Raw genomic sequence first — 55427 nt, 5'->3', positions numbered from 1 at the left:
GCAGCGGATCGACCGTACGTTCACGGAACTGCCGCCACATGGCACGCACGAAAAGCAGCGCGATCATCAAGAAGATGAAAAAGAAGATGTTGAACCACGGAATGATGGTCACATCCGGCCCCGATACGGTGCGCAAGGCCACGGCATTTGGGTAAACGCTGGCCCATGATATGCGCCAACCGTAATGTGTGATGACCGCCCACGCGTCACCGCGCGCGAGACTTGCCGCCTCGGCCTGCAGGTCTGAACTGTCGAACTTGAAATAGGGAGGCCAGATCCAGCCGGTGTCTTCGTTGCGATAAACCATCACTTCGGTGCTATCGCGCGGGACAAACCCAAGCATGAATGTCTTTTTCTTTTCGGTGTTGATCAACCGCAGATCACGGGTTGGCTGTTCCGCGGCACCGCTGTCGGGCTGGGCGTAGAATATACGATTAAGAGAACTGAAATCAGTGCGGATGATCTCGGTCGAAGTTACCTGCACCACGTCGTGCTGTGGCAGGACATAATGGAAGAAGGCGCCAAAAATAAGCAAGGCCAGGACGCGGACAGTGATCTTGAAACGACGCATATAAAATTCCTCAGTTCGTGTTGATCACATAGATAATGATCGAAACGGCAATAATCGGAACGACATAGACCAGACCGATCAGTTTCGGCCGGACAGAGTTATTATACTCTGCAATACCTGCCTGCACATAGGCATCCCGCGCGCCGGGTGCACCCCCATCAGGGTGGTCTGCATCAAATTCATCTTCCAGCCGTTCCCGGCGAACAGACCGTGAATAAATCGCAATCGACAGATAGATCACCGTCAAAGCGATGAAACCAAACACGACCAAACGAATAAACCCCAATTGCCTGTCTCCTTCGCTGACCGCTTTTTGATCCGGCAGTGGCGGCCCGGTCATGGGCCGTGACTTTAAGTAACATGTATGCGTGGATCTACCATGTTTCGCTCACCCATTTGCGGGGTAATCCCGCAACCGACAGCAGCATGATCGGTGCCCAGATGATTGCGGCACTCAGTCCCAGACGGCCAAAGAACAGCAATGTCGCGGCCAGTCCCGGCTCAAATATCTGCGTCGGGCTAAGCCCCTGCAACAGATAAAGACAGAAAAAGAAAACCGCAGAAATGAAAAACAGCACGATCGTAGACATGAATGCATTCAAAAGAAGCGGTCGCACGCCCTCTGGCAGAAACCGCGCCAACATACGCGGCACGACAAAACCAAGGGCTGCCAGCATAAGGGCAGGCAAGAACAACCCGTCATTGATCACAGACACGCGCCTTTTCGCAAATTTGCTTTTCATCTCTTTCGGCCAACGACCCGCGCGATCCACTTTGGCAATCACCACTGCACCGCAGGTTTCGGCCTCGCCACGCAAAGTCTGGCTCAGGCATCGTCAAACCGGGGCGGTCGATCTGCTGCTAGGGCATCCCCGCCCAGCAATTCCTCTGGGGGGATAATCTTGGGCGGTAATTCGACCCCGCGCTCGTAGTTTTCGGGATCAACACGCAAAGATTCCTCGGGCGAACGGATCAGTACCTGCATCGGCACTTCGATTTGGTCATAAAGGTGGATAACGTCTTGATTGAACATGCGAATGCAGCCCGCCGATCCCGAATTACCGATAGATCCCAAGTCGTTGGTTCCATGGATACGATAATAGGTATCCCGGCTGCCGCGATACAGATACAGTGCGCGCGCACCCAACGGGCTGCGCAAACCGCCGGGGATCCCCGCGCGATATGGCCCATATACCTCGGGCTCGGTGCGCAGCATGTTCTGGGTGGGGGTCCAGCCGGGCCATTCGCGTTTGAGCTTGATCGTGGCCCCCCCGCGCAGCGACTTGCCCGCACGCCCGACGCCGACGGGATAGCGTGTCGTCGTGCCATCCGCACGCACGTGATACAGAAACTTGGCATATGGATCGACGTCGATCGTGTTTGGCGGGGCCTCGCCATTATAAATCCCCGACATGCGGCGGTTGACGCCTTGCAGGTATTTTGACGGGATGCCGGGCAAATTATACCCCGCGTCCGCGATCGGACCATAACCTTCCATAAAGACCTCAGGCGCGGGCGCGGCAGGTTCGGTGACAGGCACTGGCCGGGCACAGGCTGCCGCCGTGCCCAGCATCATCGCGCCAAAGCCGCGCCGTGTCAGTCGTGTCCCGTTGTGCATTTCAACCCTCGGTCAATTTCAACCCCTGTCTTAACACTTTGACAGGCAAGAGCAAAACCCACACCGGCGATTTTCTGCACTAGCATTACAAAACGTGACCGACACAAACGGGCGATCAGATCACGCGACCACGTTGAAGTCCGGGCCATAGGGATAGCCTGTGATATCTTCATTTCCAGTTTCAGTGATGAACAGGATGTCGTGTTCGCGGTATCCGCCTGCGCCCGGCTGGCCTTCGGGGATGGTCAGCATCGGCTCCATGCTGATGACCATTCCGGGTTCCAACACCGTGTCGATATCCTCGCGCAGTTCCAAACCGGCCTCACGGCCATAATAGTGCGACAGCACGCCGAACGAATGACCATAGCCAAATGTGCGATATTGCAGCAGATTACGATCTTCAAGAAACGCGTTGATTTTTGCGGTCACTTCGGAACATTTCGCCCCCGGCACCAATAGGGACATGCCGTATTCATGGGCCGCTACGTTCGCCTCCCAGATCGCGCGTGACGCGTCATCGACTGTGCCCACAAACAGCGTGCGTTCCAGCGCGGTATAATACCCGCTGATCATCGGGAATGTGTTCAGCGACAGGATATCGCCGCGTTCCAACACCCGCGATGTGACAGGGTTATGCGCCCCATCTGTGTTGATGCCTGACTGGAACCAAACCCACGTGTCGCGATATTCTGCGTCGGGAAAGCGTTTCGCGATCTCCAGTTCCATTGCGTCGCGGCCTGCCATAGCCACATCGATTTCACGCACACCGGGCTTGATCGCATCACGAATGGCATAACCGCCGACATCGGCCACCGCCGCACCTGCGCGAATCAAGTCCAGTTCAGCAGAGGATTTATGCATCCGCTGCGCCATGGTCTGTGCCGCGACATCCACCAACCGTGCCGGTTGCAGATCATCACGCAGGGCCATGCGGGTGGCAACGGTCATATGATCGGATTCGTAGCCGATCACCTTGCCCAGCCCGGTCACGGACCGGATCGCCCGCCAGTAGTTGCCGCGCTGCCAGTCAGTATATGTGATGTTGTCGCCATGCGACCGGCGCCAAGGCTGGGCCGCGTCGATGCCCGCGGAAATCGTGACACTTTCGGTGGGTGTCACGACAAGCCCGTAAGGGCGGCCAAAGCTGCAATACAGGAAACCCGAATAATAGGCGATATTGTGCATCGAGGTGAAAACCACAGCCTCGATCCCCTTGTCGGCCATGAGGGCGCGCAGGCCAGTCAACCGGGCGTCGTATTCCGACGCGGCAAAGGGCAGCACCTTGTCACCCTGATGAAAACGATAAAATTGCGGACGTGCAGTCATGTCAGACCCTTTTGAAAAGGTCCCGGCGTTCAGGACATGGAAAACAGGGAAATGTGCAACGACGCCATCGTCACAGCGGGACCCTAGCGGCGTCCGTGCGCCAGTTCAATCGGCATCCAGCACCGGCGGCAAGGTCAGGCCGCGCAATGCCTCGGTCGTATCCATCGGCCGTTTACCGGCGCGTTGGACCTGCGTAATGGCGACCGCGCCATCACCACAGGCCACTGTGAACCCACCCAGCACCTGCCCCGGCGCACCTGCGCCGACCACCACACGCGACCGTAGCAGTTTTAGCCGTTCACCTGCCACAGCACACCACGCACCGGGAAAGGGCGACAACCCCCGGATCAGCCGGTCCACCTGCACTGCCGGCTGTGTCCAATCCACCCGCGCCTCGGCCTTGTCGATCTTTGCGGCATAAGTCACGCCGTCATCGGGCTGTGGGTGTGGTGTCAATGTGGGCAACTGCGCCAGCGCCTGCACCACAAGCCGTGCGCCCATGGTGGACAAACGGTCATGCAGATCGCCGGTGGTGTCTTCGGGGCCGATCTGTGTCGCTTCACGCAGCAGAACCGGGCCACTATCCAGACCGGCCGCCATCTGCATGATGCACACACCTGTTTGCGCATCACCCGCCATCACCGCACGATGGATGGGCGCCGCCCCCCGCCAACGCGGCAGCAGTGACGCGTGAATATTCAGGCAACCATGTTTTGGCGCATCCAGCACCGCCTGCGGCAAAATAAGCCCATAAGCCACAACCACCGCTACATCAGCGTTCAGCCCTGAAAAATCCGCCTGCGCCTCGGCACCTTTCAGCGATGCCGGACATCGCACTGACAACCCCAACGCTTCGGCGCGCAACTGCACAGGGCTCGGGCGGTCCTTCTTGCCGCGCCCTGCGGGGCGGGGCGGCTGGCAATAGACCGCGACAACATCGTGCCCCGCTCCTACCAACGCATCCAGCACCGGCACTGAAAAATCAGGCGTTCCCATGAAGATCAGACGCATCGCCAAAGCTCCCCTGCATCATCTTGCCAAAAATACTCCCCCCGGAGGGGCCGACACATCCACACAAGCCGACCCTACAGCTTGCGTGCCTTCCTCAAAAGAATATCGCGTTTCATGCGCCCAAGTCTGTCAAAGAACATCTTGCCCGCCAAATGGTCGATCTGGTGCTGCACCGACGTTGCCCAAAGGCCCACGAAATCACGTTCCTCTGTCACTCCCTCGGCATTCAGGAAACGCACCGTCACCGCACGCGGGCGGCTGATTCTGGCCCAGACGCCCGGCAGATTGGGCGATCCTTCCTCATGGTCGCGCAACGTCGCACTGGCATGAAGCACCTGCGGATTGGCCATGCGGACCGCTTGCCCCCGCGCCTCGGAGGCATCAACAACGGCCAATGCCAGCCCAATCCCCAGTTGCGGCGCGGCCAGACCGACACCGGGCATGTTTTCCATCGCAAGCACCATCTCGTCCCAGATCGCGCGAACCTCATCGGTCACGGCATCGATTTGCGCTGCGGGCGTGCGCAGCACAGGGTGGGGCCACGGAACATACGGACGATGGGTGGTCATATTTCAGTCCCGCTCTCTGTGATCAGAATACCGTTCAGGTGATCCAGTTCGTGACAAACGCAGACCGCGCCAACCCCGTGAAAACGGGCGGTCTGACGAACGCCCGGCGGGCTGGTCCAGCCCAGATCGACCCAAACCGGGCGCATGACATTGAATGTGCGACCCGGGATCGACAGGCAGGCCTCTGGTCCCAATTGCCGGAATTGCGCGGCCGCAACGATTTCGGGGTTCACAAAAGCGCAAGGCTGCGGATCGGCCTCTTTCCAGTCGGTATCAATGACAAAAACCCGACTAGAAACACCCAACTGCGGCGCAGCAAGGCCCCGGCCCTTGCTGTCATACATCGTTTCGAACAAATCAGCGACCAGCGCATCCAGTTCTGCGCCAAACTGCGTGACTGGAACGGCCACATCACGCAGCACCACATCCCCGTCAAAACGTAATGGCCGCACCGGCACGGGATCAGGCCCGCGCCATTTCGCGTTTCAGTTTCTGCATCTTGCGGGTGATCATCTGGCGCCGCAGCGGTTTCAGATAATCAATGAACAGCCTGCCATCCAGATGGTCAATCTCGTGTTGCACGCAGGTCGCCCACAACCCGTCAAAACGTTCGCGGCGGGTCTTGCCGGTCAAGTCCATCCATTCCACCTCCACCTCGGCAGGGCGTTCGACCTCGGCGTATTGTTCGGGGATCGACAGGCAGCCTTCGTCATAAACGTTACGATCCTCTGATGTCCACAGAACCCGGGGATTGATCAGAACCATGGGATCGGGGGTCGCATCCTCGTCTTTTTCGCAATCCATAACGATCATGCGGTTCATCACGGCCACCTGCGGCGCAGCCAGCCCGATACCGGGCGCATCATACATGGTTTCCAGCATATCATCGGCCAGGCGGCGCAAATCATCCGTGACGGACGCCACGGGATCGGCCACCTTTTTCAAGCGTGGATCGGGATGAATAAGGATGTTCTTCAGTGCCATGGTGGTTCATTTAGTCGGTCGCCGCGCGCATCGCAAGATAGCGGAGAAAATCGCCTTGCACACGCCCGCGCATCGCCCCAACTTACCGGCGAACTCAAACGGAGAATTGCATGACATTCGACGCCCCCATCGACCGCCGTGGCAAGTTGCAGTCAAAATGGGACAAGATGGAAAAACTCTTTGGCGTTTCACCCAAGGACGGGCTGGCCATGTGGACAGCGGATTCCGATTATCCCACCGCCGATTGTGTGCGTCAGGTTGTGCGTGATGCCGCCGAACACGGCGTATTTGGCTATAGCTGGGAACACGAACCCTATCTGAAAGCGGTGCAATGGTGGATGCGCACCCGGCATGGCTGGGACGTGGACACCGACATGATTCTGACGGCGCAAGGATTGGGTAACGCGATTGCATTATGCATTGACCTCTGGTCAGAGCCTGACGATGCAGTCGCGATCTTTACGCCCGTTTATCATGAGTTTGCGCGCAAGGTGAATGCAGCAGGCCGTGTTGTTACCGAATGCCCGCTGAAACGGCAGGGCGACACCTATGCGGTTAACCTTGAAGACGCGCAATCACGGCTGACGGGACGCGAAAAACTGTTGATCTGGTGTTCGCCGCAAAATCCGTCAGGGCGGATCTGGACGCCCGAAGAGCTGCGCAGCGTGTCGGAATTTGCACGCAGGAACGGGATGCTGCTGATCAGTGACGAGGTGCATCACGACCTGATCATGCCCGGCAACACTTTCACCCCGCTTGCCTTGGCCGCCCCCGAAGGTCACGATAACGCCGTCTACCTGACCGCTGCATCAAAGACTTTCAACATCGCGGGCCAGCGCACAGGCAACATGATCATCCCCGACCCCGCGCTCCGGGCCATGATGAAAAATCGGCTGCACACACTTGATTACAGCCCTTCGGCGCTGGGTATCAGCATGGTCACGGCTGCCTATTCGCCTGAGGGTGCCAAATGGGTCGATGACCAGATGGCGCATCTTGACCGGAACCGGACCATTTTTGATGCTGGCATCAACGCGATCCCCGGCGTCCGGTCGATACCGCTACAGGCCACCTATCTGGCATGGGTCGATTTTTCGGGCACAGGCATGTCCCACGACGAGGTGCGTGACCGGATCCGGGATATCGCGAAAATCGCAGTCTCGCCCGGCCCATCCTTTGGAACAGGTGGTGAAACCTTCATGCGGTTCAACCTTGCCACACAGTCACACGTAATCAAGGACGCCGTAGAACGGCTGCAAAAGGCGTTCGGAGATTTGCAGTGACGTCACACGAACGCCCAAGACCCGCAGTCAGCAACAGACCATCTGCACACGGGCACCCCCGGTCAAACCGCCGGTTCCCAAATCTCAGCTTTCGATCAGGCCGGCCGGCGTAAAATCCGGCCGGACAAAGTCTGCCGCTGGCCGGTCGGCAACGGGCGTCAACCATTTGAATTCGAAAACCCGTTCATCTCCGTCATCGACCGAAGACACGACCAGACATTGATAGAGATGCTTTGGACCATCATAAATATCGACATGTCCGCGCAACCGTTCCGACGCTGCCAGATCAAGGGCAAATCCCCCGTCCCAGAATCTCCGGATACGATGGACATGATCGCCATCATGCACCGATAGACGTCCCTTGCGTTTCAGCGCTGCCTTGCGCGCCTCTTCCAGACCTTGCCGCACTGCGACTGGCAAAAACTCATACATCACAACCCCTCCAGTTCCCTGCAAGGATGAACCCATTTATGTAAATTTCAAGTAACCAAACCTGCCGCAGTGCGGCAACGCCTTATAATACTGGCTTTACGTGTGGCCGCAGCACATGAGGTTTTGCGGCATCATAGAGCGCGGAATCAGGAAACCCGTGCGAATCAGCCAGTGCCGGCCCCACCATGATCAACGCGGTCCGCGTGATCTTGGCCGCGCGCACCTTTTCACGCACATCGCTCAAAGTGCCGCGAATGATCAACTGGTCAGGCCAGCCAACTCGATAAACGACGGCCACCGGGCAGTCGGCGCCATAATAGGGCACCAGTTGACGTTCAATTTCGCGTAGCGCACGGATACCCAGATGGATGGCCAGTGTGGCACCGCTGCGGGCAAAATTTTCCAGCGTCTCGCCCGCGGGCATTCCCGTCGATTTCATCGACATCCGCGTTAAGATGATCGATTGTGCCACCTCAGGCACTGTCAGCTCCGTGCCCAGCGCCGCAGCTGCTGCTGCATAGGCAGGCACTCCGGGAATGATCTGGTAATCTATGCCATCCGCCTTCAACCTGCGTATCTGTTCCGCAATCGCCCCGTAAAGCGATGGATCACCCGAATGCACCCGCGCGACATCCTGCCCTTTGGCATGGGCCGCGAGGATGACACCGTGTGTCTCGTCCAGCGTCATCGGGGCTGTATCCATGACCAACGCCTTTTCAGGGGCCGTTGCCACCACCGCCTCGGGCACCAGCGAACCTGCGTAGAGGCATATCGGACAGGCCCCGATCAACCGCGCCGCCTTGAGCGTCAGCAACTCTGGATCACCCGGACCCGCCCCAATGAAATAAACAGTCACATGACCCTCGCTTTGTTCCAAATAATCCCGCCAGAGGTTCCGACATCAACCAACAGCCAGATCCCCGTCGATCTTGCGGGCATAGCCCCGCGGCGTATACATCCGCGGCCCCGTGCCCATCTGCGCCAGTCGCGAATGCGACGATCCGACCAGCACCACGGTAAGCATATCCACCTCGTCCACCTGCAAATCCGCCAAACGGCGATAGCGGATATGCTCCTCTGGCCGTCCCAGCGATGACGCCAGCATCACCGGCGTATCCGCCGGGCGGTGCTGCAACAGAATGTCACGCGCCTCGGACAACAGCGTCCGCCGCCGCATCGACACGGGATTATAGAACGCGATGACAAAATCCCCTACCGCCGCAGCCTGCAACCGTCTGATGATATCTTCGCGCGGGGTCAGCAGGTCCGACAGCGAGATCGCGCAAAAATCATGGCCCAGGGGCGCACCCGCCCTTGCGGCGGCCCCCTGCAACGCGCTCACCCCCGGCGAACAGACAACCTCGACCCGGCGCGCCGCATCAGATACGCCCATCTGGTCGGGGCCACGATCCAGCAGTTCAAACACCAACGCCCCCATCGCATAGATTCCTGCATCGCCAGAACACACCAGCGCGACATTGCGCCCCTTGCCCGCCTGTTCCAGCGCATAGCGGCAGCGGTCTTCCTCACCGCCCAAGGGGAAATCCGACCGGTCCTTGCCCACCGCCAGCGGACCAAGCAGGTCAATATACAGCCCGTATCCCACCAGTTCATCCGCCTCGGCCACCAGCCGCGACACCTCTGGCGTGCGCCAGGCGGCCTGACCGGGGCCGATACCAACGACAGACAAACGCCCGCGCGCCCGTCCGCGCAGGTCGACCAGAGGTTCAGGTGTCACCACCAGCGCACAAGTCGCATTTGCCGTTTTCCGCTTCGTCAGCAGAAATTCACCCGCTGCTCCAGCCTGCGCCAGCGCCGCCGCCTCGGATACGCCGTGCGCACCAACTTCGGCAAATACCACATCAGACGGGTTGGCCAACCGGGATGTCTCGGCTTCCAGTTCATCTGCATCAAACAGACGCAGCGGCACATCCATAGCCGTCGCAAGATCAATGATCGCAGCCTCGTCAGCCTTAAGCGCAATCGTATTGACCGAATGCACGGACTCTGGTGCGATCCCTGCAGCGGCCAGCGCATCATGCACCAGTTCTGCCAGTTCAGCGGGCGCACAGTCGCGGGCACATCCCACACCCAGCGTCACACGCTGCGGGGTAAATTGCAGGTGTGTTGGCCCCAGATCATCAAGCCGGTCCATCGTCGCCGACAGCCGCACGGCATCTCCCTTGGGCAGGCCTTGCAACCATGCTGCATCCCCGCACATATGCGCACCACCGCCCCCCAATAGCGCCGCCATCGCGCCCTTGGCATCGGCGCGATTGACCAAACGCCAACCTTTCGGAGGCTCATCCAAGGCCACGCCAAGCGCCACATCGCCCGCCGTTGTCACCGCAGCCACAGCGTCTAACCCCTGCGATATTCTGGCGGCCAGCCGGTTCGCTCCACGATGGCCGCCCAACAAGGGCACAACCACCGCACCATCGTCAGATACGGCAATGACGGGCGGCTCGACCGTCTTGTCAACCAGCAAAGGCGCGACGGCCCTGATCAGGATACCGGCCGCACAAACGCCCACGACCGGCACTCCGGCGGCGAAAAGGTCGCGCGCATGATCCAGCGCATTGGGGAAAAAAGCATCTGCCCGATCGACGCGCCCTTCACGCCCATGGACCTGCGCGCCCAACAAGGCTGCCACGCGATGCGCCACAGCTTCGCCTGAACGGGACAAGGCCAATACAACAGGTTTCATAGCCATGGATCGGCCCCTTTCGTTAATAGGATCATCGAAAAATACGGGGCCTTTTCGGGCGCCTCTGCCAGCGGCAGAACAATCTCATCAGCCAGCGTGGCACGTTCAACATAGACAGCCTGCGCGGTCAGGCCCAATGCATCTATCACCGCGCGTATCTTGGGCATATGCCGCCCGACCTTCATGATCACGACACTTTCAGCGTCATCAATACGCGTGCGCAATTCGTCCTCGGGCAAGGGACCGGGCAACACTGTAAGGCGTTCATTACGCGCAGCCAGCGGCATACCAGCGCGCGCCGCACAGGCCGTGACGGATGTTACGCCCGGCACCACCTCGACCCGGTAACGGCCGGACAGGCGCGCAAACAGATACATGAAAGAGCCGTAGAAGAACGGATCCCCCTCGCACAGGCAAACGACATTCTGCCCCGTATCAAGGGCCGCCGCAATCGCGGCGGCGCCGGTATCATAGGCGGCCTGCGCCGGGGCGCGATCCACGGACATGGGGACATCCATCACGATCTCTTGCACCCCCGGCACGATCAGGTCAGCGGCAATCGCGCGGGCAAAGCTCTTCGCCCCCGCCAATGTCGGATAGGCAATCACCGCAGCCCCATCAATCAGACGGGCCGCACGCAACGTGATCAGATCCGGTGCTCCCGGGCCAAGCCCGACACCGTAGAGCACGCCCGTCACAACCGTCCCTCGTTTTGGCAAAAATACTCTGGCCGGAGGCATAAGATCATCTTTTCACAAGGCTCCATTGGGTGACCGGCATCATCGGCCGCCACCCGGTCAGCCGCCCGACGGGTTCCGCACGATGCACCGACAGCTTCACCAGATCACCGCCATAGGCCTTGTGCAGCGCGATCAGTTCCGCCTCGCTTTCCAATGTCACGGCATTGGCAACCAGACGACCCAAGGGGCGCAACGCATCCCACGCCGCATCAAATGTCGCACGGCTCAGCCCGCCGCCAATGAAAATCGCATCCGGCGCGTCCAGCCCGGCCAGCGCATCAGGCACCATCCCGTCGATCAACGCCAGCTTTGGCACCCCCAGCGCCAGCGCATTGGCCGCCGCCATCGCACGGCGATCGGCGCGCGGCTCGACCCCCACCGCCCGGGCATAGCGGGCGGCGCGCATCCATTCGATAGCAACCGACCCACAACCACAGCCGATGTCCCACAAGAGCGCACCGCGCATCGGCATCAGCTTGGCCACAGTCACGGCGCGGATCTCTTGCTTGGTCATCGTGCCGTCTGACTGGAACAGACTGTCTGCCAGCCCCGGCACACGCGGCACCAGTGCTGCATCGGGGGCGGCGATACATTCCACTGCCAGCGTGTTGAACGCAGGAACAACGTGATCCCAGAGTTCGGCCAGGCCGTCAAAGCGCGCCTCGTCCTTGCCGCCCATGGCGGCCAGCACGGTCATGCGCGATTGCCCGAAACCGCGTTCCGTCAGAAACCGTGCAATCTGGCCGGGTGTTTCCGCCCCGGTGGTCAGGATCAACAGCCGCACATCAGGCTGGATAAAGGCGATCATCTGCGCGACCGGACGACCATGCACCGTGAGCGTTTCCACATCGGGCAGCGACCAGCCCATCCGGGCGGCGGCCAGCTGAAAGGCCGACAGTTGCGGGTGATAGACGATTTGTGCCGGGTCAATCGCCCGACCGATCCGCGCACCCACAGAATACCAAAGCGGATCACCGGTTGCCAGCACAACGACCCGCCGCCCACGCAATGCCTTGATGGTGTCGGTCAGCGCGTCGAAAGGGTGCGGCCAGGCCAGCCGTTCGGCTGTCAGGTTTTCAGCCAGCGTTTGATGCCGCTCACCGCCGATGATAACCTCTGCCGCGGCGACAACGGCACGGGTTGCGGGCAGCAGCCCATCCATTCCATCCTCGCCGATGCCGACGATATGCAGCCAGGGGTCAGACATCTTCGGGCAACCCTGCGGCCAGAGCATTCACCGCAGCCGACGCCATGGCCGAGCCGCCACGCCGCCCGCGCAAGGCGACGAAATCACAGCCACGTGGATCGCGGGACAATTCAGCCTTGCTTTCGGCGGCACCAACGAAACCGACAGGAAAACCCAGAATGACCGCAGGCTTTGGCCAGCCCGCATCGAGCAATTCCAACAGATGAAACAGGGCAGTCGGTGCATTGCCTATGGCAACGACAGCGCCTGCAATCCGGTCGCGCCACAACTCTACCGCCGCAGCTGATCGCGTGTTCCCGATCCGCTGCGCAATCTCGGGCACGGCCGGGTCGTTCAGCGTCACCACGACATCATTTTCGCAGGGCAAATAGCGCCGAATGATCCCTGCACCGACCATTTCACAATCACACAGAATCGGTGCCCCCGATTGCAGCGCAGCATGGCCCGCCGTCACGACATCTGGCGAAAACGCAAGCCGGTCTGCGATTTCGACCATTCCGCAGGCGTGGATCAGCCGCGTCATCAGCGGGTGCAGATCAGGCGCAAAGCGGTCCAGCCGCGCCTCTGCCCGGACGGTGGCAAAACTTTGGGCATAGATTTTGCCCGGGTCTTTTTCGTAGGGACGCAAATGTGGGCCTTTCAACGGATGGCCAGCGGCGAAGCCTCCGGCGGGAGTAACTTGACCGACGCGAGAATCAGGTCTTGGGGGACTTGCGTGCACTTTCGGGGCCATGTGGGTGTTTTGCATGCGGGTAGGGCGCGTGATGATGGTGGTCATGATCATGGTCGTGATGATGGTGGTGGTGATCATGATGATCCTGCGCAACCAAACGGCACATGCCGGTGCAGAATGTATCACACAGCGCGCAGTCAGCCACATTCGACCCCGGTGCATTGGCACCTTGCCCTTCGACGTGGTGATGGTGGCTTTCCTGCACGGCACCGACCTCACCTTCGAATCCCAGAACCTGCACGCGGTATTTGCACAGCACGCAGGTTGGCGGCGGAACGGCACCAAAGGCGGGATGCGCACGATCCTCGGCGCTGATCTTGCGGTTTTCGCCAGCATCCAGCGCCAGCACCTGTGCGCGATAACCGCATATCCCGCAGTTGGGTGGCGGCGTGTCGCTGTCTTGTTCCATGATCCGTTCAGCGAATGTTTCCAGCACCTTGGGATGGTCGCCCAGATAGCCGGCCTTGATGAAATCAACATCCAGATATTGGGCGGCCACCTGATCCGTGAACCCGTAGATCCGATCGATCAGGATGCCCGAAAACAGGAAATACGGGAATACAATGACCCGTTTATAAGGCAGGCGCGCCACATGTTGCAGGCAGGGCTCAACCAGTGGGAAGGTCACGCCGGAAAAACCAACCTCGCACCAGCCAAAGCCCATGCCTTCCTGGATCATGCGGGCCACTTTGGCGACGTTGCCGTTGGCGTCGGGGTCTGACGCCCCGCGCCCGATGACGACAAGGCATGTTTCCGCCAGCGGCAGCTTGCCCAGCTTCGTATTCGCACGATCTACGGCCTCTTGGACACGACCGGCGGCGGCGGCGATCATCTTGGGGTCCACACCCAGTTCGCGGCCATAACTGACGCTCAGCCCGTGTTTTGCGGCGTAGGTATTCAGCACGGTTGGAATATCGTTTTTCGCGTGCATCGCGGCAAACAGCATTCCGGGCACCGCCAGCACCCTCTCACAGCCCGCTGTGCGCAGTTTGTCCAGACCGTCGCGGATCACCGGGTTGGCGAATTCCAGATAGCCGTATTCAGTCAGCCAGTCGTCTGGCAAATAGGCAGGCAGCTTGTCGGCAAGCGTCGCGAATTCGTCCACTGCTGACTGGCTGCGCGACCCGTGGCCGCAGATCATGACACCGGTTTTCATGCCGCTTGCTCTTCTGCGTCTTCCTCGGGGGTTTCTTCTTTCTGGGCTTTTTTGCCCTTCAGCGCGCCCCAGATCGCCGCCAGCCCGGCAAGGCCGATGGCCGCACCGGCCACCCAATGATCATGGCCGGCGACATCGGCCCAATGGCCCGTGTGGGCCGCAGCAGCAGAACCTGCAAGGATCAAGGTCAGGGAAAGAAATACGCGCATCGGGTCCTCCGTTTCAAATCACGACCAGAGGCCCGGAAATCCGCGGCATTCGACGATGTAGTGCCTTGGTTCCCGTTTTGGGTCAACCGCCGCACCGCCAACCGATCTGGCCCTGAGTGGGCTTCGTCGCGGTTCGGTATAAGGGCCCGCGCGCCGCAGGGCAAACGCATAAGCGACATATCCCGGCAAAACACGAAGCAGGCCGCCTATGTCGGGACTGACCGCAGGTTCAGATTGCCCATGAGGGCCGGTTCATGGCACACCCGACCCCGTGCGTCATGAAAGGTTTGCGGCATTTGACTGACTGGTATCTGATTCTGATGGTGTGGGGCGACAAGTATGGCGCAGCCGATTGTAATCGCCTGATCCGCGATGCCTACGCCCACTCGAACAGCATCAACGGCGTCATCGTGCTGACGGACCGGATGGACCGCACCCTTGATCCCCGCGCGACGCTGTGTCCAATCGCGCCCGATTTTGACAGGGAGGATTACAAATCCGGTGGCTTGCCAGTCAAGATTTCGATGTTTGAAATTGATGCGCTGCCTACGGGTGCGGCTTGTGTCTATGTTGATCTTGATAGTGCGATCATCGGTGATCTGGGCGCATTGGCGGCGCTGACACAGACCGCCCCGATCTGGACGCTGGGCACCTTTCGGGCAAGGTTCAACCTTTGGGCGCGCCTGAAATGGCGGCTGAGCAAGGGGAATATCTTTGGGGCCGGGAATTCGTCGGCCTTTGCCTTTTGCAATAAATTTGCCGGCAACCCGACAGCAAAGTTCCGTGAAAACGCGCCCATCCATGGACGCCATAATCCCCATGCCCGCCTGAATGACGACCGCTTTATCGGCTGGTCCTGTCAAGACATCATCCGCCCCATCCCGACCAACCTGGCCGTCCGGTTTCGTATGGAGTTTCTGTCGCCAACCGTTTTACTGAACCGGATCAAGGCATGGGCCAGACGCAACCACCGCCAAGATCTGGCGTTGGTGACATTTGATGGCGACAAAACCAAGCCGGAGATTGTGCGCGCCCTGCGCGAGGGGGATCTGATCGTCGATCATCATGGGCGACAGGGCCGCTGGTGCGATGCAGAAATGAGCGGCCTGCGCGCGCGCCTGAAAGCAGGCTTGCAAGACTAGGGCGTTCGTCCCTGCTGCACAATTGGCAGAAATTGTTGTGCACGTCCGCACCGACGCTGCGCTGATGTGCCTGTTTTGCTCTTTCATGCAAATCTATACCTACGGCTTTGAACAGAATGGAGATATCCAATGGGCCAACTTGTTGACGGCGTCTGGCATGACGTTTGGTATGACACCGCCAAATCGGGGGGCAAATTTGTCCGCTCGAACGCAAATTTCCGCAACTGGGTCACGGCGGATGGCGCGGCTGGGCCGTCCGGCGAAGGCGGGTTCAAGGCTGAATCGGGCCGCTATCACCTGTATGTATCCTATGCCTGCCCTTGGGCGCACCGGACACTGGTGTTCCGCGCGATCAAGGGACTGACGGAGCATATCAGCATGTCGGCCGTGCACCCCGATATGTTGTCTGACGGCTGGACCTTTCAAACGGATGACAAGGGGGCAACCGGTGACACCTTGTTCGGGCTGCCTTTTGCACGCGACATTTATCTGCGCGCCGACCCCATGATGTCAGGAAGGGTGACTGTGCCGATCCTGTGGGACAAGCAAAGGGATACCATCGTATCCAACGAATCCTCGGAAATCATCCGCATGTTCAATTCCGCCTTCGACGGCATCACCGGCAATACCGATGATTACTGGCCGCAGAACTTGCGCGACGCCATCGCACCGGTGAACGACCGGGTATATGACACCGTAAATAATGGTGTTTACAAATCCGGCTTTGCGACCACGCAAGCGGCATATGATGATGCCGTCTATCCGTTGTTCGACAGTCTCGACTGGCTGGAAGAGCGACTGGGCGAAAACCGCTATCTGATGGGCGACAAGATCACCGAGGCCGACTGGCGTCTTTGGACCACGCTGTTGCGCTTTGATCCGGTCTATCACCTGCACTTCAAGTGCAATCGCAAGCGGATCGCCGATTATCCGAACCTGATGGGTTTCACCCGGGAACTATATCAATGGCGCGGGGTCGCAGAGACCGTAAACATGGATCATATCGTGCGACACTATCATTATAGCCATGAAACGATCAATCCGAACCGGATCATCCCGATCAATCCGCAGATAGACCTGACTGCACCCCACCATCGGGCTTAGGGGTGCCGTAATGGTGCACGATGGCAGCCAGATCGCGCGGCGGTGTCGCGCTTTCGATAAAGGCGCGGGCATTTGCGCTGTGGTTAAAGATGGAACCATCTGAAAAGAACGTGGTGTCCGTCACGAACACGACGTTTGCATGGGGCTGGCGGAACTGGGCAATATCCGCCACCGCCATCGCGCTGCCTTCGCTAAGCACAAGGTCAAGAACAATGACATCAAAGGTCTGGGTTCCAAGCACACCAAGTGCCTGATCGCCGGTTTGCACGTGGGTCACGGTTGCGTCCAGCCGCTCTAGATGCCGTTTCCACACCGCCCCGAGGTGTACATTGCTCTGGACGATCAGAACATGCATTTTATGTCCTCTCTCAGTTGAAACAAATAAATAGCGATTAACGACAGATAAAACTTTCGCGATCTTACACAAATCTGCCCGAATCCTTAATGAATAGTTAACAAACCAACGCAACTGCCCAAAAGAAAGCAGACTGTCGTTGCCCTTGTGAATCTGGCAGGAATCCGCTTGATAGGGCGCGGCAATACAAGAGCAAACACATGACCACCTGGATCACGATCTGCGACACCTGCAAGCGCGATGGCTGGAATGACGGTGACATGGCCATCACCGACGGAGAGGCGCTGGCCGCATTGGTCGAGACCGCCGCAGCCGGTCTGACGTCCGTCAGGACGCGCCGCGTCTCTTGCCTGATGGGCTGCACCCGCGCGTGCAATGTGGCCATTCAGGGGCCTGGAAAACTGAATTACACGCTCGGTGCGTTCGAGCCTTCGCAAGATGCGGCATCAGGCATCATTACCTACGCCAAAGCCCACGCCGAAAGTGACACCGGCCGCGTGCCCTATCGGGACTGGCCCGAAGCGATCAAAGGCCATTTCGTTACCCGCCACCCGCCACTACCCGAGGGCGAATGACAGAGCAGCGGGACCACGGCGGCGGGATTGATGGCGCCATCGCATGCTATGGCGGCCAAAGGGCAGACTGGCTGGACCTGTCCACCGGCATCAACCCTGTCCCCTATCCGCTGCCTGCGCTGCCGGCTGACGCGTGGACGGCCCTGCCCGACAACGCAGCATTCGGCAAGCTGTACGACTTGGCGCGCCATTTCTGGAAGGTGCCACAAGGGGCCAGCATTATCGGCGCGACAGGCGCATCCGCAATCATAGCGGCCCTGCCACGCGTCATCGGACAAGGGCAGGTTTTCATCCCCGGCCCGACTTATAATGAACATGGCGCTGCGTTCCGCGCGGCAGGCTGGTCGCTGAGCGACACAGCGCCCGACGCCATGGTCGCGGTGCATCCCAACAATCCGGACGGGCGGATCTGGCAGGCGGACGATATGACCGCCCCGATCACCATCATCGACGAAAGTTTTTGCGACGTGACACCCGACGCATCGCTGATCCACCTGGCCACCCGCCCCGGCACCATCGTGCTGAAAAGTTTTGGCAAATTCTGGGGGTTGGCCGGGCTGCGGCTGGGGTTTGCCATTGGCGATCCTGCCATCGTCAGACAGCTATCCGATCTTTTGGGGCCGTGGCAGGTTTCCGGCCCCGCGCTGTCCATCGGCGCCGAGGCGCTGGCCGACCCGCAATGGGCCAACGACACACGGGCAAGGCTGATCCGCGATGCCGACCGGCTGGATATCCTGCTGGCCGCAACCGGGGCTGAACCTCTGGGCGGCACGACACTCTTTCGACTTTATCGGGTAAAGGACGCAAAGGCAGCCCAGCACCAGTTGGCGCAAAACCATATCTGGTCGCGCGTCTTTCCCTATGCCCCCGACTGGTTGCGACTGGGGCTGCCCGCACCTGATCGCTGGCCCCAGCTAGAGGCCGCCTTGTGACACTGATCCTTGGCATGATACTGGATGCGCTGTTGGGCGAACCCCGCTGGCTTTGGTCACGAATACCACACCCGGCAGTGCTGATGGGGCGGCTGATCGGCTGGTGCGATGCGCGTTTCAATGCAGGCAACCAGCGGCGAAACGGTGTGCTGACCATGGCAGCTCTGGTCATCGGCGCAGGCGCGCTGGGATTGATCCTGCAAGCCCTTCCAACGTATCTGATCGACATCGCCATCCTTGCCGTTCTGCTGGCCCAGAAATCTTTGGTGCAGCACGTGCAGGCCGTAGGCGATGCACTGCGGCTATCGCTGGGCGACGGGCGCAGGGCGGTGGCGATGATCGTCGGGCGTGATACGAAAACGATGGACCGCCCCGCCGTTGCGCGTTCCGCCATAGAAAGTGCGGCAGAAAACCTGTCGGACGGGGTGATTGCGCCGGCTTTCTGGTTTGCTGTCGCGGGTCTGCCGGGGCTGCTGATCTACAAGATCACCAACACCGCCGACAGCATGATCGGATACCGCACCCCAAGGCACGAAAATTTCGGCTGGGCCGCCGCCAGGTTTGACGACTTTCTAAACCTGATACCCGCAAGGCTGACCGCCCTGCTGATCTGGGCTGTGACCACCCGCCCCGATCCACGCAAGATCACCCGCGAGGCACCCCTTCACCGATCCCCCAACGCAGGCTGGCCCGAGGCGGCGATGGCCCACGGCCTGAACATCGCACTCAGCGGGCCACGCAGCTATGACGGGGCATTGCGCGATTATCCTTTCGTGAACGATGACGGAAACCATGATTTGACTCCCGACGATGTTAACCGGGCCGTCGACACCTTATGGAAAACATGGGGGGCGGCCCTGCTGCTGGCCGTCGTGCTGGTCATCGGCGCAGAGGTCTGATTTGATCCCTCACAGCATCAACGGCAGGACCGGCCCATGAAACCCCGAAACCCGGCACGTATGGCGCACTACAGGGAAATCATCCGCAAAGCGCTCAAGGCGCTGCTGGTACTGGCCGTCATCGGGATGGTTTTCTTTGCACTGCGGCTGACCATGGCGACCAGCGTATGGCACACACCATCTGGCCCCCAAGACCCCATCGCAGGTTGGATGACCCCCCGCTACGTCGCAAAATCGTGGGATGTTCCACCCGAAATCGTGTCTCAAGCCCTGGCGCTTGAAATGGACGGAAGCGGCCGCAAGGTGACCCTGTCCGAACTGGCCACAGAGCAGGACACAGACGTTGCCACCTTGATTGCGGACCTTGGCGCCGCCATCGCGGCCTATCGGGCAACAGCAGAATGACCGATTTGTTCTTTGGACTGGTTGCAACCTGGGGCCTGATCATCATCGGACTGTCGGCCTATTTTTCCTGCCTTGCGGTGCCGGTGCCAACGTTCGCGGTGATGTTGGCGGGCGGGGCCTTTGCTGCAGCGGGGGATCTGATTCTGTGGCAGGTGGTCTGCGTCGCCTATCTGGCTGCGGTGGCAGGCGACCAGACAGGATTTCAACTTGGGCGCATGGGGGGGCGCTGGCTTGATGCGCAACTGGCAACCCGGCCCAGCCGCGCAGCCCTTTTCGCGCGGGCGGCCGATGTGGTTGACCGCTGGGGCGGGATCGGCGTTTTCTTCAGCACATGGGCCGCAGCACCGCTTGGGCCCTGGGTAAATTTCGCAGCCGGTGCGGCCCGGCTGAACCGCTGGCGCTTCACCCTCTGGGATGCCGCCGGCGAGGCGATCTGGGTCAGCGGATATGTCAGCCTGGGGTTTCTTTTTGGCACACGGCTGGATGCGCTGACCGATCTCGTCGCAAGCTGGGGCGGGTTTGCCACAGCAGCTTGTGTCGCGCTGGCTGCCGGCATTGGCCTTTTGCGCCACGGACGGCACCGCAAGGAACATTAACCCCCCCTTGCACGACCTTGGCACCCTGATACCCTCACGCTACCCCAAAAGGAGATCGCCATGCGCCTTGCCATTGTTCTCAGCCTGCTTGCCAGTGCCGCCAGCGCCCAGACCTGTGGCGGCCCTGTCGACAGTTTCATCAACGGGATCAAAGCCGAGGCGCAGGCAACAGGAATACCGGCCGCAACAACGGACCGTTTCTTTCAGGGTGCCCGCATCGACGACGCCGTTTTGCGCGCCGACCGGTCACAAGGAGTCTTCCAGAAGGATTTCATCAGCTTTTCACGGGCATTGATCAGCCAGAACCGGATCGACAACGGCGCAATCTACGGGGCACGCCAGGACCGGACATTTGATGCCATCAAGGCCCGTTTTGGAATCCCCCGCGGCGTCCTGCTGGCGTTCTGGGCGTTTGAGACGGACTATGGCCAGGTGCAGGGCAGCTTCAATACCCGCGACGCATTGCTGACGCTGGCGCATGACTGCCGCAGGCCCGATCTGTTTCGCCCGCAACTCATTGCTGCGATCGAATTGTTCCGGCGCGGCGGCATGGACCCGGCCACGACAACAGGCGCTTGGGCCGGCGAAATCGGACAGTTGCAAAAACTGCCCCGCGAAATCATCACCCAGGGTCTGGATGGCGATGGCGATGGGGTGGTTGATCTGAAAAATTCCGCTGCCGATGCATTGATGACCGGTGCAAATGTGCTGGCGTCATTGGGCTGGCGACCGAATGAACCGTGGTTGCAGGAAATCATCCTGCCCGCCAATCTTGACTGGTCCAAAACGGGCCTGAACCACAAGGCATCCGTGCGCGACTGGGCGAATGCCGGCATCAGGGCACGTCACGGCTCGCTTGGTCCGGCCAATCTGCCAGCATCGGTGTTGCTGCCCATGGGCCGGAATGGTCCGGCCTTTCTGACCTATCCCAACTTTGACGTCTATTTCGACTGGAACAAAAGCTTCGTCTACGTCACCACCGCCGCATATTTCGCCACCCGGCTGGAAGGCGCGCCAGTCTACAATCCAGGCAACCCCAGCCCGGCGCTCACCGAACGACAAATGCAGCAACTGCAACAAAAACTGACGACACGCGGCCATGATGTGGGCGGCATTGACGGCATCTTGGGCGCCATGACCCGTGCTGCCGTGCAAGCAGAACAAACCCGACTGGGTCTGCCTGCGGATGCATGGCCGACAGTTGATCTCCTGAACAGGCTCTGACAGGAACAGCCCCGCTTCTTTGTCGTTCAAATATCCCCGCCGGAGGCATCGGGATGGCGGGCGGGGCGCGTTGCGCCAGCAACAGCGGCGCGCGCCATCAGGCCACCATCGCCGCCGCCTTCTTCAAATCCACCGACACCAGTTGTGACACACCTTGTTCACCCATCGTCACACCAAACAGCCGGTCCATCCGGCTCATAGTGACAGCATGGTGGGTAATGATCAAAAACCGGGTATCGGTGCGGCGCGTCATTTCATCCAGCAGATCACAGAATCGCGTGACATTGGCATCGTCCAGCGGCGCGTCCACCTCGTCCAGCACGCAGATCGGGGCGGGGTTGGCCAAGAATACCGCAAAGATAAGCGCCAGTGCAGTCAGAGTCTGTTCACCCCCAGACAACAGCGACAACACGCTCAGCTTCTTGCCCGGCGGCTGGCACATGATCTCCAGTCCGGCCTCCAGCGGGTCATCGGATTCAACCAGCACAAGCTTGGCCTCGCCCCCGCCGAACAAATGGGTAAACAACAGACCAAAGTTATCGTTCACCTGCTCGAACGCCGTCAATAGCCGCTCGCGGCCTTCCTTGTTCAGGCTGGCGATGCCCGAACGAAGTGCGGCAATCGCCGCCTCAAGATCATTCTTTTCAGACACCAGATTGTCATGTTCCACCTGCACCTCGCGGGCGTCTTCCTCGGCGCGCAGGTTTACCGCCCCCAATGCGTCGCGCTGGCGTTTCAGCGCATTGACCTGCCCTTCGACCGCATCAGATGCGGGCATCTGATCCACCACCACATCAAGGCTTTCCAGCAATTTCTCAGGTGTGACTTCCTGCGCTTCCATGATCCGCTCGGCGGCGTAGGCAACCGTTTCGCGCGCAGCGTCAGCACGCGCTTCGGACCTTGCCCGGGCCTCGCGCGCCTCCGATGCCAGACGCTCTGCGTCACGCTCTGCATGGCCCGCATCGCGCAAAGCGGTTTCCGCATCCGCAAGTTTGTCTGCAGCAGCTTTTCGGCGGACCTCTGCATCGTCGATGGCATCGGCCAACTCGGAACGTTTGGCGGCGATCTCTTCTGGTGCCGCCGTCGCTTCGGCCAGTTCCGCCTCGGACGCGGCCTTGCGCTCCGCCAGTTCGGCGGTGCGCTTGTTGGCAGTCTCCAGCCGGTGCTTCCAGCCGCTAATTTCCTTGGTGATTTCCTGACTGCGTTTCAGGCGTGCCTCGCCTTCGCGGCGTACCTCATCATGGGCGGTGCGGCGGGCCATCATGGTCATGCGTGCAGCTTCGACAGTCATCTTCACATCCTCGACCGACGCGCGCGCGGTGCCCAGGTCGCCAAGTTCATCTGCGGCTTTTTCCGCCTCTGCCAATGCTTTGCGGGCGGCCATCGCCTCTTCCTCGTGGCGGACCAGGGCAAGCGCCAGACTTTCGCGTTTGCCTTCACTCAGGTTCCTGTCAGCCTCGGCGCGGCTGGCGGCGCGGTTGGCCTCTGCGACCATGCGGTCAGCATCACGGCGCGCGGCGCGGGCGGCCTGATCAGCTTCGGCCTGTTCCTTTAACAATGCCGTCAGTGTGTCGTGGGCCTGCGCCGCGCCCTGTGCCGTGGCCGATGCTTGCTCCAGATCGCGTTTCAACTCGGTCAACCGGTTTAACTGCTGCAACCGCAAAGCCGCTGCCGATGGCGCATCCTCTGCTCCTGCGCGAAAACCGTCCCAGCGCCACAGATCACCCGCGACCGACACCAAACGCTGACCCGGTTTCAGATCGGCTTGCAAGCGCGGACCGTCCACAGCATCCACCAGCCCGACTTGGCTCATCCGGCGGATCAGCACATCCGGCACCGTGACGTAATGTGTCAACGCCTTCACACCGTCGGGCAGGGCCTGCGGCGCGGCATACCCCGGCAGCAACGCCCAGCCCGATTTCGCCTCGGACCCCACGGCGGGCGCACGCAGATCGTCAGCAAGCGCCGCACCCAGCGCCTTTTCATAACCGGTCTGCACCCGCAGCAGATCAAGCACCTGCCCACCCTCCGACGTGTCACGCGCAACCAGTTTGGCAAGGGCGGCAACCTCGGCGCGCAGGGCATTTGCCTCGCCCTCCGCCTCGGACCGCAGGGCGCGGGCATTGCTTTCGCGGGTCTGCGTCTCGGCCCGGGCGACCTCTGCAGCGCTCAAGGCTTCATCCGCAGCAGCGGCAGCGGCGATGGCCGCTTTTTCCGATTGACCGGCCGCTTCGAAATCAGCCTCGGCCCTGGCCAGTGCCGCGGCAGCCTCGGCCATGGCGGCTTTGGCGCGGGCAGCCTCGCGTTCGCCTTTCTCCAGCGTTTTGCGGTTGTCGTCCAGCAACCGCTGGGCCGATTGGTGGCGCGCGGCCAAACGGGCCGCATCCTCTGTCCGTTGCGACAAATCCGCCTCGCGGTCCTGCAACACAAGCGCTGCTTCGCGGGCCGCGCCCTGGGCGGCCTCCAACCTTGCATCATGCCCTTCGCCAGCCTTGGCAATCTCGCGGGCTTCCCAGTCAAGCCGGTCGATCGTTTCACCAGCATCCTTGTTCAAGCCGCTTTCACGATCGATATCGCGGGTCATCTGGTCAATACGGGCGCGCAGGGTGGCAATCGTCTCAATCGCCCGGGCCTCCTGATCCCTGAGCGTATCGCGCTGCACCTGCAACCGCTGCACAACGGCGGCCGCAATCGCTTCTTCTTCGCGCAACGGCGGGAGAGCCTCTTCTGCGCCCAATCGCGCCTTGGCTGCGGCACGGGCAGCAGTTTCGGCTTGTGACGCCGCCGTCGTGCGCTCACGCAACTGCGCCGCCGCCGCCAAAAGGGCCTCATCCGCCTCTTTCCACCGCCGATACAGCAACATGCCCTCTGCTCTGCGCAGTTTTTCACCGATCTCGCGGTAACGGGCCGCCTGTTTGGCCTGCCGTGCCAGTTGGGCCAGTTGCGCCGCCAACTGCTCGATCACATCATCGACCCGCGTCAGGTTCTGTTCCGCACCCTTTAGCTTCAACTCTGCCTCATGGCGACGCTGATACAGGCCGGAAATCCCTGCCGCCTCCTCCAAAATCCGGCGGCGCGATTTGGGCTTGGCATTGATGAGTTCCGAAATCTGCCCTTGCCGGACCAGTGCCGGCGAATGCGCCCCGGTCGAGGCATCGGCAAACAGCATCTGCACGTCGCGCGCCCGCACATCCTTGACACCCACCTTGTAGGCCGATCCCGCGTCACGTGTGATCCGCCGGACGATTTCCAACTGGTCATTATCGTTGAACGCCGCTGGGGCCAGCCGTTCCCCGTTGTCGATCACCAGTGACACTTCTGCAAAATTGCGCGCCGGGCGGGTCGATGCCCCGGCAAAGATCACATCCTCCATCCCGCCGCCGCGCATCGCCGTGGGGCGGTTTTCGCCCATGACCCAGCGCAGTGCTTCCAGCAGGTTCGACTTGCCACAGCCGTTCGGCCCCACAACACCCGTCAGACCATCGGCAATGATCAGATCGGTGGGGTCGACAAAGCTTTTAAAGCCGTTCAGTCGGAGTTTGCTAAAGCGCAAGGTCTGTTGCCCTGATGATTCCAAGATCTGTAAAAGCATCGCGCTTGCCAGACCCACCTGTCAACGCCATCAACCCCGCATATGCCGGTTTCCGCCCGCTTATCCACAAGATATTGGGTCAACTTGCTTCTTCCGAGCTTAAATATCCCCGCCGGAGGCATCAAATTTCGCGAAATTTGATCCGCCCCATGCCGCCGATGGCGCAAACAGGTCGCATTCCACCTTGACTGGGCCACGCCCAAAGGCGCACTAAGGTCGGGCATGGTTCCCCAACGATGCCCAGCATCAGGGGATCAAATGGGAATGTGGAAAGGCCGATCCGAACCGGAGGCCCAAAACCACAGCCGCCCCCGCGACTGTATGCGGAGAGTGCCTTGTTCAAGACGCCACTGGGAAACCGGGAAGGCGGGCAAGGTGCACCGACCCGCAAGCCAGGCGACCAGCCATGCACCGCACCCGATCGGGTGCGGACCACAACAACGGACGGGGTGTTCCGTGGGGGTCAGCCAAGGCAAAATGCTGCGGTCACTCCATGCGATTCCCCCTTTTACTGCGATCCTAAAGGGGACAGACATGAAAAAAATTCTTACTGCCGCGGGCCTCGGCCTTGCCGCCTCTCCAGCCTTTGCGCACCACCCACTGGGCGGTTTGCCGATGGAAACCTTCACCCACGGGCTTGCCTCGGGCGTCGGCCATCCGGTGCTGGGCTTTGACCATCTGTTCTTTGTCGTGGCCATGGGCATCGCCGCGCTGTTCACCGGGCGCAAACTGCTGACCCCCGCCGCCTATGTCGGTGCGATGCTGGTTGGCACCGCGCTGATGTATGCTGGCATCGCCATGCCGATCGCGGAAACCGTGATCGTGCTGTCACTGATCGTGCTGGGTGGTATCATCCTTTCGGGCAAGGCACTGAACACCACTGCTGCGGTGCTGCTGTTCGCCACCTTCGGCCTGTTCCACGGCTCTGCCTTTGGCGGCACCATCGCCGGACAAGAGGGCGGCATCGGCGGGGCTGTTCTGCTGGGCTATCTGATCGGTCTGGGCGTTACGCAATATATCATCGCGGTTGGCGCTGGCTGGCTGGTCGGCAAGCTGGGCGCAAGCGATGCAACCGCCATCCATGCCCGCCTTGGCGGCGCGATGGTTGCCGGTGTCGGCATTTTCCTTGCGCTTGAAACGCTCGAAGGACCGCTGGTCGCACTTCTGGCCGCATAAGGCCGCCCACCAGCAAAAGACGAATGACGGTCCCGCCTGGGGGCCGTCATTCCGTTTGGAAAAACCATACCAAAGGTCACATCATGCCCGCCAAAATCCCCGCCACCGTTGTCACCGGCTTTCTCGGGTCCGGCAAAACCACCCTTATCCGGCACATGTTGCAGAATGCCGGCGGCAAACGGATCGCCCTGATCATAAATGAATTCGGCGACCTCGGCGTCGATGGCGACATCCTGAAAGGCTGCGGCGATGACGTATGCGCAGAAGACGATATCGTCGAACTTTCCAACGGCTGTATCTGCTGCACCGTCGCCGATGACTTCATCCCGACCATGGAATCGCTTCTGGCCCGCGACAACAAGCCTGACCACATCGTCATCGAAACCAGCGGCCTTGCCCTGCCGCAACCACTTGTGCGGGCCTTCAACTGGCCCGGGATTTCCACAAAGGTCACCGTCGATGGCGTTGTGACTGTCGTCGATGGCCGCGCCGTCACCGACGGGCAGTTCGCCCATAACATCGCCGCCATCGACGCCCAGCGCGCGCAGGATGACAACCTTGACCACGAAACCCCGTTGTCGGAACTTTTTGAAGACCAGATCGCCTGCGCTGACATGATCGTGGTGAACAAGACTGACCTGCTCAGCGCCGCCGAATCTGACGCGCTGACCGCGCGGCTGAAATCCGAAAGCCGCGACGGCGTGCAAGTGGTGCGTGCCACCATGGGTGCGCTGCCGGTTGATGTGCTGCTGGGACAGGGCATCGGCGCGGAAAGCGACCTTGCCGCACGCCACGAGGTGCATCACCATCATCACCACGATGAAGACGAAGACGGCGACCATCACAACCACGAACACGAACACGGCCACGACGAATTCGAAAGTTTCATTGTGATCCGTGGCGAAGTCAACGATGCCACAGCCTTTGCCAGTCAGGTCGCCGACACGATCCGCGCAAACAACATACTGCGACTCAAGGGCTTTGTGGCCGTCGCGGGCAAACCCATGCGCCTGACATTGCAGGCCGTCGGCCCCCGCGTGGACAGTTATTTCGACCAACCCTTTGGCACAGCGCCGCGCGAAACCCGGCTTGTCGTGATTGGCGAAGCGGGTCTGGATCAGGCCACGATCACAGCCGCCCTGCAAGCATGATCGTCGTTGAAAAGACTGACCCCCATCACCCAGGTGCCGTGGCTTTGCTCAAGCAAAGTCACGCACTGATGGAATCGCTATTTCCGCCCGAAGACAACTTCTATCTTGATATCGACGACCTGGTCGCACCCCAGATCCGTTTTTTCACAGCCCGCGAAGGCGACACGATTCTGGGCACAGGCGCGTTGGCCATCAAAGACGGCTACGGTGAAATCAAATCCATGTTCGTGGTCGAAACCGCGCGCGGCAAAGGCGTGGCCGACGCGCTGATGCGCCAGCTTGAGGATCAGGCACGGATCGATGCCCTGTCGTTGCTGAAACTGGAAACCGGCAACGTGTTGCACGCCGCCCACAGGCTTTATGCGCGGCACGGGTTCACCGCATGCGGCCCCTTTGGCGACTATGCGGCCGCCAAAAGCTCGATTTTCATGGAAAAGCGATTGTGATGCTACTCAGCTTTCTTCGCCTCTGCCGCCTTTTTCATGCGGGCCAGCAGATCTTCCTTGCTCGCGCGTTGGCCGAACGGCTTTTTGTTGGACCCGTGGGCGTTATGTTCTTGGTGTTTCGGTGCCTTCTTGCCCAATTTCGGCGCTCCTGCAGCTTTGTAATCCATGGCTTTGACCTTTTGTTCGCGCAGGCTTTAGCACGGGGCAAAACGTAATGCACCTGCTCGCAGCGACACCCGGCGCAATATCTGACGGAACGGAACCGGTCGATCTGGGGCAGACGCCCGCCGATGTGGTCATCATTTCCGCCGCCGATACCGAACTGGCCGCACTGGCCGAAGCGCGCGCGGAAATGACCGATCCACCCGGGCTGCGGCTGGCCAACATGATGCACCTGCAACACCCGATGTCGGTCGATCTGCACCTTGACGATTGCGCCACCAAATCCCGGCTGGTAATCGCGCGCATCCTTGGCGGCGCGGGCTACTGGAAATACGGTCTGACGCAATATGCCGCCCGGCTGTACGCCGCGGGCATTCCCTTTGCGGCCCTGCCCGGCGACGACAAACCCGACCCCGAGCTGCGCGCCCTGTCGACGGTCGCGCCAAATGATTACGACACGCTCTGGTCCTATTGTGTCGAAGGCGGGCCACAAAACAGCACGAACCTGCTGGCCTACGCCAAGGCTATGCTGGACGGCGGCGATCCACCGCAAGCCCCCGCACCGCTGTTGCGGGCCGGTGTCTATTGGCCCGGCGCAGGCATCGCCGATCTTTCCAGGGCACAGACCGCATGGACGCCCAGCGCCCCCATCGTGCCGATCATCTTTTACCGCGCACTTGTTCAGGGCGGCGGGCTGAACCCGATCAATCGCCTGACCCGCAGCCTGTCGCGCGCCGGTCTGAACCCGCTGCCTATCTTCGTGGCGTCGCTCAAGGATCCGGTCAGCAAATCCACCCTCGACGGGCTATTTACGCAGGCCCCGCCCGATGTGATCCTCAACTGCACCGCCTTCGCCGTCGGTTCCCCCCATGACGGCGACGACAGCCCGCAAAACCCGCTTCTGGCAAATGCAGCCCCCATCTTTCAGGTCATCCTGTCCGGCGCGTCAGAAACGTCGTGGTCCGAAGGGTTGCAAGGCCTGACTGCCCGCGACATCGCCATGAACGTGGCCCTTCCCGAAGTGGACGGCCGCATCCTGTCGCGCGCCGTCAGCTTCAAGGGCGAGGCGTTTTTTGATGACGCCACCCAATGCCCCATCGCCACCTATCAGGCCATCGGCGACCGGATCGACTTTGTTACGCAACTGACGGCTAAATGGGCGCGCTTGCGGCGGACGGATCCGCAGGACAAGAAAGTCGCCCTGATCCTCGCAAACTACCCCAACAAGGACGGACGCCTTGCCAACGGCGTCGGGCTGGATACCCCAGCCGCCACTGTCCACGCCCTCAACTTGCTCAAGTCACAAGGCTACACCGTCACACCGCCCGATGGCAGCGCCACCCTGATGCAGCAGATCATGGACGGCCCCACCAACTGGCTGACCGACAGGGCCGACAGGGACGGCGGCGAATTTCTGCCCTTTGAAAACTACACACAGCACTTTGACGCCCTGCCTTGGGACATCAAGGAACAGATCACGACCCGCTGGGGCCAGCCCGAAGATGATCCCTTCTTCTGTTCAAAAATACCTCCGCCGGAGGCTGCGACAAAGGCCACAAACACAGGTTTCGCCTTGTCGATCCACCGTTTCGGCAATGCCGTGGTGGGCTTGCAACCCAGCAGAGGCTACAACATCGACCCGACTGATACCTACCATTCACCTGACCTTGTCCCGCCGCACAACTACCTCGCATTCTATTTCTGGCTACGGCACCACTGGGGTGCGGACGCGATCATCCACATGGGCAAACACGGCAATCTGGAATGGCTTCCGGGCAAGGCTGTCGCCCTGTCCCAAACCTGCTGGCCCGAAGCGATCCTTGGCCCGACACCACATATCTACCCCTTTATCGTCAATGATCCCGGCGAAGGGACACAAGCCAAGCGGCGCACAAGTGCGGTCATCATCGACCACCTGACCCCGCCGCTGACCCGCGCCGAAAGCTACGGCCCCCTGCGCGATCTCGAGGCGCTGGTTGATGAGTATTACGAAGCCGCAGGCGTGGACCCCCGCCGGATCACCCACCTGCGGCGGGAAATCCTGTCGCTGTCCGATGTCACGGGCCTGTCCACGGACGCAGGCTTTACGGGCGACAACGACACCGACCTTGGCAAACTCGACGCATACCTGTGCGAATTGAAAGAGGCGCAGATCCGCGACGGGCTGCATATCTTCGGTCAATCCCCTATAGGCCAGCAGGAACGCGATCTTGCCATTGCACTGGCCCGCGTGCCGCGTAGCGATGGCAAAGGACACAATGCATCACTGTTGCGTGCCGTTGCAAAGGACCTGGGCCTCACCATCGACCCGCTGGACTGCGATATGGGCGCGGTGGCTCCGGAAAAGCCCGCAGCACTTGCCGATGGCACCATCTGGCGCACGAATGGTGACACAGTCGAACGGCTCGAAGATCTTTGCCAGACCATTTTGCGGGACGGGGGGTGGGGCGTCGTGGGGGTGACCCCACGCGCGTCACAGCCCGTTCTGGATGAAATCCAGCAGACAATCCTGCCCGCGATCCGCGCTTGCGGCGGGGCCGAAGGGGCGGGCATTCTCTCCGCCCTTGCCGGGCAGTTCGTCAACCCTGGCCCGTCCGGCGCACCGACACGCGGGCGGCTTGATGTGCTACCGACAGGGCGCAATTTCTACAGCGTTGACAGCAGGGCCGTCCCGACCCCGACTGCATGGGCACTGGGATGGAAATCTGCCAATCTGCTGATTGAAAAACACCTGCAGGACCATGGCGACTGGCCCCGCACCATGCTTATCACAGCATGGGGCACCGCCAACATGCGCACGGGCGGCGACGATATCGCACAGGCGCTGGCGCTGATGGGCGTCAAACCCACATGGGACAGCGCCAACCGCCGTGTGACCGGGTTCGAGGTGCTGCCGCAATCCATCCTCGCCCGGCCCCGCGTCGACGTGACGCTGCGTATCTCCGGCTTTTTCCGCGACGCATTCCCGCAACTCATCGCGCTGGTCGACAGCGCCGCCCGCGCGGTGCAGGCGCTTGATGAACCTGCCGACCTGAACCCCGCCGCAGCACGCGCCAAAGCCGGCGAAGATACCGCACGCGTTTTCGGCTCCAAACCCGGTGCTTACGGCGCAGGCCTGCAAGCGCTGATCGACGAACGGATCTGGTCGGACAAATCCGACTTCGCCGAAGCCTATCTGGAATGGGGCAGCTACGCCTATGGCGCGGGGGCCGCAGGCAAGAAGGCGCGGGCAGCAATGGAACAACGCCTGTCCCAGACCGAGGCGATCGTGCAAAATCAGGACAACCGCGAGCATGACGTCCTGGACAGCGATGACTACTATCAGTTCGAAGGCGGGGCAGCGGCGGCCATCAGCACCTTACAGGGCCGCGACCGCCCGATCTATCACAACGACCATTCACGGCCCGAACGCCCGGTGATCCGCACGCTGGACGATGAAATCGGGCGCGTGGTGCGCAGCCGCGTCGTCAATCCCAAGTGGATCGACGGGGTCAAGCGCCACGGCTACAAGGGTGCGTTCGAAATAGCGGCCACGGTCGATTACCTGTTCGCCTTTGCCGCCACGACTGGTGCGGTCCGCAACCACCATTTTGATCTTGTCGAAGAGGCATTCATCAAGGACGACGCGACCCGCGATTTCATCGCTGACGCCAATGCACCCGCGCTGCGCGAGATCGCCGCGCGCCTGCAAGAGGCCATCGATCGCAACCTCTGGCAGCCCAGATCGAACTCTGCCCGCGCACGTATCGCGGCATTGGTGGCTGCCCCCCCAACGGCGCGCATTTGACCTAGGTCAAAGCGAATCACGGCGTCCTTACATATTCAAAAGCATGAATATATAAGGAGGCTCAGATGGCCCAACTCATAACGCGCCCTGCGGACGCCTATTCACCGCTGTATTTTCTTGCCTCGCTTGGGGCAGGTGGCCTTGCGGTCACGTTTTTCATGTATCTGATGTTCTGGGTGCCGCACCCCGACGCGCCCGTGCCTGTGTTCGAGGATATCCTGCGCGCATGGGGCAACGGTGGCATTGCGACCAAGACAGGTATTGCCGCTGCCATCGCGGGAATTGCTGGCTTTGCGTTCCTCAACATCAAGTCATTGATCTGGAATCTTGGCAGACTGGCAGAATTCAGGGAAACCGAACAATACAGCAAGCTGCGCCAAACCAATGCTGAAACCCAACTGTTGGCCATGCCTCTGGCGCTGGCCATGACGGTGAACGTGGGCTTTATCTTGGGGCTCGTCTTTGTGCCAAATCTTTGGGCGGCGATCGAATACCTTTTCCCGCTTGCGATGATCGCCTTTGCACTGATCGGCGCGCTTGCCCTGAAACAGATCGGGCATTTTCTGGGGCGCGTTCTGTCAACAGGAGGCGTGTTTGACGTGACCGCCAACAATTCCTTCGCACAGCTTTTGCCTGCCTTTGCCTTGGCGATGGTTGCTGTTGGTTTTTCCGCTCCCGCCGCGATGAGCCTGTCACCCGTCACCGTCGGTGCCAGCCTGATCCTGTCCACGGCACTTGGGACAATCGCAGCACTTTATGCCGCGATTGCCGCAATCACGGCATTTGGGTCGATGCTGCAACACGGCACGGCCCGGGAAAGTGGTCCGACCCTGATGGTTGTCGTGCCGATCCTGACCGTTCTGGGCATCATGCTGCTGCGCCAGAACCACGGGTTGCACACCACATTCGAGGTGCACGGCACCGATGCGGAAACGCTGATGCTGCTGACCAAGATACTGGCCGTGCAGTTCGCCTTTGCGCTTATGGGGCTCATCGTGTTGCGCCGGCAAGGCTACGCAAATGCGTTTCTGCGCGGCACCGGCAATTCGGCGGGGTCTTATGCGCTGGTCTGCCCCGGTGTGGCGCTGTCTGTGATGCTGCATTTCTGGATCAACAAGGGGCTGGTCGCAACAGGGCTAATTGTCAAATTCGGGGTCGCCTATTGGGGCTTTACCGCAGTAGCCCTTGGGTTCCAGATCGCAATGGTGATGCTGGTGCTATACCTCAACCGGCGGCATTTCGGGCGTACGACCGGTGCACAGCCAGTGCCTGCCGAATAAAGCCTGAAAAGGCGGCACGAATAGTGCCGCCTTTTTTGTCGTGCAATCTTGGGATTGCAGGTAGAGTGGATCACGATCTGCCTTCCTTTTTCCGCAACAGGCCAAATGCGATGATCCTGCATCTGACAACCCTGCTGGTCTTTCAACTGATCGGCGAAATCATTGCCCGGGTGCTGGGTTTGCCGCTGCCCGGTCCGGTGATCGGGATGGCGCTGCTGTTTGGCACACTGATGGCCGTGCCACGATTGGCGACAGCGATCACGCCGACAACGCGGGTGTTGTTGGCGCATCTGTCGCTGCTGTTCGTGCCTGCGGGTGTCGGGGTTGTCGGCCATCTGGACCGGTTCGGCACTGATGGCGCGGCCCTTGCCACGGCCATCATCGGGTCGACCGCCCTTGCCATCATCGTCGGCGCAGCCAGCTTTGTCGGCATCAAGCGTCTGGTCGGGGCATCCCATGACTGAGTTTACGGAAATCTGGACATACCTTGCCCGCGACCCCCTGCTGTGGCTGACACTGACATTGGCGGCCTATGGCATCGGTGACATGACCTTCAAGGCAAGCGGTCGCCGCCCCCTGATCAACCCGGTGCTGATCGCCGTGTCCATCCTTGCCGTGCTGCTGCGGCTGACCGGCACCAGCTATGCCACCTATTTCGAAGGCGCGCAGTTCGTCCATTTCATGCTGGGGCCCGCGACCGTGGCGCTGGCGGTGCCGCTTTATGCCAATCTGGGAAATATCCGCAGATCCGCCCTGCCCATGCTGGGCGCGCTGATCGCCGGATCGCTGACCGCGATGACCAGTGCCGTGCTGATCGCTCGCGCCTTTGGGGTCGGCGATGATGTGCTGCTGGCGCTTCTGCCCAAATCAGCGACGGCCCCCGTGGCATTGGGGGTGTCCGATGCCATCGGCGGATCACCATCGCTGACGGCGGTGCTGGTGATCACGACAGGGATCACCGGGGCGATCATTTGCACCCCTCTGCTGAACGCCATGCGCATCACAGACTGGCGCGCGCGCGGGTTCGCCGTTGGTGTCGCCAGCCACGGTATTGGCACGGCGCGGGCGTTTCAGGTCAACGAAACCGCAGGTGCGTTTGCCGGGATTGGCATGGGCCTGAATGCATTGCTGACCGCCCTGATCGCACCGATCCTCGCGCCTTGGCTTATCGGGTCATGATGCACGTCTGACGAAATAGGGGCGCATCAGTCTGGGCAATCAACGTGAACACGTGACACTGCATGATCCCCCGTCCATGTCCCCGCGCGCGGGGCACACCCCGTTGCCATGATGACCGCCTCGGTCGCGCGGGGCACGATGCCAGCAAGGGAAAAAACCTTTTCCGGGCTGGTGCGGACCAGTTCGACAGTGTCATCCTTGCGGCGCACCGCGAACGTGCTGGGTCCGACCGTAACAGTTTGCGACGCAACCCCGAAAAATCCGGGCGAGCCGGTGTTGCATGCTGCAAGCAATAGGACCAGAAATGCCAAACCGGTGCGTCGTGTTTTCATTCTTCCCACTCTCTTGTTACAAAAATCACTGTGCCGGTTTATGATTAATGAAACCTTTACGCCTGACCGGAGACTGCGATGACTGATGACCCTGACCGCCACGCGATGAAAATGGCCAAGAAAAAGGCCGCGCGCGACAAGATCATGGCGACCAAGACCGACAAGAAGGGCCTGATCATCGTTCATACCGGCAAGGGCAAAGGCAAGTCATCGGCAGCTTTCGGGATGATTTTCCGTTGCATCGCACATGACATGACATGCGCCGTCGTCCAGTTCATCAAAGGCGGGATGAGCACGGGCGAACGCGACCTGATCCTGTCAAAATTCAGCGACACCTGCGCGTTTCATACGATGGGCGAAGGGTTCACCTGGGAAACCCAGGACAAATCCCGCGACACCGAAATGGCACAGGCCGCATGGGCCAAGGCGAAAGAGCTGATCCTGGACGAGAGCAACACCATGGTGCTGCTGGATGAAATCAATATCGCGATCCGCTATGATTATGTCGATATTGCCGAAGTTGTCGAATTTCTGGCCACCCAGAAACCCGACATGACCCATGTGGTGCTGACAGGCCGCAACGCCCACGAAGACCTGATCGAAATCGCCGATCTTGTGACGGAAATGGAACTGGTCAAGCACCCGTTCCGGTCAGGCATCAAGGCGCAGGTCGGGGTGGAATACTGACATGCCCATCCACCGCGTCCTGACAGAGTTCGGCCTTGGCACCAGCCTGCGCCGACAGGATTACACCCAAGCAGCCCGCCGCGCCTTGCAAGACGCGCTTTGGCACAATTCCATCAACATGGCCGAACTCTACGGTTTCCCGAAAGAGGCGATGCTGATCGACGTCCAGATCGGCGTGCAGCAACCTCAACAGGTGGATACCAACAGCCTGCACGATATTTTCCCATATGGGCAGATTACGATCAGCGTGGTCCACGGCGGCCTTGATATTCCGCGCCCTCAGGGAAACCCGACGGTTATCGCCAATGTGGCGATCAACGTTTCATTCGACATGGAGCCCGCATGACCGACCAGCGCATCATTATCGAAATGGGCATGGGCAACGACCTGCACGGGATGGATTACCAAAAGGCCGCCGCCCGCGCGATCGAGGATGCGATCCGCCATTCTACCCTTCCGATTTTTGAAACCACCGGCCTGTCGCATGACCAGATGCGCGTGCAAGTGACCGTCGGCGTGCAGGACCCCGACAAGATCGACACAAATGCCCTGGCTGCCGGTCTGCCACGTGGGCGGGCGACGGTAACCGCCGTCAAGGGCGGGCTGAACATCCCCAACCCGGAAACCGGCGATACGGCCGTCGTGGCAACAGCGGCGGTCGAGGCGTTTCTAACGTCACAAACCGGAAAGTGGAAACGCGCCTGAATGGAATTGACGCAGGTCCATCGTGACGCGTTGCACGACGTGCTGCACTGGCGGCGGGATGTGCGGCACTTTCTGCCCGATCCCATCCCGGATGACGTGCTGGCGCGCCTGTGCGCAGCGATGGACATGGCCCCGTCTGTCGGCAATGCCCGCCCATGGCGCATCTTGCAGGTGGACAGCCCCGCCCTGCGCGCCAAGATCATCGCCAATTTCGAGGATGCGAATGCCACTGCCGGTGCGATCTATGACGCTGACAGGCGCAAAGATTACAACGCGTTAAAGCTGGCGGGCTTGCATGATGCACCCGTTCAACTGGCGGTGTTCACCGCGAGGGACCCCGCCGAAGGGCACGGGCTGGGCCGTCAGAGCATGCCGGAAATGCTGACCTATTCGACCGTTTGCGCGATCCATACGCTGTGGCTGGCCGCACGGGCCGAAAACCTTGGGCTTGGCTGGGTGTCCATCCTTGATCCTGTGGCGGCAGCACAGGCGCTGGATGCGCCTGACCACTGGCAACTGACCGGCTATCTGTGCTTGGGCCGGGCAGCCTTTGCCGATGACACGCCGTTGTTGCAACGCGCCGACTGGCAGGAAAACACGCGCACGCGGTGGGACAGGGTTTAACCCTGCGCCGCTGCCCGCACAGCACTAAGCGTGGCCCCCGTCGTCAGCGCCTCTTCATCCACCTGACATTCGATGATCGCAAGCGTGCCTGCGGCCTGCGCGCGGGCAAAGGCGGCGGGAAAATCTGCCGTTTTCGTCACCCGTTCGCCAAATCCGCCATAGGCACGCGCCAAAGCGGCAAAATCCGGATTCGCCAGTGCGGTGCCAGACACGCGCCCCGGATAGTGTTTTTCCTGATGCATCCTGATCGTGCCATAGCGGCCATTGTTCATTACCACCACGATCGGCGTGGCCCCGTGCTGGGTCGCGGTCGACAATTCATTGCACGTCATCTGGAAACACCCATCGCCTGCAAGACAGACCACCGTGCGCTCGGGATGTTCAATTGACGCGGAAACAGACGCCGGAAAACCATACCCCATCGAGCCAGACGTCGGCGCAAGCTGTGTGCCATATTGCTTGTAAACGAAATAACGATGCAGCCATGCAGCATAATTGCCCGCGCCATTTGTCACGATCGCATCATCGGGCAAGTTGTCCGACAGCCATTTGATCACCTGCTCCTGTTTCAGATCACCGGGGCTTTCTTGTGGCGTGATCCATGCCTGATAATCGGCACGGGCGGCAGCGGTCCAATCGGCCCAGTTGCCTGCCGGTTCCATCTGCGCCAACTGCCGCAGGACGGCTGGTGCGGTGGCAACCACGCCCATATCTGGGGTGTAAACGCGGCCAATCTCATCCGCGTCGGCATGGACATGCAGAATCGTCTTTTGCGGGTCGGCAGGATCGACCAGCGTATAGCCCTGAGTTTCGATATCACCAAAGCGGGTGCCCAGCAGCAACAGCAAATCAGCATCGCGCACCCGTGCGGCGAGGCGGGGGTTGATTCCCACATTCAGATCCCCCGCATAATGCGCGTGGTGATTGTCCATGTAATCCTGCCTGCGAAAGCCAAGTGCGACAGGCAGTTCCTGCCGTTCGGCAAAGGCCTGCAAATCGGCCCGTGCCTGCCGGTTCCAATGCGGGCCGCCTGCCACGACCAACGGGCGCTGCGCCTGCCCCAATGCATGCATGATCATCCGGGCCGCATCCACCGGAACCGGCTGGACGACCTGTTCCGGCACGCGCAGATCAGGCACATCTGCCTGCGCGCTCAGCATGTTTTCCGGCAGCGCCAGCACTACCGGCCCCGGCCGGCCCGACATCGCCACACGAAACGCGCGCGATATATACTCGGGCAGCCGTTCGGTGTGATCGACCTGCGCGACCCATTTCGCAAGACCTCCGAACATGGCGCGGTAATCCACCTCTTGAAAGGTTTCGCGATCCGTCTGGCGGTTGTCGATCTGGCCCACGAACAACACCATTGGCGTGCTGTCCTGCCGTGCTACATGCACGCCCGCGCTGGCATTTGTCGCACCGGGGCCACGGGTGACGAAACACACACCGGGCTGGCCGGTCATCTTGCCATAGGCCTCGGCCATCATGGAAGCGCCGCCTTCCTGACGGCAAACGACGTTCTGGATGCCGCTGTCATAAAGCCCGTCCAGCGCCGCAAGGAAACTCTCGCCCGGCACCGAAAACACGCGCCGCACCCCCAGTTTCGCCAGCTGATCGCTGAGTATTTTTCCGCCATGCCTGACCATCGTCTTCTCCCTGCGCTTATGCGGGGGATCATGTGCGAAGCCATCGGGTTGTTCAATCCGGCAATCGGGTTAGGTGCCTTATCGAACAACGAAAGGACACCGCAATGACAACACTTCTCGGGATCTCCGGTTCGCTGCGCAAGCAGTCAACCAACACCATGCTGATGCGCAATGCCGCCGACATCTTTGGCGCGGACGAATTTATCGAAGCCGATATCAATTTCCCCCTGTTCAACGAAGATTTGCAGGAAGCGGAAGGCATCCCGCCCGCTGTTCAGAAACTGTCAGATCAGATCGCCGCCGCCGATGCGGTGATCATATCGACGCCGGAATATAACAAGGCGATTTCCGGCGCGCTGAAAAACGCGCTCGATTGGGTCAGCCGCACCGAAGGCAATCCGTGGCAGCACAAACCGCTGGCGATCATGTCCGCCGCCGCCGGGCGTGCGGGCGGTGAGCGGTCGCAGTTTTCGCTGCGGCTGGCGATGATGGCGTTCCGCCCCCATATCCTTCAGGGGCCAGAGGTTCTGGTCGGCGGGGCATCAAAGGAATTTGACGAAAATGGCAAGCTGACAGGCGAAACCTATATCAAATTCGTTACCGACCTGATGAAAGAATTGCGCGCCGCGATCAGGTAAGATGGAAATCAATCCGCCTTGCGGTTTGACAGTTCCAGCAAATTTCCATCCGGGTCGCGGATATAAAGCGACATGATCGGCCCTGTTGCCCCCGTGCGGGCTACGGGGCCTTGTGTGACTGCCACACCACACGCGCCAAGATGCGCCAGCCAATCGGCCAGCGGCGTATCGGACAGAAAACACAGATCCGAAGACCCCGGCTGGGGGCATCGCGCCTTTGGGTCAAAAGGTGCACTTGCGGGATGCAGGTTGATCTTTTGTGCGCCGAACTTCAGCGCCCAGCGCACTGTGCCATCCGCAGGCTGAAACTGTTCCGGTATCATACCCAGCACATCGCGGTAGAATGTGACCGTCCGGTCGATATCGGCCACCGTCAGCACCAGATGATCCAACGCTTGCAATCGTGGCATTTGCGCCCCCTCTCATTTGGCTCTAGGCTTTGATCATGCACGATAATCACAGCATTTCCCAGACCCGCAGTGACCCGTTCGATCTGTCCCGCGCGCAGGCTCTACAGGCCGCACTTGGTCATTTGCCTGACTTGCGAACGGGCGATCCGATGCCACCGTTTTATCACCAAATCTATTTCTGGGATCCGCAACCACCCGCCAACCTGGGGCGCGACGGGCATCCGGCCACCGGCCCGTTCATCCCCGACCTCGGACTGCCCCGGCGAATGTGGGCCGCAGGTAGACTTGCTTTCCACCGCCCGCTTTTCGCTGGCGTGCGGGCAGAACGGACCGCCACGATTGAACAGGTTACCCGCAAACAGGGGCGATCCGGCCCCTTGGGTTTTGTCACGATCCGGCATGATATCAAACAACGCGGCAGGCTGGCGCTGACCGAATGGCAGGAACTGGTCTATCGGGCCGATGGCACCGCCCCCAGCACCCCGCCCGTCGCACGCACCGACGAAAGCGATGCGGAAACCGTGACGTTCGACACCACGCTGCTGTTTCGCTATTCCGCCCTGACCTTCAACGGGCACCGGATTCATTATGATGAAACCTATGCGCGCCAGGTCGAGGGCTATGACGGGTTGGTGGTGCATGGGCCACTTTTGGCACATCTGTTGATGAGGCTGGCCAAACGCAAATTGGGCACGCTGACCCGCTTCAGCTATCGCGCCACTGCGCCGCTGATGCAGCACGAAACCGCAACGCTGTGCTGGAAAGACGGGCAGGCCTGGGTGCGCGGCCCCGACGGGCGGCAATGCATGATGGCGGACGCCGGTTAAGCGATATCCGCCCAGATCGGCAAATGGTCTGACGCATGACGCGCCAACCCTTCCTGCACGACGCCTGCGTCGCGGACATCCAGCCCGCCGGATACGGCAATCCGGTCAAGCGCCGCAATCGGGCGGGCCGCATGAAAACTGTGGCCGGGCGCATGAACGGCAAATTCTGCAAGCAGTTCCATCCCCTTGTGCGGGGACCATTCGTTAAAGTCACCTGCGACCACGGCACCGGTCGTCCCTTGCAGTGCCTTGGCAATCACACGCAGTTGCCGCTCGCGATGCCTGCGCATCAACCCCAGATGGGTTGCCACAAGACTGAAGGCAGGCAAATCCACCCGCACGGCGCCACGCGGTTCAAGCCCCGGCAGATCAATATGGGTAATCGCGCCATGGGTCATGCCCTTGCGGATCAGCACCGCGTTACCGTGCCAGCCAAGACTGACATCATTGCGCGCAACAGGAACCACGGCAAAATCCGTCTCGGCCTCGATCAGGTTCCGGCACAGGGCCGAGGGCCGCGCGCCCAGCCGCAAATCCGCCTCTTGCACGGCGATCACATCGGCATCAAGCCCATTCAGCACGGTCAGAATCCGCATCGGATCGCGCCTGCGATCCAGACCTACGGCCTTTCTGATGTTGTAACTCGCGACCCGCAGGCCTTTATCTGGTATGGTCATGATACGATAAATGGGGGTTGGCGTGGCAAATAGGAAGATGACACTGCCGCAAAAGCTGTTCGGTCAAAACCCGATCATCTCCTTTTTGTGGGGGGTGTTGCTGGTCACGGCGCTGACTGCAATCATTATGGGGCGATGGGAACTGGGGTTTGTCGCGCTGGCGACTTTTGGCCTCGCGACCGCGCCGGCGATCCTTGCGTCACGGCTGGACATTGCCCTGCCCATGCCGTTTCTTGCCGCCACCACCCTGTTCATCTTTGCCTCGTTTTTCATGGGCGAAGCGTTCGATTTCTACGAAAAGGTCTGGTGGTGGGATCTGGCACTGCACGGCGCATCGGCCGTCGGTTTCGGACTGATCGGTTTTTTATTCGTCTTCATGCTGTTCGAGGGCGACCGCTATGCAGCGCCGCCCGCCGCCATGGCCTTTATCGCGTTTTGCGTGGCCATCACCATGGGCAGCCTTTGGGAGGTGTTCGAGTATCTGATGGATCTGTCCTTCGACCTTAACATGCAGAAAACCGGCCTTGACGACACGATGGAAGATATCATCGTCAACGCCCTGGGCGGGGCCATCGGGGCGTTTTCCGGGTTCATCTACCTGAAAGGCAGCCACAATGGCGTGACAACCGGGATGATCAGCCAGTTCATCGCGCTGAACCGGCGGCTTTACCGCAAATCAAAGGAACGGTTGCGCAAGGGCGGCAACGATCAGGGCTGAAAGCCCTCTGGCACGGTGTCGCGGTCGTCAAGCACCAGATCAGCCATGACCATACCGACCTTGGGCGCCATGCCGAACCCGATCTTGAAACCGCCATTGGCGATGAATTCGCCCGGCCTTTGCGGATGCAATCCCAGCACCGGTGCGCGGCTGCGGCTGCGCGGGCGTACCCCCGCCCAGCGTGCCACCACAGGCGCGTCAGCCAGCACGGGGAACGCCGCCACCGCGCGGGCCAGCACATCGTCCAATGCGGCGTCGGTGCTTACCGGATCGGTAAATTCCCGCTCTGACGTAGAGCCGACCGCGACCGTGCCATCCCCATGCGGAATGATGTGGATGGCATCGGCAAAAAGCTGCGGCTGCCCGGCGGCATCATGGCGCAACAGCGCCGCCTGTCCCTTGACGCCCGCACCGCCAATATCGGCCATTCCCTGCCAGCCGGTTGCCCAGACGACCCGGCCCTGTGCCGCACCATCTTGCGAAACCTCGCCACCCAGGGCGATCACGGCATCCGCCAGCGCCCTGGTCGCGCGGCGCGGGTGAATCAGTGCCGACAGCGTGTCGCGCACCACCAGCCCCGTGGGCGACGGCGGCATCCATGCCACGTCGCCTGCGGGCACGACCTCCCAGACCGCCTTGCCCTGCCAAAGCTCTGCCGCCGAAACGGCCCGCGCGCGCGCCAGCTCCACGGCCCGATCATCCGCGAGCGGTTGCAACCGGCCCGTTTGGGCATAGCCGACCTCAGCCCCTGCAATCTGCGACACACCGGCCCAGAAATCTGCGGCCATGATCAGGCTTGCGAACTGAAACGCCTTCTTGGGGTTCCAGTTTTCAGGCACATGCGGGGCCAGCGCGCCCACAACCCCGCCCGACGCACCCGCCCCCGCTCCGGCAGGATCGATCACGCGCACACGCGCCCCGCGCCGCGCACAGGCATAGGCCACACAAAGGCCGAACACCCCCGCTCCCATTACCGTCACATCAGCCGTTGCCATTCCGCGCCCTTCCGCCCAAAGATGACCCATTACCTAGGGCATCGGCACATGGCACACCAGACAGCAAACCTCGACTGGCGCGACGGCGTGCCGATCGCGCGGGAATTCGACGATCCCTATTATTCGCTGGACAACGGGCTGGCGGAGACACGGCATGTGTTTCTTGACGGCAATGACCTGCCCGCGCGGTTCGGCGGCGATTTCCAGATCGCCGAACTGGGCTTTGGGACCGGTCTGAACCTGCTGGTCACATGGGCAGCATGGGAAGACGCCGGTCGCCCCGGCACCCTGCGCTTCACCAGTTTCGAGGCTTTCCCGATGGCCCCCGCCGACATGGCCACCGCACTCGCACACTTCCCGGAACTGACCACATACGCGCAAACGCTGCTGTCGGAATGGGCCCCCGAAGCCGGGCAGACATCCTTGACCGGTGGCCCCGTCCTGCATGTCGTCACCGGCGATGCGCGCCAGACACTGCCTGCATGGACAGGCCGCGCCGACGCTTGGTTCCTTGACGGTTTTTCGCCTGCCAAAAACCCGCAACTGTGGGAACCGGCCTTGCTGAATGCCGTCGGCCAGCACACCGCAACGGGCGGCACCGCAGCCACGTACAGCGCGGCCGGCCAAATCCGGCGGGCGTTGGCCGACGCAGGCTTTGACGTTACCCGCGCGCCTGGATACGGCCGCAAGCGACATATGACCCGCGCAAGGATGCCCCATGCAGAATAACCCCAAGGCAGGCATCCTGTTGATGATCGCGACGACCTTTGTCTTTGCGGTCCAGGACGGGATTTCACGGCATCTGGCGGGCGAATACAACGTGCTGATGATCGTGATGATCCGCTATTGGTTCTTCGCCGCCTTCGTCATTACCATCGCCACCCGGCAATCCGGGTCCATCAGGGCTGCAGCCGCTACAAGACAGCCGTTCCTGCAAATCGCGCGCGGGGCGCTCTTGTCGCTGGAAATCTGCGTCATGGTCGCAGGCTTTGTGTTGCTTGGGCTGGTAGAAAGCCACGCAGTCTTTGCCTGCTACCCGCTGCTGATCGCCGCTCTGTCAGGTCCGGTGCTGGGGGAAAACGTGGGTTGGCGGCGTTGGGCCGCGATCGGGATCGGCTTTGTCGGCGTGCTGGTCATCCTGCAACCGGGATTTGCCGTTTTTGCGCCCGCTGCCGCGATCCCGCTGCTGGCGGCCTTCATGTTTGCGCTTTATGGGTTACTGACACGCTATGCCGCCAGGCGGGACAGTACCGCGACATCGTTTTTCTGGACGGGCACCACCGGCGCCGTCCTGATGACGGTGATCGGCGCGTTTTCATGGGAACCGATGATCTGGGCAGACTGGGCGTGGATGGCGACACTTTGTGTCACCGGTGCCGGGGGGCATTGGCTGCTGATCAAAACCTACGAGGTGGCCGAAGCCAGTGCCGTGCAGCCCTTTGCCTATCTGCAACTGGTCTTTGCCAGCGCGATCGGCATTTTCATCATGGGCGAAACCCTACGGCCCAACGTGGCGCTGGGTGCGGCGATTGTCGTGGCGGCTGGGCTGTTCACGCTGTGGCGGACGCGGCAGAAATCCACCTGATCCGCGCTTCTTCCGAGCTTAAATATCCCCGCCGGAGGCATAAAAGTTAACCGCCTTCGGGCCGTGCGATGGGCCGGACATCCGGCACGGCATCCGTTGGCAAGGGCCGCGCGCGGGGGCGCAACAGCGGCTTTTCCCCAACCAGCAGCGTGGTAAAGTCAACTGGCCCAGTCTGACCAGACAAACGGGCACGGTAAACCGGGATCGCCTCGGTCACGCGCATGACATAATTGCGGGTTTCGCGAAACGGGATGTGTTCGATCCAGTCCACCACATCCATTTCACCCAGACGCGGATCACCGCGTTCATCCATCCAGACCTGCGGGCGGCTTGGCCCCGCATTATACCCGGCCGCGATCATCGCAGGCGTATTTCCGAATTCAGTCGTCAATGCGGCCAGATACTGCGCGCCCAGGATCGCGTTATATTGCCAGTCCGATGTCAGCCGGGCGCGGCTATAAGGCAGGTCCAGCTCCAGCGCGACCTCTTCTGCCGTGCCGGGCATCAGCTGCATCAGGCCCAGCGCGCCCACGGGGCTGCCGATGCCGATATTGAATTCGCTTTCGCGGCGCGCCACCGCCAGCGCCAGCGCAGGCTCTACAGGCAAATCCATCGCTGCCAGATCATGCACCGGGAAATAAAGATCGGGGATAACGATACCACGCGTCACCGCCGTTTTCCCCAGCAGCAAGGTGTAATATTGTTCGTCCAATTCGTTAAAAAATGCCCCCAATGCGGCCAGTGCACCCGGTTCCAGCGCATCACCCAGCGCCGCGACAAAGCTGACGGCATGACCCCGTTCGCCCCCTGCCAGCAACATAAGCGCAGCCCGGGTCAGGTCATTGTCGAACACCGAAGCCCCCCGCCATGCGCCGGGTTGCACTGCCAATGCGGGATCAAGCGGCAGTCCCAGATGATCTGCCGCCAGCAACCCGTAAAACCCGGTTTGGTGTTGTGCCGCCTTGGCAAAGGCGGTAGCGGCCTGATCCGGCTGTCGCAAAACTTGGTGCGCACGCCCGATCCAGTAGTGCATCCGGCCCAGAGAGATAGGCGTACCGACCCCGATTGCCGCTTTTTCGAAATGTGCCAGCGCCGCCACAGGATCACCCAAATAGGTCAGCGCGATATAGCCCGAAAGCCATTCCAGATCAGCGAATGCTTCACCCTCGGTCAGGTAATGGCGTGATGCCAGCGCATAGGCCCGTGTCGCGCGGCCTTCGCGCATGTCCCAGCGCGCCAATGTCCGCCGCCAGCCCGACCAGCGAATGGGTTCTCCCAGAGCCGCAGGGCTGGTAGAGCGGTCGAGAACGATCCCGGTCGCCTCTTCCCAACTGCCGCGCGCGGCCATCCAGCCGAAACGGGCATAGGCAAATCCCGGGTCCAGCCGCGCCCGTTCCGGCACCGCATTATACAGCGGCATCATATTGGGCAGCCCTTGGATATAGCCAATTCGGGCAGCGGCGACGGCGCGCTGGGTGTCATCCAGCAGGGGCAGCATTCGTTCGGCATCCGACCGGCGCGACCGCCACAGCATTGCGTCGGTGCGGGCCCAATGAAACGGGGCCAGCACATCGCCGAATGCGGTAATAAGATCGTCATGTTCGGTGGCTGTAAGGCCAAGCGACAGCCATGCGTCGCGCAGAACAGCTTCTGCCTGTTTGATCTGGCCGGTGGTGGTCAGTGCTTCGGCCAGACGCAGCGCGCCTGCACCGGTCTGGGGGCGGGCGTCAGCGAACCACGTGATCAGCTGGGCGGGGTCGTGGCCTTTTTCGATCACCCGTTCACCCTCGGCCCGCAGACGGTCGATGCGCGGCCAGTCCGGCCTGTCCGTCAGAAAGGACTGATAGCGTGCGAAATCGGCGTCGCCGTCATAAAGCTGCATCCATGTCAGCACATCCACAGCCAGCGGATCAGACCTGGCAGCAAGCGCCATCGCCTGATCCCAGTCATCGCGGCCCATCTCGATCGCGGCCACAGCATCAGGGTCAGTGCCCTGGGCCGCTACGGGAAGGGCCGGCAAAAGAAAACCGGCCAGAAGGATCAATAATCGCATCAAATGCACCATATCGCACGTTTACCGGCAACCTAACGCGCGCGCTTTCAATCACAACTCACAAACTTGGCAATCGGCAAAAAGGCGTCTAGTGTCCGCCCGATTTTGCACCGGCGACTCAGATCGCCAAAAAGAAGGATGCGTGCCATGTTCAAGGGATCACTTCCCGCTCTCGTCACGCCGTTTGCGAACGGCCAAGTCGATGTGGACACGCTGAAAAAACTGGTCAACTGGCATGTGGAACAGGGCAGCCACGGCCTTGTCCCTGTCGGCACCACCGGCGAAAGCCCCACATTAAGCCATGCAGAGCATGATCAGGTCGTCGAAATCGTCGTGGCCGAGGCGGCGGGCCGTATTCCGGTGATTGCCGGGGCGGGGTCGAACAACACCGCCGAAACCGTTCGTCTGGTGCAGGCCGCCAAGTCTGCCGGCGCCGATGCCGCCCTTGTCGTGACACCTTATTACAACAAGCCCACACAGGCGGGGCTGATCGCACATTTTACTGCCGCAGCCGATTGTGGCCTGCCGATCATCATCTACAACATCCCAGGACGGTCCGTGGTCGATATGAGCCCCGCCACGATGGGCGAACTGGCAAAGCACCCGATGATCATCGGCGTCAAGGACGCCACTGGCGATCTGTCCCGCGTGCCCAAGCAGCGGATCACCTGCGGGACCGATTTCATCCAGTTGTCGGGCGAAGACGCCACAGCACTAGGCTATAATGCACATGGTGGGGTTGGATGCATTTCGGTCACCGCGAACGTGGCCCCGGCTCTCTGCGCCGCCTTTCAGGAAAGCACGCTGACAGGCGATTATGCCAAGGCATTGCAGCAGCTAGACCGGTTGATGCCCCTGCATGAGGCGATTTTTATCGAACCCGGTGTTGCGGGTGCAAAATACGGTCTCTCGCTTTTGGGGATGTGCGCAGATGATGTGCGCCTTCCGTTGATCCCGCTGACCGACGGCACCAAGGAAAAAATCCGCGCGGGGATGATCCATGCAGGGTTGCTGAACTAAAGCGTTTCAACTTTCACCCAAAAAATCACATATCGCGCTCGACGATCACGGAGATGCGGCGAATTGTGATGCGTGATACAGTCGAACCGATATCGTCAGCTTTCCTGTTTGAGACCGGCGAGTTGCTGCAACCTGATCTGGCGCAGCGCCTCGACCAACAGGGCGGTGACAAGGCCGATGTTCAACAGCCCGTTGGCTGCCGCCAGCCCGCCCAGCAGACGCCATTCAACCGGCAGCAAGACATCGCCAAATCCGAGCGTCGTAAAAGACACGAGCGAGAAATAGACCGACAGTTCCATCGTGTCGAACACACCCAGGCCATAAAGCGCAAAGGCCCACATCCAGACGCCCGCCGTCATCTGCGCCAAAATCCAGACCGCCGCGCCGCACAGCACGAAAATCAGCTTGGGGCGGTGCGGCGGGCGTGTCAGCCATGGATGGAGGCGCATCAGCCCTATTTCCATCAGCCAGTAGCTGACCCCCGCAATCAGGATCGAAAACAGCAAAAGAACGGTGCCAAAGGCAAGCTGGATGAACATCGGTGCTCCAATTTCATTCGCGCCCAGCATATCGGGCTTGCCGCAGCATCAAAGCGGCAAATGCCACACCTTGTCCCTCAGCCAGCAATCGCCTATCTCTGCCCGACCATGGCCAAGAAACCTGACAACAAGAATTACAAGGTGATCGCCGAAAACCGGCGAGCACGCTATGATTTCGCGATCGAGGACGATCTTGAGGTCGGGATCATCCTGACCGGGTCCGAGGTGAAATCGCTGCGCACCGGACAATCGAACATCGCCGACAGCTATGCATCGGTCGATGATGGCGAACTGTGGCTGACCAACGCCTATATCGCGCCCTATGACCGCGCGATGTTCGGCCACGAAGAACGGCGCAAGCGCAAGCTGCTGGTCAGCCGCAAGGAACTGGCGAAACTGTGGAACGCGACCAAGCGCGAGGGCATGACGCTGGTCCCGCTGGTGATGTATTTCAACGACCGCGGGTTGGTAAAGCTGAAGATCGCCATCGCCAAGGGCAAGAAAAAGCACGACAAGCGCGAAACCGAGGCGAAGCGCGATTGGGGCCGGCAGAAACAGCGGCTTTTGAAGCAAGGCGAATAGGCGCCGCATCTTGCCAGATACGCCTGCCCGCGATACCCATGCGCCAACCACAGTACGGAAGACAGCGTAATGACCGTTACGGCACCTGATGATCCCAAGACACTGGTCAGCACCGGCTGGTTGGCTGCACACCTCAAGGATCCGGATCTGCGCATATTCGATGCCTCGTGGTATTTGCCCGATATGGGGCGCAACGCCCTCGCCGAATATCAAAAGGCCCACATTCCCCGCTCCCGTTTCTTTGACATTGACGACATCAGCGACCACCGATCAGAATTGCCGCACATGGCCCCGCCGGTGGAAAAATTTATGTCCCGGATGCGTGCACTTGGTGTGGGCGACGGACATCAGGTTGTCGTCTATGACGGCGCGGGCATGTTTTCGGCGGCCCGTGTCTGGTGGCTGTTCCGGCTCATGGGAAAAACCGATGTCGCGGTGCTGGATGGCGGTCTACCCAAATGGCTGGCCGAAGGGCACGCAGTGACAGATACCCCGCCGATCATCCGCGACCGGCACATGACCGTGACACGCCAGAACCAGATGGTTTGCGACGTGACAGAGGTGGCCCGCGCCGCAAAGCTGGGCGATCACAGCATCATCGACGCCCGCGCGCCCGAACGATTCAAGGGTGACGCCCCCGAACCCCGCGAAGGGCTGCGCGCCGGCCATATTCCGGGATCACGCAGTGTCTATTACAAGGACTTGCTGCACGACGATGGCACCATGAAACCGCCCAGTGCCCTGCGCACGGTGTTTCACGATGCAGGCGTCGATCTGAAAAAACCCGCGATCACCACCTGTGGATCAGGCGTGACAGCCGCGATCCTGTCGCTTGCGCTTGAACGGATCGGCAAGACCGATCATGCACTTTACGATGGCTCATGGTCCGAATGGGGCATGTATGCCGACCTTCCCATCGCTACCGGAGCCGCCTGATGCTGGAACACCTCAAATCACAACCTGCCGATAAAATTCTTGCCCTGATGGCCGCCTACAAGGCCGATCCGCGCACCGACAAGATCGACCTTGGCGTCGGCGTCTACAAGGACGCATCGGGCAACACCCCCGTCATGCGCGCCGTGAAAGAGGCCGAACGCCGCATGGTGGCCGAGCAAAGCACCAAGGCCTATACCGGACTGGCCGGCGATCCGGCCTTTGGGGCCGCGATGCGCGATCTGGTGCTTGCCGACAGCGTGGCGGCTGATCGTGTTGCGGCAGTAGCGACCCCCGGCGGCACAGGCGCGATCCGACAGGCGCTGGAACTGATCCGCATGGCCGCCCCGGATGCCACCGTTTGGCTGTCCAACCCCACATGGCCCAACCATCCGTCGATCATCAAGTATCTGGGCATGAAAATGGCCGAATACACCTATTTCGACAATGCAACGCGCGGCGTGGATTTCGCAGGCATGATGGCCGATCTTGACGGGCTGGCGCCGGGCGATGTGGTGCTGCTGCACGGATGCTGCCACAACCCGACCGGCGCGAACCTGACCAGCGACCAGATGGCCGAAGTGATTGCCTTGATGCAGAAAAAAGGCGCAGTGCCACTCATCGACATCGCCTATCAGGGCTTTGGCGACGGGCTTGATGCCGATGCGCAAATCACCCGCCAGATCGTGCGCGGTTTTGACAACAGCCTGATCGCGGCCAGCTGTTCCAAGAATTTCGGCATCTACCGCGAACGCACCGGTATTCTGATGGCAGTGGCCCGCGATGCGGATGAACAGGCACTGGCGCAGCAAAACCTCGCGTTTCTGAACCGGCAGAACTATTCCTTCCCACCCGATCACGGCGCGCGCGTCGTCACCACCATCCTGACCGACCCCGCCTTGCGCGCCGACTGGGAGGCAGAGTTGGAGGACACCCGTAACGGCATGCTGGCTTTGCGCCAGCAGCTTGCGGATGAACTCAGGCGGCTGACAAATTCCGATCGGTTCGATTTTATTGCAGCGCATCGCGGCATGTTCAGCCGTCTTGGCACAACGCCGGAAATGGTGGAAAAACTGCGTGCCGATCACGGGATTTACATGGTCAGCGACAGCCGGCTGAACATCGCCGGCCTAAACGCGCAAACCGTGCCGATCCTGGCCCGTGCCATCGTGCAGGCGGGCATCTGAACACGGCCGCGTGACGCGAACAGGATAGACAGGTCGCAAATCCTCCCTCTACGCTTGATTATCAGGCATCAAGGAGCGGTGGATCATGGGCGAAGCAACCAGCACAGGGGCTGGCCCCCGCCGGTCCGGTGGCAGGGCCGCGCGTGTCGCGATGCGCGCCGCGCCTTTGGCCGACAATGTGCGCCCCGTCAGGCCCGGTATGTCAGGCGGATTGTATAACCCGCTCAGCACAGCGCAGGTCGCCCGCATCCATCAGGCGGCCCTGCAAGCATTGGAAGAAATCGGCCTTTCGCAAGCCCCGCCATCAGGGGTGGAAGTCATGACCGCCGCCGGCGCCATTCAGGGCGATGACGGGCGCCTGCGCTTTCCGCGCGCCCTGGTCGAGGATATGCTGGCGATTGCCGCGCGCGACATCACCTTGCACGCCCGCGACCCGCAGCACGATCTGAAACTATCCGGCACGCGGGTGCATTTCGGCACGGCGGGGGCCGCCGTGCATCTGGTCGATCTGGAAACAAACAGCTATCGCGACAGCACAGTGCAGGATCTTTACGATGCCGCGCGGCTGACACAGAACCTTGATAACCTGCATTTCTTTCAACGCGCGATGGTCTGCCGGGATATTCCCGACAATTACGAACTGGACCTGAACACGCTGTATGCCAGTTGTGCGGGCACGACGAAACACGTCGGCACATCGTTCACCGAGGTCGCCAACGTGCGGGGTTGTCTGCAACTGGCACATATGATCGCAGGCGGCGAAAACGCATGGCGCGCACGGCCTTTCGTGTCGAATTCCAACTGCTTTGTTGTGCCGCCGATGAAATTCGCCACCGAAAGCTGTTTGGTGATGGAGGCATGTATCCGGGGCGGCATGCCCGTTCTGCTGCTGTCCGCAGGACAGGCTGGCGCCACCGCCCCCGCCCCCATCGCCACGGCCATCGTTCAGGCGGTGGCGGAATGTCTGGCGGGCATGGTCTATGTCAACGCGATGATGCCGGGGCATCCCGCGATATTCGGCACATGGCCTTTCGTATCCGACCTGCGCACAGGTGCGATGTCTGGCGGATCCGCCGAACAGGCCCTGCTGACGGCGGGTTGCGCGCAGATGCACCGATTCTACGGCTTGCCCGGCGGGGCTGCGGCCGGGATATCCGACAGCAAGGTGCCGGACATGCAGGCGGGTTGGGAACAGGGGATCACCAATGTGATGGCGGGCCTTTCGGGCCTGAACATGGTGTATGAGGCAGCGGGGATGCACGCATCATTGCTGGGCTTCTGTTTCGAAAGCCTTGTGCTGGGCGACGATATTCTGGGGCAGGTCATGCGCTGCGTGCGCGGCATCGACGTGACCGAAGACAGCGTGTCGATCGAAGTGATGCGTGATGTCTGCCTGAACGGGCCGGGGCATTATCTGGGCAGCGACCAGACGCTGAAACTGATGCAGACCGAATATATCTACCCCACCGTCGGCAACCGGATGAGCCCCAAGGAATGGGCCGAGAACGACAAACCCGATCTGCTGGAAACAGCAATCGCGCGCAAGAATGCGATTCTGGCCAAAGCCGACCACCAGATCGACCCCCAAATCGACCGGGCGATCCGGTCCACATTCAGGATACATCTGGCATGAAATACGGGCTGATCGGCTGCGGCAATCTGGGCGGGCATCTGGTCGCCAGTCTCATAAGGGGTGGCTTTGACGTTGCGGTGTTTGACCAGAGCATCGACAACACCACCCGACTGACCGACCTTGGTGCTGTGCTGGCAACTGACCCCGCCACGTTGGCCGCCACCTGTGACGCGGTGATTACCTGCCTGCCTTCGCCCATGGTGTCCGAGGCCGTGCTGGACCAGGTCCTGACCAGTGCCAAACCCGGGCTGACATGGATTGAAATGTCCACCCTTGGCCGCGACGATATCCTGCGGCTGGCCGCCAAAGCCGCCGAACATGGTGTCAACTGCATCGAATGCCCCGTCACCGGGGGCGTGCATCTGGCGGCCAGCGGCGACATTACCGTGCTGGTGGGGGGCGATCAGGCGTTGTTCGACCTGCACCGCCCTGCATTGCAGGCCATGGGTGGCACAATCATCCACATGGGTCCGCTGGGGATGGCGTCGGTGATCAAGGTGATTACGAACATGCTGGCCTTTATCCACCTTGTCGCCGGGGGCGAGGCGATGATGCTTGCCAAACGCGCAGGGCTCGACCTGACAAAATCATGGCAGGCGATTGCTGCGTCATCGGGCAATTCATTCGTGCATGAAACCGAAGGCCAGTTGATCCTGAACGGCAGCTACGACGTGGCCTTTTCAATGGATCTCGCCCTTAAGGATCTGGGCTTTGCAAAAGCATTTTCAGATGAAACGCAAACCCCGCTCGTGCTGGCGGATCTGGTGCATGATATCTTTCATCAGGGCAAGGCCGCCTATGGGGGCGCGGCGCAGTCCACGCAGATCGTAAAGCTGCTGGAAGACGCATTAGGCACCGACCTGCGCGCGCCGGGGTTCCCCGCACGGCTGTGACTTTGCTGCATCTGCACAATGCGGGTTGCGGGCTGTCGAGTCATATAATATCCGATGGACACGCCGATGCGCAATTTTACTACCCAAAGGATCGCCCATGTCATTCCGCCTGCAACCCACGCCGCCTGCCCGCCCTAACCGTTGCCAATTGTTCGGGCCGGGGTCGAACACCAAGCTGTTCGCGAAAATGGCGGCCTCTGCGGCGGATGTGATCAACCTTGATCTGGAAGACAGCGTATCACCATCCGACAAGGATGTGGCCCGTGCCAATGTGATCGAGGCGATCAATACGGTGGACTGGAACACCAAGTATCTTTCCGTACGTATCAACAGCCTTGATACACCGTTCTGGTATCGCGATGTGGTCGATCTGCTGGAACAGGCGGGGGACCGTCTTGACCAGATCATGATCCCCAAGGTCGGCTGTGCCGCCGATATCTATGCCGTCGATGCGCTGGTCACTGCGATCGAAGCCGCCAAGGGGCGGCAGAAACGCATCAGCCTGGAGGTCATTATCGAATCCGCCGCCGGTATCGCCCATGTCGCTGAAATTGCGGCCAGTTCGCCCCGTTTGCAGGCGATGTCGCTGGGCGCGGCTGATTTCGCGGCTTCGATGGGGATGCAGACCACCGGCATCGGCGGGACGCAGGAAAACTATTACATGCAACACGACGACACCCGCCACTATTCCGACCCGTGGCACTGGGCGCAAACCGCCATCGTCGCGGCCTGCCGGACCCATGGGGTGCTGCCGGTGGACGGCCCGTTTGGCGATTTTTCCGATGACGAGGGCTTCCGCGCGCAGGCGCGCCGGTCGGCGACGCTGGGCATGGTCGGCAAATGGGCGATCCATCCCAAGCAGATCGCGCTGGCCAACGAGGTGTTCACCCCGTCAGATGAGGCCGTGGCCGAGGCGCGAGAAATCCTTGCCGCGATGGCAGACGCCAAGGCGCGCGGCGAAGGGGCGACCGTCTACAAGGGCCGCCTTGTCGATATCGCATCCATCAAACAGGCCGAGGTGATCGTGCGCCAGTCCGAAATGATCGCAGGCTAGGACACATTGCAAACCCTGCCCCGAACCCCTTATATCAGGGGCAACAACGGAGTGCGCGATGACACAATACCTTGAATTCGAAAAACCGCTGGCCGAAATCGAAGGCAAGGCCGAGGAATTGCGCGCGATGGCCCGCGACAATCCTGAAATGGATATCGAAAAAGAGGCCGCCGCCTTGGATAAAAAGGCGTCTGATCTGCTGACCTCGCTATATGCAGACCTGACACCATGGCGCAAATGTCTGGTCGCGCGCCACCCCCAGCGCCCCCATTGCAAGGACTACATCGAGGCGCTGTTCACCGAATACACGCCCTTGGCCGGTGACCGGAACTTTGCCGATGATCATGCCGTCATGGGCGGTATCGCACGGCTGAACGACACACCCGTCATGGTGATCGGTCATGAAAAGGGCAATGATACGAAATCCCGCATCGAACGGAATTTCGGCATGGCGCGGCCAGAAGGGTATCGCAAGGCGATCCGCCTTATGGACCTTGCCGATCGTTTCGGCCTGCCCGTCATCACCATCGTGGACACGCCCGGCGCATATCCCGGCAAAGGCGCCGAGGAACGCGGCCAATCCGAGGCAATTGCCCGGTCGACCGAAAAATGCCTGTCTCTGGGCGTGCCGCTGATCAGCGTCGTGATCGGCGAAGGCGGGTCCGGCGGGGCCGTCGCCTTTGCCACGGCCAACCGGCTGGCGATGCTGGAACATTCGATATACTCGGTCATCAGCCCCGAAGGCTGTGCATCGATCCTTTGGAAAGACGCCGAAAAGATGCGCGAAGCCGCCGAAGCCTTGCGCCTTACTTCCAAGGATCTGACCGAACTTGGCGTCTGCGACACCGTGATTTCCGAACCGAAAGGCGGCGCACATCGCGATATCCCTGCCGCAATAGAGGCCGTCGGCGACACGATTGCCAAATTGCTGACCGAACTGGAAGGCAAATCACCCGACGAGCTGCGCGCAGACCGGCGGCGGAAATATCTTGATCTTGGGTCAAAGGGGCTGGCAGCGTAATGCGCGCCAGCTGACGAAGGGACCAAAATCTGCCGCCCCCTCGGTCGCTCATGGGTCCGCAGGGTCTGCTATGCGGACGAAGCTGCCGCTCCATGTCCAGATTGCGCGACGCGCCCG

General features: G+C 60.9%; 60 protein-coding genes and 1 riboswitch (1 of these 61 running past the window's edge). Of the genes, 33 read left to right on the top strand and 27 right to left on the bottom strand.

Features of this window, described 5'->3' with window-relative positions; translation table 11 throughout:
* The 9 genes from ACTG4B_RS02720 to def (ACTG4B_RS02680) all read right to left on the bottom strand — a co-directional run.
* On the bottom strand, positions 1 to 571 hold the 5' portion of the coding sequence (locus ACTG4B_RS02720) for a DUF1523 family protein (protein ID WP_439154146.1). 98 nt of this gene lie to the left of the window's left edge; only the first 571 of its 669 coding nucleotides appear in the window; its start codon is at positions 569 to 571; its stop codon lies beyond the left edge, outside the window.
* A 10-nt stretch (positions 572 to 581) separates the two neighbouring features.
* Complete coding sequence (locus ACTG4B_RS02715; RefSeq protein ID WP_439154145.1) at positions 582 to 911, bottom strand: hypothetical protein; 330 nt, start codon at positions 909 to 911, stop codon at positions 582 to 584.
* A gap of 34 nt (positions 912 to 945) precedes the next feature.
* Complete coding sequence (locus tag ACTG4B_RS02710) at positions 946 to 1287, bottom strand: hypothetical protein (protein ID WP_439154144.1); 342 nt, start codon at positions 1285 to 1287, stop codon at positions 946 to 948.
* 110 nt (positions 1288 to 1397) lie between these two features.
* A complete protein-coding gene (locus ACTG4B_RS02705) occupies positions 1398 to 2189 on the bottom strand; it encodes a L,D-transpeptidase (RefSeq protein WP_439154143.1) in 792 nt (263 codons plus the stop codon).
* Between the two features lie 120 nt (positions 2190 to 2309).
* Positions 2310 to 3515 (bottom strand): aminopeptidase P family protein, encoded by a 1206-nt coding sequence (locus tag ACTG4B_RS02700; protein ID WP_439154142.1) that lies wholly within the window; start codon positions 3513 to 3515, stop codon positions 2310 to 2312.
* Positions 3516 to 3620: 105 nt separating this feature from the next.
* A complete protein-coding gene (gene fmt, locus ACTG4B_RS02695) occupies positions 3621 to 4526 on the bottom strand; it encodes a methionyl-tRNA formyltransferase (RefSeq protein ID WP_439154141.1) in 906 nt (301 codons plus the stop codon).
* Between the two features lie 74 nt (positions 4527 to 4600).
* On the bottom strand, positions 4601 to 5095 hold the full coding sequence (def, locus tag ACTG4B_RS02690; RefSeq protein WP_439154140.1) for a peptide deformylase: 495 nt from the start codon (positions 5093 to 5095) through the stop codon (positions 4601 to 4603).
* Positions 5092 to 5547, bottom strand: coding sequence for a peptide deformylase (def, locus tag ACTG4B_RS02685; RefSeq protein WP_439154139.1), 456 nt, complete (start codon positions 5545 to 5547; stop codon positions 5092 to 5094). Before def (ACTG4B_RS02685) ends, def (ACTG4B_RS02690) begins: the two co-directional genes overlap by 4 nt.
* A gap of 10 nt (positions 5548 to 5557) precedes the next feature.
* Positions 5558 to 6079, bottom strand: coding sequence for a peptide deformylase (gene def, locus ACTG4B_RS02680; RefSeq protein WP_439154138.1), 522 nt, complete (start codon positions 6077 to 6079; stop codon positions 5558 to 5560).
* Positions 6080 to 6189: 110 nt separating this feature from the next.
* Between def (ACTG4B_RS02680) and ACTG4B_RS02675 the strand changes: the two genes are divergently transcribed.
* Positions 6190 to 7362, top strand: coding sequence for a MalY/PatB family protein (locus tag ACTG4B_RS02675; RefSeq protein ID WP_439154137.1), 1173 nt, complete (start codon positions 6190 to 6192; stop codon positions 7360 to 7362).
* 84 nt (positions 7363 to 7446) lie between these two features.
* Here ACTG4B_RS02675 and ACTG4B_RS02670 read toward each other — a convergent pair whose 3' ends face one another.
* From ACTG4B_RS02670 to ACTG4B_RS02635, 8 genes are all read right to left on the bottom strand, one after another.
* Entirely contained in the window at positions 7447 to 7794 is a 348-nt protein-coding gene (locus ACTG4B_RS02670; protein ID WP_439154136.1) for a hypothetical protein, read from the bottom strand.
* An 82-nt stretch (positions 7795 to 7876) separates the two neighbouring features.
* Positions 7877 to 8650 carry a precorrin-4 C(11)-methyltransferase gene (gene cobM / locus ACTG4B_RS02665; protein ID WP_439154135.1) on the bottom strand — a complete coding sequence of 258 codons (774 nt, stop codon included), beginning with the start codon at positions 8648 to 8650 and terminating at the stop codon, positions 7877 to 7879.
* Positions 8651 to 8695: 45 nt separating this feature from the next.
* Complete coding sequence (gene cobJ, locus ACTG4B_RS02660) at positions 8696 to 10507, bottom strand: precorrin-3B C(17)-methyltransferase (protein ID WP_439154134.1); 1812 nt, start codon at positions 10505 to 10507, stop codon at positions 8696 to 8698.
* Positions 10498 to 11199, bottom strand: coding sequence for a precorrin-2 C(20)-methyltransferase (gene cobI / locus ACTG4B_RS02655; protein WP_439154133.1), 702 nt, complete (start codon positions 11197 to 11199; stop codon positions 10498 to 10500). Before cobI ends, cobJ begins: the two co-directional genes overlap by 10 nt.
* 46 nt (positions 11200 to 11245) lie before the next feature.
* Positions 11246 to 12448 carry a precorrin-6y C5,15-methyltransferase (decarboxylating) subunit CbiE gene (cbiE, locus tag ACTG4B_RS02650; RefSeq protein WP_439154132.1) on the bottom strand — a complete coding sequence of 401 codons (1203 nt, stop codon included), beginning with the start codon at positions 12446 to 12448 and terminating at the stop codon, positions 11246 to 11248.
* Positions 12441 to 13076 carry a precorrin-8X methylmutase gene (locus tag ACTG4B_RS02645; RefSeq protein ID WP_439154131.1) on the bottom strand — a complete coding sequence of 212 codons (636 nt, stop codon included), beginning with the start codon at positions 13074 to 13076 and terminating at the stop codon, positions 12441 to 12443. The genes cbiE and ACTG4B_RS02645 overlap by 8 nt, the downstream gene beginning before the upstream one ends.
* A gap of 67 nt (positions 13077 to 13143) precedes the next feature.
* On the bottom strand, positions 13144 to 14337 hold the full coding sequence (locus ACTG4B_RS02640) for a sirohydrochlorin chelatase (RefSeq protein ID WP_439154130.1): 1194 nt from the start codon (positions 14335 to 14337) through the stop codon (positions 13144 to 13146).
* On the bottom strand, positions 14334 to 14546 hold the full coding sequence (locus ACTG4B_RS02635; RefSeq protein WP_439154129.1) for a DUF6732 family protein: 213 nt from the start codon (positions 14544 to 14546) through the stop codon (positions 14334 to 14336). Before ACTG4B_RS02635 ends, ACTG4B_RS02640 begins: the two co-directional genes overlap by 4 nt.
* 296 nt (positions 14547 to 14842) lie before the next feature.
* Here ACTG4B_RS02635 and ACTG4B_RS02630 point away from each other — a divergent pair, with 296 nt between their 5' ends.
* Complete coding sequence (locus ACTG4B_RS02630) at positions 14843 to 15688, top strand: hypothetical protein (protein WP_439154128.1); 846 nt, start codon at positions 14843 to 14845, stop codon at positions 15686 to 15688.
* Positions 15689 to 15817: 129 nt separating this feature from the next.
* Positions 15818 to 16792: a glutathione S-transferase family protein gene (locus ACTG4B_RS02625; RefSeq protein ID WP_439154127.1), complete on the top strand. Its 975-nt coding sequence runs from the start codon at positions 15818 to 15820 to the stop codon at positions 16790 to 16792.
* On the opposite strand, the gene ACTG4B_RS02620 is transcribed toward ACTG4B_RS02625, so the two are convergent.
* Complete coding sequence (locus ACTG4B_RS02620; protein WP_439154126.1) at positions 16749 to 17147, bottom strand: response regulator; 399 nt, start codon at positions 17145 to 17147, stop codon at positions 16749 to 16751. The genes ACTG4B_RS02625 and ACTG4B_RS02620 overlap by 44 nt on opposite strands.
* A gap of 200 nt (positions 17148 to 17347) precedes the next feature.
* On the opposite strand from ACTG4B_RS02620, the gene ACTG4B_RS02615 reads away from it, so the two are divergent.
* From ACTG4B_RS02615 to ACTG4B_RS02590, 6 genes are read left to right on the top strand one after another with little or no spacing between them, the layout of a single operon-like run.
* On the top strand, positions 17348 to 17722 hold the full coding sequence (locus ACTG4B_RS02615; protein ID WP_439154125.1) for a DUF1636 family protein: 375 nt from the start codon (positions 17348 to 17350) through the stop codon (positions 17720 to 17722).
* Positions 17719 to 18654, top strand: a complete 936-nt coding sequence (locus ACTG4B_RS02610) for a threonine-phosphate decarboxylase (protein ID WP_439154124.1) — start codon at positions 17719 to 17721, stop codon at positions 18652 to 18654. Before ACTG4B_RS02615 ends, ACTG4B_RS02610 begins: the two co-directional genes overlap by 4 nt.
* On the top strand, positions 18651 to 19553 hold the full coding sequence (gene cbiB, locus ACTG4B_RS02605) for an adenosylcobinamide-phosphate synthase CbiB (RefSeq protein WP_439154123.1): 903 nt from the start codon (positions 18651 to 18653) through the stop codon (positions 19551 to 19553). The genes ACTG4B_RS02610 and cbiB overlap by 4 nt, the downstream gene beginning before the upstream one ends.
* 36 nt (positions 19554 to 19589) lie before the next feature.
* On the top strand, positions 19590 to 19958 hold the full coding sequence (locus ACTG4B_RS02600; RefSeq protein WP_439154122.1) for a hypothetical protein: 369 nt from the start codon (positions 19590 to 19592) through the stop codon (positions 19956 to 19958).
* Positions 19955 to 20554, top strand: coding sequence for a DedA family protein (locus tag ACTG4B_RS02595; protein WP_439154121.1), 600 nt, complete (start codon positions 19955 to 19957; stop codon positions 20552 to 20554). Before ACTG4B_RS02600 ends, ACTG4B_RS02595 begins: the two co-directional genes overlap by 4 nt.
* Positions 20555 to 20614: 60 nt before the next feature.
* Positions 20615 to 21778, top strand: coding sequence for a lytic murein transglycosylase (locus tag ACTG4B_RS02590; RefSeq protein ID WP_439154120.1), 1164 nt, complete (start codon positions 20615 to 20617; stop codon positions 21776 to 21778).
* Between the two features lie 97 nt (positions 21779 to 21875).
* Here the strand turns inward: ACTG4B_RS02590 and smc are convergent, their stop codons facing one another.
* Complete coding sequence (gene smc, locus ACTG4B_RS02585; RefSeq protein WP_439154119.1) at positions 21876 to 25331, bottom strand: chromosome segregation protein SMC; 3456 nt, start codon at positions 25329 to 25331, stop codon at positions 21876 to 21878.
* A 245-nt stretch (positions 25332 to 25576) separates the two neighbouring features.
* Positions 25577 to 25793: riboswitch (cobalamin riboswitch) on the top strand.
* Positions 25794 to 25904: 111 nt separating this feature from the next.
* Here smc and ACTG4B_RS02580 point away from each other — a divergent pair.
* The 3 genes from ACTG4B_RS02580 (at position 25905) to ACTG4B_RS02570 (ending at position 28143) form a co-directional block, all read left to right on the top strand.
* Complete coding sequence (locus ACTG4B_RS02580) at positions 25905 to 26546, top strand: HupE/UreJ family protein (protein ID WP_439154118.1); 642 nt, start codon at positions 25905 to 25907, stop codon at positions 26544 to 26546.
* A gap of 83 nt (positions 26547 to 26629) precedes the next feature.
* Complete coding sequence (gene cobW / locus ACTG4B_RS02575) at positions 26630 to 27697, top strand: cobalamin biosynthesis protein CobW (protein WP_439154117.1); 1068 nt, start codon at positions 26630 to 26632, stop codon at positions 27695 to 27697.
* On the top strand, positions 27694 to 28143 hold the full coding sequence (locus tag ACTG4B_RS02570) for a GNAT family N-acetyltransferase (protein WP_439154116.1): 450 nt from the start codon (positions 27694 to 27696) through the stop codon (positions 28141 to 28143). Before cobW ends, ACTG4B_RS02570 begins: the two co-directional genes overlap by 4 nt.
* Before the next feature lie 2 nt (positions 28144 to 28145).
* Here ACTG4B_RS02570 and ACTG4B_RS02565 read toward each other — a convergent pair whose 3' ends face one another.
* On the bottom strand, positions 28146 to 28310 hold the full coding sequence (locus tag ACTG4B_RS02565) for a hypothetical protein (RefSeq protein WP_439154115.1): 165 nt from the start codon (positions 28308 to 28310) through the stop codon (positions 28146 to 28148).
* A gap of 47 nt (positions 28311 to 28357) precedes the next feature.
* On the opposite strand from ACTG4B_RS02565, the gene cobN reads away from it, so the two are divergent.
* From cobN to ACTG4B_RS02545, 4 genes are all read left to right on the top strand, one after another.
* The gene (cobN, locus tag ACTG4B_RS02560) at positions 28358 to 32092 is read left to right on the top strand and encodes a cobaltochelatase subunit CobN (RefSeq protein ID WP_439154114.1); all 3735 of its coding nucleotides are present in this window, start codon (positions 28358 to 28360) and stop codon (positions 32090 to 32092) included.
* Positions 32093 to 32157: 65 nt separating this feature from the next.
* Positions 32158 to 33372 (top strand): TsoY family (seleno)protein, encoded by a 1215-nt coding sequence (locus ACTG4B_RS02555; protein WP_439154113.1) that lies wholly within the window; start codon positions 32158 to 32160, stop codon positions 33370 to 33372.
* A gap of 110 nt (positions 33373 to 33482) precedes the next feature.
* Positions 33483 to 33836 carry a CidA/LrgA family protein gene (locus tag ACTG4B_RS02550; protein ID WP_439154112.1) on the top strand — a complete coding sequence of 118 codons (354 nt, stop codon included), beginning with the start codon at positions 33483 to 33485 and terminating at the stop codon, positions 33834 to 33836.
* The gene (locus tag ACTG4B_RS02545; RefSeq protein WP_439154111.1) at positions 33829 to 34551 is read left to right on the top strand and encodes an LrgB family protein; all 723 of its coding nucleotides are present in this window, start codon (positions 33829 to 33831) and stop codon (positions 34549 to 34551) included. Before ACTG4B_RS02550 ends, ACTG4B_RS02545 begins: the two co-directional genes overlap by 8 nt.
* Positions 34552 to 34577: 26 nt before the next feature.
* Here the strand turns inward: ACTG4B_RS02545 and ACTG4B_RS02540 are convergent, their stop codons facing one another.
* The gene (locus ACTG4B_RS02540; RefSeq protein ID WP_439154110.1) at positions 34578 to 34883 is read right to left on the bottom strand and encodes a hypothetical protein; all 306 of its coding nucleotides are present in this window, start codon (positions 34881 to 34883) and stop codon (positions 34578 to 34580) included.
* 78 nt (positions 34884 to 34961) lie between these two features.
* On the opposite strand from ACTG4B_RS02540, the gene cobO reads away from it, so the two are divergent.
* The 4 genes from cobO to bluB are packed head-to-tail and all read left to right on the top strand — an operon-like array spanning position 34962 to position 36899.
* Positions 34962 to 35570, top strand: a complete 609-nt coding sequence (cobO, locus tag ACTG4B_RS02535) for a cob(I)yrinic acid a,c-diamide adenosyltransferase (RefSeq protein WP_439154109.1) — start codon at positions 34962 to 34964, stop codon at positions 35568 to 35570.
* 1 nt (position 35571) lies between these two features.
* Complete coding sequence (locus tag ACTG4B_RS02530) at positions 35572 to 35916, top strand: Lin0512 family protein (protein ID WP_439154108.1); 345 nt, start codon at positions 35572 to 35574, stop codon at positions 35914 to 35916.
* Complete coding sequence (locus ACTG4B_RS02525) at positions 35913 to 36275, top strand: Lin0512 family protein (protein ID WP_439154107.1); 363 nt, start codon at positions 35913 to 35915, stop codon at positions 36273 to 36275. Before ACTG4B_RS02530 ends, ACTG4B_RS02525 begins: the two co-directional genes overlap by 4 nt.
* Positions 36276 to 36899, top strand: a complete 624-nt coding sequence (bluB, locus tag ACTG4B_RS02520) for a 5,6-dimethylbenzimidazole synthase (RefSeq protein ID WP_439154106.1) — start codon at positions 36276 to 36278, stop codon at positions 36897 to 36899.
* On the opposite strand, the gene ACTG4B_RS02515 is transcribed toward bluB, so the two are convergent.
* On the bottom strand, positions 36896 to 38545 hold the full coding sequence (locus tag ACTG4B_RS02515; RefSeq protein WP_439154105.1) for a thiamine pyrophosphate-binding protein: 1650 nt from the start codon (positions 38543 to 38545) through the stop codon (positions 36896 to 36898). The two genes, bluB and ACTG4B_RS02515, sit on opposite strands and share 4 nt — an antisense overlap.
* A gap of 104 nt (positions 38546 to 38649) precedes the next feature.
* On the opposite strand from ACTG4B_RS02515, the gene ACTG4B_RS02510 reads away from it, so the two are divergent.
* Complete coding sequence (locus tag ACTG4B_RS02510) at positions 38650 to 39183, top strand: NADPH-dependent FMN reductase (protein WP_439154104.1); 534 nt, start codon at positions 38650 to 38652, stop codon at positions 39181 to 39183.
* An 8-nt stretch (positions 39184 to 39191) separates the two neighbouring features.
* Here ACTG4B_RS02510 and ACTG4B_RS02505 read toward each other — a convergent pair whose 3' ends face one another.
* Positions 39192 to 39593, bottom strand: a complete 402-nt coding sequence (locus tag ACTG4B_RS02505) for a VOC family protein (protein WP_439154103.1) — start codon at positions 39591 to 39593, stop codon at positions 39192 to 39194.
* Between the two features lie 35 nt (positions 39594 to 39628).
* Here ACTG4B_RS02505 and ACTG4B_RS02500 point away from each other — a divergent pair, with 35 nt between their 5' ends.
* Positions 39629 to 40420: an FAS1-like dehydratase domain-containing protein gene (locus tag ACTG4B_RS02500; protein ID WP_439154102.1), complete on the top strand. Its 792-nt coding sequence runs from the start codon at positions 39629 to 39631 to the stop codon at positions 40418 to 40420.
* Here ACTG4B_RS02500 and ACTG4B_RS02495 read toward each other — a convergent pair.
* Positions 40417 to 41097 (bottom strand): endonuclease/exonuclease/phosphatase family protein, encoded by a 681-nt coding sequence (locus tag ACTG4B_RS02495; RefSeq protein WP_439154101.1) that lies wholly within the window; start codon positions 41095 to 41097, stop codon positions 40417 to 40419. The genes ACTG4B_RS02500 and ACTG4B_RS02495 overlap by 4 nt on opposite strands.
* A 22-nt stretch (positions 41098 to 41119) precedes the next feature.
* Between ACTG4B_RS02495 and ACTG4B_RS02490 the strand changes: the two genes are divergently transcribed.
* Positions 41120 to 41815 (top strand): hypothetical protein, encoded by a 696-nt coding sequence (locus ACTG4B_RS02490; protein WP_439154100.1) that lies wholly within the window; start codon positions 41120 to 41122, stop codon positions 41813 to 41815.
* Here ACTG4B_RS02490 and ACTG4B_RS02485 read toward each other — a convergent pair.
* Positions 41806 to 42810, bottom strand: a complete 1005-nt coding sequence (locus ACTG4B_RS02485) for an NAD(P)/FAD-dependent oxidoreductase (protein ID WP_439154099.1) — start codon at positions 42808 to 42810, stop codon at positions 41806 to 41808. The genes ACTG4B_RS02490 and ACTG4B_RS02485 overlap by 10 nt on opposite strands.
* Before the next feature lie 48 nt (positions 42811 to 42858).
* On the opposite strand from ACTG4B_RS02485, the gene mnmD reads away from it, so the two are divergent.
* Both mnmD and ACTG4B_RS02475 read left to right on the top strand, forming a co-directional pair.
* Positions 42859 to 43539 (top strand): tRNA (5-methylaminomethyl-2-thiouridine)(34)-methyltransferase MnmD, encoded by a 681-nt coding sequence (gene mnmD / locus ACTG4B_RS02480; RefSeq protein ID WP_439154098.1) that lies wholly within the window; start codon positions 42859 to 42861, stop codon positions 43537 to 43539.
* On the top strand, positions 43529 to 44395 hold the full coding sequence (locus tag ACTG4B_RS02475) for a DMT family transporter (RefSeq protein WP_439154097.1): 867 nt from the start codon (positions 43529 to 43531) through the stop codon (positions 44393 to 44395). The genes mnmD and ACTG4B_RS02475 overlap by 11 nt, the downstream gene beginning before the upstream one ends.
* Positions 44396 to 44441: 46 nt before the next feature.
* On the opposite strand, the gene ACTG4B_RS02470 is transcribed toward ACTG4B_RS02475, so the two are convergent.
* On the bottom strand, positions 44442 to 46448 hold the full coding sequence (locus ACTG4B_RS02470) for a lytic transglycosylase domain-containing protein (protein ID WP_439154096.1): 2007 nt from the start codon (positions 46446 to 46448) through the stop codon (positions 44442 to 44444).
* A 147-nt stretch (positions 46449 to 46595) separates the two neighbouring features.
* On the opposite strand from ACTG4B_RS02470, the gene dapA reads away from it, so the two are divergent.
* Positions 46596 to 47468, top strand: a complete 873-nt coding sequence (gene dapA / locus ACTG4B_RS02465; RefSeq protein WP_439154095.1) for a 4-hydroxy-tetrahydrodipicolinate synthase — start codon at positions 46596 to 46598, stop codon at positions 47466 to 47468.
* 95 nt (positions 47469 to 47563) lie between these two features.
* On the opposite strand, the gene ACTG4B_RS02460 is transcribed toward dapA, so the two are convergent.
* Positions 47564 to 48007 (bottom strand): ion channel, encoded by a 444-nt coding sequence (locus tag ACTG4B_RS02460; RefSeq protein ID WP_439154094.1) that lies wholly within the window; start codon positions 48005 to 48007, stop codon positions 47564 to 47566.
* 108 nt (positions 48008 to 48115) lie between these two features.
* On the opposite strand from ACTG4B_RS02460, the gene smpB reads away from it, so the two are divergent.
* The 7 genes from smpB to ACTG4B_RS02425 all read left to right on the top strand — a co-directional run bounded on the left by smpB (position 48116) and on the right by ACTG4B_RS02425 (position 55310).
* Complete coding sequence (gene smpB / locus ACTG4B_RS02455) at positions 48116 to 48589, top strand: SsrA-binding protein SmpB (RefSeq protein WP_439154217.1); 474 nt, start codon at positions 48116 to 48118, stop codon at positions 48587 to 48589.
* Between the two features lie 69 nt (positions 48590 to 48658).
* The gene (sseA, locus tag ACTG4B_RS02450) at positions 48659 to 49525 is read left to right on the top strand and encodes a 3-mercaptopyruvate sulfurtransferase (RefSeq protein WP_439154093.1); all 867 of its coding nucleotides are present in this window, start codon (positions 48659 to 48661) and stop codon (positions 49523 to 49525) included.
* On the top strand, positions 49525 to 50709 hold the full coding sequence (locus ACTG4B_RS02445) for an aromatic amino acid transaminase (protein ID WP_439154092.1): 1185 nt from the start codon (positions 49525 to 49527) through the stop codon (positions 50707 to 50709). The genes sseA and ACTG4B_RS02445 overlap by 1 nt, the downstream gene beginning before the upstream one ends.
* A gap of 85 nt (positions 50710 to 50794) precedes the next feature.
* Positions 50795 to 52342, top strand: coding sequence for a trimethylamine methyltransferase family protein (locus ACTG4B_RS02440; RefSeq protein WP_439154091.1), 1548 nt, complete (start codon positions 50795 to 50797; stop codon positions 52340 to 52342).
* A complete protein-coding gene (locus tag ACTG4B_RS02435; protein WP_439154090.1) occupies positions 52339 to 53235 on the top strand; it encodes an NAD(P)-dependent oxidoreductase in 897 nt (298 codons plus the stop codon). The genes ACTG4B_RS02440 and ACTG4B_RS02435 overlap by 4 nt, the downstream gene beginning before the upstream one ends.
* A gap of 97 nt (positions 53236 to 53332) precedes the next feature.
* The gene (locus ACTG4B_RS02430; protein WP_439154089.1) at positions 53333 to 54289 is read left to right on the top strand and encodes an L-malyl-CoA/beta-methylmalyl-CoA lyase; all 957 of its coding nucleotides are present in this window, start codon (positions 53333 to 53335) and stop codon (positions 54287 to 54289) included.
* Between the two features lie 58 nt (positions 54290 to 54347).
* Positions 54348 to 55310, top strand: a complete 963-nt coding sequence (locus tag ACTG4B_RS02425) for an acetyl-CoA carboxylase carboxyltransferase subunit alpha (protein ID WP_439154088.1) — start codon at positions 54348 to 54350, stop codon at positions 55308 to 55310.
* Positions 55311 to 55427: the final 117 nt, after the last annotated feature.

This window comes from Yoonia sp. (assembly GCF_965660735.1).
In the GTDB taxonomy this organism is placed as follows: Bacteria; Pseudomonadota; Alphaproteobacteria; order Rhodobacterales; family Rhodobacteraceae; genus Yoonia.
The sequence above is the reverse complement of the archived record's forward strand: the minus strand, read 5'-3'. Positions and strand labels throughout refer to the sequence as shown.

What these genes read in the sequence shown, in the direction of transcription:
- ACTG4B_RS02460 (WP_439154094.1), bottom strand. Translation starts at nt 48,007, where the DNA reads ATGTTCATCCAGCTTGCCTTTGGCACCGTTCTTTTGCTGTTTTCGATC.
- ACTG4B_RS02620 (WP_439154126.1), bottom strand. Translation starts at nt 17,147, where the DNA reads ATGCATGTTCTGATCGTCCAGAGCAATGTACACCTCGGGGCGGTGTGG.
- def (WP_439154140.1), bottom strand. Translation starts at nt 5,095, where the DNA reads ATGACCACCCATCGTCCGTATGTTCCGTGGCCCCACCCTGTGCTGCGC.
- dapA (WP_439154095.1), top strand. Translation starts at nt 46,596, where the DNA reads ATGTTCAAGGGATCACTTCCCGCTCTCGTCACGCCGTTTGCGAACGGC.
- ACTG4B_RS02510 (WP_439154104.1), top strand. Translation starts at nt 38,650, where the DNA reads ATGACAACACTTCTCGGGATCTCCGGTTCGCTGCGCAAGCAGTCAACC.
- ACTG4B_RS02570 (WP_439154116.1), top strand. Translation starts at nt 27,694, where the DNA reads ATGATCGTCGTTGAAAAGACTGACCCCCATCACCCAGGTGCCGTGGCT.
- ACTG4B_RS02545 (WP_439154111.1), top strand. Translation starts at nt 33,829, where the DNA reads ATGACTGAGTTTACGGAAATCTGGACATACCTTGCCCGCGACCCCCTG.
- smpB (WP_439154217.1), top strand. Translation starts at nt 48,116, where the DNA reads ATGGCCAAGAAACCTGACAACAAGAATTACAAGGTGATCGCCGAAAAC.
- ACTG4B_RS02580 (WP_439154118.1), top strand. Translation starts at nt 25,905, where the DNA reads ATGAAAAAAATTCTTACTGCCGCGGGCCTCGGCCTTGCCGCCTCTCCA.
- ACTG4B_RS02595 (WP_439154121.1), top strand. Translation starts at nt 19,955, where the DNA reads ATGACCGATTTGTTCTTTGGACTGGTTGCAACCTGGGGCCTGATCATC.
- ACTG4B_RS02515 (WP_439154105.1), bottom strand. Translation starts at nt 38,545, where the DNA reads ATGGTCAGGCATGGCGGAAAAATACTCAGCGATCAGCTGGCGAAACTG.
- ACTG4B_RS02505 (WP_439154103.1), bottom strand. Translation starts at nt 39,593, where the DNA reads ATGCCACGATTGCAAGCGTTGGATCATCTGGTGCTGACGGTGGCCGAT.
- ACTG4B_RS02445 (WP_439154092.1), top strand. Translation starts at nt 49,525, where the DNA reads ATGCTGGAACACCTCAAATCACAACCTGCCGATAAAATTCTTGCCCTG.
- bluB (WP_439154106.1), top strand. Translation starts at nt 36,276, where the DNA reads ATGGAATTGACGCAGGTCCATCGTGACGCGTTGCACGACGTGCTGCAC.
- ACTG4B_RS02635 (WP_439154129.1), bottom strand. Translation starts at nt 14,546, where the DNA reads ATGCGCGTATTTCTTTCCCTGACCTTGATCCTTGCAGGTTCTGCTGCT.
- ACTG4B_RS02675 (WP_439154137.1), top strand. Translation starts at nt 6,190, where the DNA reads ATGACATTCGACGCCCCCATCGACCGCCGTGGCAAGTTGCAGTCAAAA.
- ACTG4B_RS02550 (WP_439154112.1), top strand. Translation starts at nt 33,483, where the DNA reads ATGATCCTGCATCTGACAACCCTGCTGGTCTTTCAACTGATCGGCGAA.
- ACTG4B_RS02495 (WP_439154101.1), bottom strand. Translation starts at nt 41,097, where the DNA reads ATGACCATACCAGATAAAGGCCTGCGGGTCGCGAGTTACAACATCAGA.
- cobO (WP_439154109.1), top strand. Translation starts at nt 34,962, where the DNA reads ATGACTGATGACCCTGACCGCCACGCGATGAAAATGGCCAAGAAAAAG.
- cbiE (WP_439154132.1), bottom strand. Translation starts at nt 12,448, where the DNA reads ATGTCTGACCCCTGGCTGCATATCGTCGGCATCGGCGAGGATGGAATG.
- ACTG4B_RS02430 (WP_439154089.1), top strand. Translation starts at nt 53,333, where the DNA reads ATGTCATTCCGCCTGCAACCCACGCCGCCTGCCCGCCCTAACCGTTGC.
- ACTG4B_RS02525 (WP_439154107.1), top strand. Translation starts at nt 35,913, where the DNA reads ATGACCGACCAGCGCATCATTATCGAAATGGGCATGGGCAACGACCTG.
- ACTG4B_RS02610 (WP_439154124.1), top strand. Translation starts at nt 17,719, where the DNA reads ATGACAGAGCAGCGGGACCACGGCGGCGGGATTGATGGCGCCATCGCA.
- def (WP_439154138.1), bottom strand. Translation starts at nt 6,079, where the DNA reads ATGGCACTGAAGAACATCCTTATTCATCCCGATCCACGCTTGAAAAAG.
- cobN (WP_439154114.1), top strand. Translation starts at nt 28,358, where the DNA reads ATGCACCTGCTCGCAGCGACACCCGGCGCAATATCTGACGGAACGGAA.
- ACTG4B_RS02600 (WP_439154122.1), top strand. Translation starts at nt 19,590, where the DNA reads ATGAAACCCCGAAACCCGGCACGTATGGCGCACTACAGGGAAATCATC.
- ACTG4B_RS02470 (WP_439154096.1), bottom strand. Translation starts at nt 46,448, where the DNA reads ATGCGATTATTGATCCTTCTGGCCGGTTTTCTTTTGCCGGCCCTTCCC.
- ACTG4B_RS02540 (WP_439154110.1), bottom strand. Translation starts at nt 34,883, where the DNA reads ATGAAAACACGACGCACCGGTTTGGCATTTCTGGTCCTATTGCTTGCA.
- ACTG4B_RS02565 (WP_439154115.1), bottom strand. Translation starts at nt 28,310, where the DNA reads ATGGATTACAAAGCTGCAGGAGCGCCGAAATTGGGCAAGAAGGCACCG.
- cobW (WP_439154117.1), top strand. Translation starts at nt 26,630, where the DNA reads ATGCCCGCCAAAATCCCCGCCACCGTTGTCACCGGCTTTCTCGGGTCC.
- fmt (WP_439154141.1), bottom strand. Translation starts at nt 4,526, where the DNA reads ATGCGTCTGATCTTCATGGGAACGCCTGATTTTTCAGTGCCGGTGCTG.
- sseA (WP_439154093.1), top strand. Translation starts at nt 48,659, where the DNA reads ATGACCGTTACGGCACCTGATGATCCCAAGACACTGGTCAGCACCGGC.
- ACTG4B_RS02615 (WP_439154125.1), top strand. Translation starts at nt 17,348, where the DNA reads ATGACCACCTGGATCACGATCTGCGACACCTGCAAGCGCGATGGCTGG.
- ACTG4B_RS02625 (WP_439154127.1), top strand. Translation starts at nt 15,818, where the DNA reads ATGGGCCAACTTGTTGACGGCGTCTGGCATGACGTTTGGTATGACACC.
- mnmD (WP_439154098.1), top strand. Translation starts at nt 42,859, where the DNA reads ATGGCACACCAGACAGCAAACCTCGACTGGCGCGACGGCGTGCCGATC.
- ACTG4B_RS02425 (WP_439154088.1), top strand. Translation starts at nt 54,348, where the DNA reads ATGACACAATACCTTGAATTCGAAAAACCGCTGGCCGAAATCGAAGGC.
- ACTG4B_RS02590 (WP_439154120.1), top strand. Translation starts at nt 20,615, where the DNA reads ATGCGCCTTGCCATTGTTCTCAGCCTGCTTGCCAGTGCCGCCAGCGCC.
- ACTG4B_RS02440 (WP_439154091.1), top strand. Translation starts at nt 50,795, where the DNA reads ATGGGCGAAGCAACCAGCACAGGGGCTGGCCCCCGCCGGTCCGGTGGC.
- ACTG4B_RS02640 (WP_439154130.1), bottom strand. Translation starts at nt 14,337, where the DNA reads ATGAAAACCGGTGTCATGATCTGCGGCCACGGGTCGCGCAGCCAGTCA.
- ACTG4B_RS02705 (WP_439154143.1), bottom strand. Translation starts at nt 2,189, where the DNA reads ATGCACAACGGGACACGACTGACACGGCGCGGCTTTGGCGCGATGATG.
- ACTG4B_RS02670 (WP_439154136.1), bottom strand. Translation starts at nt 7,794, where the DNA reads ATGTATGAGTTTTTGCCAGTCGCAGTGCGGCAAGGTCTGGAAGAGGCG.
- ACTG4B_RS02435 (WP_439154090.1), top strand. Translation starts at nt 52,339, where the DNA reads ATGAAATACGGGCTGATCGGCTGCGGCAATCTGGGCGGGCATCTGGTC.
- ACTG4B_RS02715 (WP_439154145.1), bottom strand. Translation starts at nt 911, where the DNA reads ATGACCGGGCCGCCACTGCCGGATCAAAAAGCGGTCAGCGAAGGAGAC.
- ACTG4B_RS02530 (WP_439154108.1), top strand. Translation starts at nt 35,572, where the DNA reads ATGCCCATCCACCGCGTCCTGACAGAGTTCGGCCTTGGCACCAGCCTG.
- ACTG4B_RS02485 (WP_439154099.1), bottom strand. Translation starts at nt 42,810, where the DNA reads ATGGCAACGGCTGATGTGACGGTAATGGGAGCGGGGGTGTTCGGCCTT.
- cobJ (WP_439154134.1), bottom strand. Translation starts at nt 10,507, where the DNA reads ATGGCTATGAAACCTGTTGTATTGGCCTTGTCCCGTTCAGGCGAAGCT.
- ACTG4B_RS02500 (WP_439154102.1), top strand. Translation starts at nt 39,629, where the DNA reads ATGCACGATAATCACAGCATTTCCCAGACCCGCAGTGACCCGTTCGAT.
- ACTG4B_RS02475 (WP_439154097.1), top strand. Translation starts at nt 43,529, where the DNA reads ATGCAGAATAACCCCAAGGCAGGCATCCTGTTGATGATCGCGACGACC.
- ACTG4B_RS02700 (WP_439154142.1), bottom strand. Translation starts at nt 3,515, where the DNA reads ATGACTGCACGTCCGCAATTTTATCGTTTTCATCAGGGTGACAAGGTG.
- ACTG4B_RS02555 (WP_439154113.1), top strand. Translation starts at nt 32,158, where the DNA reads ATGGCCCAACTCATAACGCGCCCTGCGGACGCCTATTCACCGCTGTAT.